At 64.8% G+C, this 55486-nt stretch carries 52 protein-coding genes (2 of these 52 only partly in view); 22 read left to right on the plus strand and 30 right to left on the minus strand.

Annotation, left to right across the window (positions count from 1 at the left end; all coding sequences use genetic code 11):
* Nucleotides 1-842: the beginning of a putative bifunctional diguanylate cyclase/phosphodiesterase gene (locus F3W81_RS00270; protein WP_193081555.1), read on the minus strand. The gene continues 1231 nt to the left of window position 1, outside the view; 842 of the gene's 2073 nt are visible here — the first part of the coding sequence; its start codon is at nt 840-842; the stop codon falls past the left edge of the window.
* A gap of 497 nt (nt 843-1339) precedes the next feature.
* On the opposite strand from F3W81_RS00270, the gene F3W81_RS00275 reads away from it, so the two are divergent.
* Nucleotides 1340-2485, plus strand: a complete 1146-nt coding sequence (locus F3W81_RS00275) for a GGDEF domain-containing protein (protein ID WP_193081556.1) — start codon at nt 1340-1342, stop codon at nt 2483-2485.
* Nucleotides 2486-2566: 81 nt separating this feature from the next.
* On the opposite strand, the gene F3W81_RS00280 is transcribed toward F3W81_RS00275, so the two are convergent.
* Entirely contained in the window at nt 2567-2869 is a 303-nt protein-coding gene (locus F3W81_RS00280) for an ArsR/SmtB family transcription factor (protein WP_193081558.1), read from the minus strand.
* Between the two features lie 173 nt (nt 2870-3042).
* Between F3W81_RS00280 and F3W81_RS00285 the strand changes: the two genes are divergently transcribed.
* The 3 genes from F3W81_RS00285 (at nt 3043) to F3W81_RS00295 (ending at nt 7027) form a co-directional block, all read left to right on the plus strand.
* Nucleotides 3043-3957, plus strand: coding sequence for an MBL fold metallo-hydrolase (locus tag F3W81_RS00285; protein WP_193083515.1), 915 nt, complete (start codon nt 3043-3045; stop codon nt 3955-3957).
* A gap of 56 nt (nt 3958-4013) precedes the next feature.
* Complete coding sequence (locus F3W81_RS00290; RefSeq protein WP_193081559.1) at nt 4014-5744, plus strand: SulP family inorganic anion transporter; 1731 nt, start codon at nt 4014-4016, stop codon at nt 5742-5744.
* 161 nt (nt 5745-5905) lie between these two features.
* On the plus strand, nt 5906-7027 hold the full coding sequence (locus F3W81_RS00295; protein ID WP_193081560.1) for an aromatic ring-hydroxylating oxygenase subunit alpha: 1122 nt from the start codon (nt 5906-5908) through the stop codon (nt 7025-7027).
* 38 nt (nt 7028-7065) lie between these two features.
* Here the strand turns inward: F3W81_RS00295 and F3W81_RS00300 are convergent, their stop codons facing one another.
* From F3W81_RS00300 to F3W81_RS00380, 17 genes are all read right to left on the minus strand, one after another.
* The gene (locus F3W81_RS00300) at nt 7066-8514 is read right to left on the minus strand and encodes an aldehyde dehydrogenase family protein (RefSeq protein WP_193081561.1); all 1449 of its coding nucleotides are present in this window, start codon (nt 8512-8514) and stop codon (nt 7066-7068) included.
* Nucleotides 8515-8517: 3 nt separating this feature from the next.
* Nucleotides 8518-9285, minus strand: a complete 768-nt coding sequence (locus F3W81_RS00305) for a sugar isomerase domain-containing protein (RefSeq protein ID WP_193081562.1) — start codon at nt 9283-9285, stop codon at nt 8518-8520.
* A 13-nt stretch (nt 9286-9298) separates the two neighbouring features.
* A complete protein-coding gene (locus F3W81_RS00310; RefSeq protein ID WP_193081563.1) occupies nt 9299-10069 on the minus strand; it encodes a nucleoside phosphorylase in 771 nt (256 codons plus the stop codon).
* Nucleotides 10062-10925, minus strand: coding sequence for a carbohydrate kinase family protein (locus F3W81_RS00315; RefSeq protein ID WP_193081564.1), 864 nt, complete (start codon nt 10923-10925; stop codon nt 10062-10064). Before F3W81_RS00315 ends, F3W81_RS00310 begins: the two co-directional genes overlap by 8 nt.
* The gene (locus F3W81_RS00320) at nt 10922-11485 is read right to left on the minus strand and encodes a cysteine hydrolase family protein (protein ID WP_193081565.1); all 564 of its coding nucleotides are present in this window, start codon (nt 11483-11485) and stop codon (nt 10922-10924) included. The genes F3W81_RS00315 and F3W81_RS00320 overlap by 4 nt, the downstream gene beginning before the upstream one ends.
* The gene (locus tag F3W81_RS00325; protein WP_193083516.1) at nt 11482-12378 is read right to left on the minus strand and encodes an ABC transporter permease; all 897 of its coding nucleotides are present in this window, start codon (nt 12376-12378) and stop codon (nt 11482-11484) included. The genes F3W81_RS00320 and F3W81_RS00325 overlap by 4 nt, the downstream gene beginning before the upstream one ends.
* Nucleotides 12378-13433, minus strand: a complete 1056-nt coding sequence (locus tag F3W81_RS00330) for an ABC transporter permease (protein ID WP_193081567.1) — start codon at nt 13431-13433, stop codon at nt 12378-12380. The genes F3W81_RS00325 and F3W81_RS00330 overlap by 1 nt, the downstream gene beginning before the upstream one ends.
* Complete coding sequence (locus tag F3W81_RS00335; protein ID WP_193081569.1) at nt 13433-14974, minus strand: ABC transporter ATP-binding protein; 1542 nt, start codon at nt 14972-14974, stop codon at nt 13433-13435. Before F3W81_RS00335 ends, F3W81_RS00330 begins: the two co-directional genes overlap by 1 nt.
* An 8-nt stretch (nt 14975-14982) precedes the next feature.
* A complete protein-coding gene (locus tag F3W81_RS00340; protein ID WP_226941777.1) occupies nt 14983-16020 on the minus strand; it encodes a BMP family lipoprotein in 1038 nt (345 codons plus the stop codon).
* Complete coding sequence (locus F3W81_RS00345; protein WP_193081572.1) at nt 15938-16783, minus strand: GntR family transcriptional regulator; 846 nt, start codon at nt 16781-16783, stop codon at nt 15938-15940. Before F3W81_RS00345 ends, F3W81_RS00340 begins: the two co-directional genes overlap by 83 nt.
* Before the next feature lie 219 nt (nt 16784-17002).
* Entirely contained in the window at nt 17003-19306 is a 2304-nt protein-coding gene (locus F3W81_RS00350; protein WP_193081573.1) for an FdhF/YdeP family oxidoreductase, read from the minus strand.
* Between the two features lie 285 nt (nt 19307-19591).
* Nucleotides 19592-20896, minus strand: a complete 1305-nt coding sequence (locus tag F3W81_RS00355; RefSeq protein ID WP_193081575.1) for a TRAP transporter large permease — start codon at nt 20894-20896, stop codon at nt 19592-19594.
* Entirely contained in the window at nt 20893-21408 is a 516-nt protein-coding gene (locus F3W81_RS00360) for a TRAP transporter small permease (RefSeq protein WP_193081576.1), read from the minus strand. The genes F3W81_RS00355 and F3W81_RS00360 overlap by 4 nt, the downstream gene beginning before the upstream one ends.
* A gap of 58 nt (nt 21409-21466) precedes the next feature.
* On the minus strand, nt 21467-22558 hold the full coding sequence (locus tag F3W81_RS00365) for a C4-dicarboxylate TRAP transporter substrate-binding protein (protein ID WP_193081578.1): 1092 nt from the start codon (nt 22556-22558) through the stop codon (nt 21467-21469).
* 26 nt (nt 22559-22584) lie between these two features.
* On the minus strand, nt 22585-23460 hold the full coding sequence (locus tag F3W81_RS00370) for an amidohydrolase family protein (RefSeq protein ID WP_193081579.1): 876 nt from the start codon (nt 23458-23460) through the stop codon (nt 22585-22587).
* The gene (locus F3W81_RS00375) at nt 23457-23951 is read right to left on the minus strand and encodes a MarR family winged helix-turn-helix transcriptional regulator (RefSeq protein ID WP_193081580.1); all 495 of its coding nucleotides are present in this window, start codon (nt 23949-23951) and stop codon (nt 23457-23459) included. The genes F3W81_RS00370 and F3W81_RS00375 overlap by 4 nt, the downstream gene beginning before the upstream one ends.
* Nucleotides 23951-24745, minus strand: coding sequence for a crotonase/enoyl-CoA hydratase family protein (locus tag F3W81_RS00380; protein WP_193081582.1), 795 nt, complete (start codon nt 24743-24745; stop codon nt 23951-23953). Before F3W81_RS00380 ends, F3W81_RS00375 begins: the two co-directional genes overlap by 1 nt.
* A 101-nt stretch (nt 24746-24846) precedes the next feature.
* On the opposite strand from F3W81_RS00380, the gene F3W81_RS00385 reads away from it, so the two are divergent.
* Together F3W81_RS00385 and F3W81_RS00390 are read left to right on the plus strand one after the other, a co-directional pair.
* Entirely contained in the window at nt 24847-26718 is a 1872-nt protein-coding gene (locus F3W81_RS00385) for a feruloyl-CoA synthase (protein WP_193081583.1), read from the plus strand.
* On the plus strand, nt 26715-28316 hold the full coding sequence (locus F3W81_RS00390) for an acyl-CoA dehydrogenase family protein (protein WP_193081585.1): 1602 nt from the start codon (nt 26715-26717) through the stop codon (nt 28314-28316). Before F3W81_RS00385 ends, F3W81_RS00390 begins: the two co-directional genes overlap by 4 nt.
* A gap of 43 nt (nt 28317-28359) precedes the next feature.
* Here the strand turns inward: F3W81_RS00390 and F3W81_RS00395 are convergent, their stop codons facing one another.
* The 4 genes from F3W81_RS00395 to F3W81_RS00410 are packed head-to-tail and all read right to left on the minus strand — an operon-like array spanning nt 28360 to nt 30580.
* Nucleotides 28360-28683: a YciI family protein gene (locus tag F3W81_RS00395; protein ID WP_193081586.1), complete on the minus strand. Its 324-nt coding sequence runs from the start codon at nt 28681-28683 to the stop codon at nt 28360-28362.
* On the minus strand, nt 28683-29522 hold the full coding sequence (locus F3W81_RS00400; protein ID WP_193081588.1) for a class III extradiol dioxygenase family protein: 840 nt from the start codon (nt 29520-29522) through the stop codon (nt 28683-28685). Before F3W81_RS00400 ends, F3W81_RS00395 begins: the two co-directional genes overlap by 1 nt.
* Entirely contained in the window at nt 29522-29854 is a 333-nt protein-coding gene (locus F3W81_RS00405; protein WP_193081589.1) for an extradiol ring-cleavage dioxygenase, read from the minus strand. Before F3W81_RS00405 ends, F3W81_RS00400 begins: the two co-directional genes overlap by 1 nt.
* A 3-nt stretch (nt 29855-29857) precedes the next feature.
* Nucleotides 29858-30580: an alpha/beta fold hydrolase gene (locus tag F3W81_RS00410; RefSeq protein ID WP_193081591.1), complete on the minus strand. Its 723-nt coding sequence runs from the start codon at nt 30578-30580 to the stop codon at nt 29858-29860.
* A gap of 227 nt (nt 30581-30807) precedes the next feature.
* Here F3W81_RS00410 and F3W81_RS00415 point away from each other — a divergent pair, with 227 nt between their 5' ends.
* The 7 genes from F3W81_RS00415 (at nt 30808) to F3W81_RS00445 (ending at nt 38533) form a co-directional block, all read left to right on the plus strand.
* Nucleotides 30808-31563 carry a GntR family transcriptional regulator gene (locus F3W81_RS00415; protein ID WP_193081592.1) on the plus strand — a complete coding sequence of 252 codons (756 nt, stop codon included), beginning with the start codon at nt 30808-30810 and terminating at the stop codon, nt 31561-31563.
* A 177-nt stretch (nt 31564-31740) separates the two neighbouring features.
* Nucleotides 31741-33147: a vanillate/3-O-methylgallate O-demethylase gene (gene ligM, locus F3W81_RS00420; RefSeq protein WP_193081594.1), complete on the plus strand. Its 1407-nt coding sequence runs from the start codon at nt 31741-31743 to the stop codon at nt 33145-33147.
* Nucleotides 33148-33396: 249 nt separating this feature from the next.
* The gene (locus F3W81_RS00425; RefSeq protein ID WP_193081596.1) at nt 33397-34386 is read left to right on the plus strand and encodes a TRAP transporter substrate-binding protein; all 990 of its coding nucleotides are present in this window, start codon (nt 33397-33399) and stop codon (nt 34384-34386) included.
* A gap of 9 nt (nt 34387-34395) precedes the next feature.
* Nucleotides 34396-34908 carry a TRAP transporter small permease gene (locus tag F3W81_RS00430; protein ID WP_193081597.1) on the plus strand — a complete coding sequence of 171 codons (513 nt, stop codon included), beginning with the start codon at nt 34396-34398 and terminating at the stop codon, nt 34906-34908.
* Nucleotides 34905-36209 carry a TRAP transporter large permease gene (locus F3W81_RS00435; protein WP_193081598.1) on the plus strand — a complete coding sequence of 435 codons (1305 nt, stop codon included), beginning with the start codon at nt 34905-34907 and terminating at the stop codon, nt 36207-36209. Before F3W81_RS00430 ends, F3W81_RS00435 begins: the two co-directional genes overlap by 4 nt.
* 123 nt (nt 36210-36332) lie before the next feature.
* The gene (locus F3W81_RS00440) at nt 36333-37241 is read left to right on the plus strand and encodes a methylenetetrahydrofolate reductase (RefSeq protein WP_193081599.1); all 909 of its coding nucleotides are present in this window, start codon (nt 36333-36335) and stop codon (nt 37239-37241) included.
* 86 nt (nt 37242-37327) lie between these two features.
* Nucleotides 37328-38533 carry a LysR family transcriptional regulator gene (locus F3W81_RS00445; RefSeq protein ID WP_193081600.1) on the plus strand — a complete coding sequence of 402 codons (1206 nt, stop codon included), beginning with the start codon at nt 37328-37330 and terminating at the stop codon, nt 38531-38533.
* A gap of 76 nt (nt 38534-38609) precedes the next feature.
* On the opposite strand, the gene F3W81_RS00450 is transcribed toward F3W81_RS00445, so the two are convergent.
* Nucleotides 38610-38822 carry a hypothetical protein gene (locus tag F3W81_RS00450; RefSeq protein WP_193081601.1) on the minus strand — a complete coding sequence of 71 codons (213 nt, stop codon included), beginning with the start codon at nt 38820-38822 and terminating at the stop codon, nt 38610-38612.
* Nucleotides 38823-39161: 339 nt separating this feature from the next.
* Nucleotides 39162-40982, minus strand: coding sequence for a gamma-glutamyltransferase (ggt, locus tag F3W81_RS00455; protein WP_193081602.1), 1821 nt, complete (start codon nt 40980-40982; stop codon nt 39162-39164).
* A gap of 307 nt (nt 40983-41289) precedes the next feature.
* On the opposite strand from ggt, the gene F3W81_RS00460 reads away from it, so the two are divergent.
* From F3W81_RS00460 to modC, 9 genes are all read left to right on the plus strand, one after another.
* Nucleotides 41290-42108, plus strand: coding sequence for a purine-nucleoside phosphorylase (locus tag F3W81_RS00460; protein WP_193081603.1), 819 nt, complete (start codon nt 41290-41292; stop codon nt 42106-42108).
* Between the two features lie 211 nt (nt 42109-42319).
* Nucleotides 42320-43555 carry an aromatic ring-hydroxylating oxygenase subunit alpha gene (locus tag F3W81_RS00465; protein WP_193081604.1) on the plus strand — a complete coding sequence of 412 codons (1236 nt, stop codon included), beginning with the start codon at nt 42320-42322 and terminating at the stop codon, nt 43553-43555.
* Nucleotides 43556-43568: 13 nt separating this feature from the next.
* A complete protein-coding gene (locus tag F3W81_RS00470) occupies nt 43569-44639 on the plus strand; it encodes a 2Fe-2S iron-sulfur cluster-binding protein (protein ID WP_226942002.1) in 1071 nt (356 codons plus the stop codon).
* 170 nt (nt 44640-44809) lie between these two features.
* Nucleotides 44810-45511: a VIT1/CCC1 transporter family protein gene (locus F3W81_RS00475; RefSeq protein ID WP_193081607.1), complete on the plus strand. Its 702-nt coding sequence runs from the start codon at nt 44810-44812 to the stop codon at nt 45509-45511.
* A 134-nt stretch (nt 45512-45645) separates the two neighbouring features.
* A complete protein-coding gene (locus F3W81_RS00480) occupies nt 45646-46950 on the plus strand; it encodes an aspartate aminotransferase family protein (RefSeq protein ID WP_193081609.1) in 1305 nt (434 codons plus the stop codon).
* Between the two features lie 4 nt (nt 46951-46954).
* The gene (locus F3W81_RS00485; RefSeq protein WP_193081611.1) at nt 46955-47323 is read left to right on the plus strand and encodes a winged helix-turn-helix domain-containing protein; all 369 of its coding nucleotides are present in this window, start codon (nt 46955-46957) and stop codon (nt 47321-47323) included.
* Between the two features lie 71 nt (nt 47324-47394).
* Entirely contained in the window at nt 47395-48165 is a 771-nt protein-coding gene (gene modA / locus F3W81_RS00490; RefSeq protein ID WP_193081612.1) for a molybdate ABC transporter substrate-binding protein, read from the plus strand.
* A 3-nt stretch (nt 48166-48168) separates the two neighbouring features.
* Nucleotides 48169-48864: a molybdate ABC transporter permease subunit gene (gene modB / locus F3W81_RS00495; RefSeq protein ID WP_193081614.1), complete on the plus strand. Its 696-nt coding sequence runs from the start codon at nt 48169-48171 to the stop codon at nt 48862-48864.
* Entirely contained in the window at nt 48861-49940 is a 1080-nt protein-coding gene (gene modC, locus F3W81_RS00500; RefSeq protein ID WP_193081616.1) for a molybdenum ABC transporter ATP-binding protein, read from the plus strand. The genes modB and modC overlap by 4 nt, the downstream gene beginning before the upstream one ends.
* A gap of 14 nt (nt 49941-49954) precedes the next feature.
* Here modC and F3W81_RS00505 read toward each other — a convergent pair whose 3' ends face one another.
* The 5 genes from F3W81_RS00505 to F3W81_RS00525 all read right to left on the minus strand — a co-directional run.
* A complete protein-coding gene (locus tag F3W81_RS00505) occupies nt 49955-50662 on the minus strand; it encodes a nitroreductase (RefSeq protein WP_193081618.1) in 708 nt (235 codons plus the stop codon).
* A 217-nt stretch (nt 50663-50879) separates the two neighbouring features.
* Nucleotides 50880-52118, minus strand: a complete 1239-nt coding sequence (locus F3W81_RS00510) for a saccharopine dehydrogenase family protein (RefSeq protein ID WP_193081620.1) — start codon at nt 52116-52118, stop codon at nt 50880-50882.
* A gap of 48 nt (nt 52119-52166) precedes the next feature.
* Nucleotides 52167-53264 (minus strand): carboxynorspermidine decarboxylase, encoded by a 1098-nt coding sequence (locus F3W81_RS00515; RefSeq protein ID WP_193081621.1) that lies wholly within the window; start codon nt 53262-53264, stop codon nt 52167-52169.
* Nucleotides 53265-53500: 236 nt separating this feature from the next.
* Nucleotides 53501-54523, minus strand: a complete 1023-nt coding sequence (locus F3W81_RS00520; RefSeq protein ID WP_193081623.1) for a pyridoxal-phosphate dependent enzyme — start codon at nt 54521-54523, stop codon at nt 53501-53503.
* Nucleotides 54524-54822: 299 nt separating this feature from the next.
* Nucleotides 54823-55486, minus strand: partial view of a gamma-glutamyl-gamma-aminobutyrate hydrolase family protein gene (locus F3W81_RS00525; RefSeq protein WP_226941778.1) — the 3' portion only. 116 nt of this gene lie beyond the right edge of the window; only the last 664 of its 780 coding nucleotides appear in the window; its start codon lies off the right edge, out of view; it ends in the stop codon at nt 54823-54825.

Here is a 55486-nt window from a genome sequence, read left to right on the forward strand (position 1 = left end):
GTGATCCGCTGTGCCAGATCTTTGGCAAAGCGGGCGCGGTTGGCGAGGCCGGTCAGGTCGTCGGTTTCGGCAATCCGGCGCAGTTCATCTTCGACCGCCTTGCGCTTGGTCACCTCGTACCGAGTGGAGACGTAGCGGACGATTTCGCCACCGGCGCCATGCACGGGGACGATATTTGTATCGACCCAGTATAGATCGCCCCCTTTGGTGATGTTGCAGATCTCGCCGTGCCAGGTTTGTCCCGCGCGGATGGACTGCCACATATCGCGGAAGAAACTGGGGTTGTGCCTTCCTGAGTTCACAATGCGATGGTTCTGCCCGATCAGCTCCTCCGAGGTATAACCACTGATGGAGCTGAACTTGGAATTTACATAAGTGATCCTGCCCCGCGCATCGGTGGCGGAGATGATCGCCTGTTGATCAAGCGCGCGCTGATAGGTTTTGTAGTCGATGCTTTCCTGCGCCAGCGCCCGTTCGCGCGTGACATCGCGCTGGACGGCGACGAAATGCGTCAACTGGCCGTCGTCATCAAAGATCGGGCCAAGGTGGATCTCGGAGATATAGGCGCTGCCGGCCTTGTCATAGTTCACGATATCAACTCTGCAGCGGGTTTGCGTGGCTATGGCTTCGGCCAGTCTGGCCCTGCTGTGTGGGCTTGTGTCATTGCCCTGCAGCACTTCGCCAGGTCGCTTTCCAATGATCTCATGCAACTCGTATCCGCAGAGCCGTTCGAACGCGGGATTGATCCAAAGGATTTTGCCTTCGGGATCCGTCAGGACAAGGCCGTCACAGACATGCTCTGCCACCAGCTTTGCGAGTATATCGGCATCTGGATCATACATCCCGAAGGTCCTCGCTGTTGAGCACGGCTTTGTCAGAGTGCCCGGCTTCTGACGGTACATATTTTCCAGGGCGGCAGTCGCAGGACTGTGGACCCATGCTCGCGCGCCCAGAGCCCATGGTTCCAATGCCACGGTACAAACTACCTTTAGGGGCGAGTGGCCCCCTCACGCAAAGGCAATCTGCACTTGCCTGGAACGGATGGCCCGAAAACGCAATGGCGATGCCAAGCTGGCCTGAGTTGGAAGGGGCGACACTTGGGCTTCCTCGCTGGCCCCTCGGTTCGGGACAAGACCGAACCTGGAGGCGGTTTAACCTCCAATCAAGCCTTGACTCTGCCGCTTCAAGCCAGCGTTAGGGCGAAATAAGTAACGAAAAACCCCTCAATTTCACCGGAAAATTGCTCTATCTGCATAAGAGGGTTGATCGGCGCTCAAGAAACCATCACCCTGAGAAGACCGGCGTTCCGTTCGGGTCATCCGATCATGAGAACCTATTTATGTCAGTGTACCTGTTATCCACCGCAAACTTTGCCGGTCTTATGGCTCTGGTCGCGATTTCTTTCGGCGTTGCCTCACGAACAATCTCGCGGCCTCTTCTACAGAAGATTGCCCTTGGGGTCATTCTGGGTTTCGGTGCCGCTGCGGCGTCACTGCAGCCGTTCATGTTCGTGAACGGTCTGCAAATCGACCCGCGGAACCTTTTCGTTGGTTGTGCGGGTGCCTTCGTCGGGCCGCTTGCAGGCATCATCAGTTTCGCCATGGCGGCGCTGACGCGATATTATGAGGGCGAGCCCTCGGCAGCTGTCTGCATATTATCGCTATTCGTTGCGACCTGCGCAGGGTTGGCGTGGCGGCATTTCACCCGCAATCGGGAACGAACCGATGAAAGGCTGCTGCTGGTACTTGGGGGGGCGATAAGCCTTTCGTATGTGTGCACCTTTTTGCTTCCCAGCACCTATTGGGCGATGGTTTTTTCCTCGGCGGTACCCTTTCTGGTGCTGACCAATCTGATCGGTTCCAGCCTGCTGGGCGGGTTTCTGGAGCGAGAACGTCGCCGGGCAAAGCGGTGGCGCCGCCTTCAAACACAGGCCTTGCTGGACCCGCTGACAGGGCTGTCCAATCGCCGCGCCTTTGAGGAAGCCTATGCGATTGCGGTAGGGGCCGGGGACTCGTCGGGCACGGCGTTCATTCTCATCGATCTCGACCATTTCAAACTGGTGAACGACACCTATGGCCATGCCATCGGCGATAGTGTTCTGGTCGCTGTGGCACGAAACGTGTCAGATTCCGTGCGCGAACGTGACCTCGTCGCCCGTTTCGGAGGTGAGGAGTTCGCGGTCTGCCTGCCAAATTCCACCAGGGAACAGGCGGCCGTGATTGCACAGCGCATCCGCAGGTCGATCTCCGACGTTCAGAAAACGAAAGCCGTTAGTGGTTTGTCGATCGCGGCAAGCGTCGGTGTCTGCTGGAGCGAGGCAGCACTTGAGTTGGAGGCAGCCTTTGATCGGGCCGACAGGGCGCTCTATCAGGCGAAGATCAATGGGCGGGATCAGGTGGTCTTTTCCGAGCATATTGAGCCCTCATCAACATCCTCTGGGCCCTCACGCGCGCCTCGCATCACTGGGCAAACCGCAAACTCATGAGCTGAATGGCGTGGTTCCCGCAAATGGACAGGGCGATGATCTGACATTTTCCCTTGCAGATCTGGACGCTTGAAGTCCGTGTCACGGGGCGCAGTAAAGTGCGTGAAGGGTTTCCAGAATAGCCACAACCTCCGGGCCTTTGACTGAATAATAGATGGTCTGTCCCTCTCGTCTCCCATCGACAAGATCGGCATCTTTCAGCTTTTTCAGTTGCTGTGACATGCTCGGCTGGGACAATGCGCAGGCACGCGCAAGTTCACCCACGGACCGCTCTCCTTCAATCAGACGGCACAGGATCTGAAGGCGCGCTTCTGAAGCGAGCATCGCCATCAGGACCGCAGCTCTGCCAATGTCACCAGTCTGAAAATCTCCGAGATCTTTCATATTCGTCCCATTGAATATTATGTCTGGATAATATATCTCCATCACTGATCAGTGCAAGGGCAGGGTCCCTAAAATGCACTGTAGGAGAAATGCGGTATGACCCGGAACGTCCCAACCTTAAGGCGGCGCTGGAGCGGACTGCGTTGATCCAAAGCACGGTGGAGATAAACTCGATGACTTATACACTTCGCTCTCCCCTTGTGCGCCATTCTGCGTCCCAGGGCGCTGGCAGTCCTGATGTGTGGGGCGTTTATGAACCCGACACCGGTTCAATCCAGTACATCTGTGCCGATCCGGTGACCCGACAGGCCGCCTTGATTGATGTGGTGTGGAATTTTGACCCAAAAAACTATCGGTTCTCGACCAAGAGCATGGATCAGGTGCTGGATCTGGTGCGCGCGGAAGGCTTGACGGTGCAATGGGTGCTGGACACGCACCCCCATGCCGATCACGTCATGGCTTCGGCGCAGCTGAGCGCTCGTACAGATGCGCCCAATGCCATCGGTGCTCTGGTGCCTGACATCGCAGGGATCTGGGCGGACCTTTATAATCTGCCAGGGGCATTCAACCCGAGGCGCGACTTTGACCGTCTTTTCGCTGAGGGTGAAACCTTTCGGATTGGGGCGTTAGAGGTGCAAGTGATGCTGTCATCCGGGCATACGCTCGGCTCTGTCAGCTATGTCTGCGGCGATGCGGCCTTCGTACATGACACTCTGATGCAACCCGATGCAGGCACGTCACGCTCAGATTTCCCCGGTGGCGACACCGCCAGCCTTTGGGATTCGATCCAACAGATCCTTTCGCTACCGCCGCAAACGCGCCTCTGTGTGGGGCACGACTATGGCACCAAGACCCGCAAGGAGCCGCAGTGGCAAGCGAGCGTGGCTGAGCACAAGGCGCATAATATCCATGTCCGCGATGGGACGCCGCGTGAGGACTGGATCGCCCTGCGGAAGGCGCGGGATGCAACGCTGGCCCTCCCGGATCGCATTCTGGCGGCGCTTCAGATCAATCTGCGCGGCGGGAGGCTGCCCGATCCCGAAGCGGACGGCCACCATTATCTGAAACTCCCGGTCAACCGCTTCTGACAGGGATTTAGTCCTCAGCCCTTTTTCATTGGCCCGTATCTGATTGGATAGCCCAAATGACCCTGCGTTCCTTTGCCCGGTACCTGCCAATTCTCGACTGGGGACGGCAGTACGACCGAACGGCCTTTACGGGCGATATCGTGGCGGCGTTGATCGTGACGATCATGCTGATCCCGCAATCGCTGGCCTATGCACTGCTGGCGGGCCTGCCACCCGAGGCGGGGATCTATGCCTCCATCGCGCCGATCCTGCTGTATGCGGTGTTCGGCACCAGCCGGGCGTTGGCGGTGGGGCCGGTGGCGGTGGTGTCGCTGATGACCGCCGCCGCTGTGGGCAATATCGCGGCCACAGGCACTGCGGGTTATGCGGCAGCGGCTCTGACGCTGGCGCTGCTCTCGGGGCTGATCCTGCTGACACTGGGGCTGTTCCGTCTGGGGTTCATTGCCAACTTCCTGTCGCATCCGGTGATTGCGGGCTTTATCACCGCCAGTGGCCTGCTGATCGCGGCGAGCCAGCTGCGTCATCTTCTGGGCATTCAGGGCGAGGGCAATACGCTGATCGAGATCGCCACAGGTCTCTGGCCGCATCTGAGCGAGGTCAATCCGGTCACGCTTGCCCTCGGGGTGTCCGCGACGGCGTTTCTGTTCTGGGTGCGCAAGGGGCTTAAACCGCTGTTGCGGCGGGCGGGCCTTGGGCCGCGCATGGCTGATCTGGTCGCCAAGACCGGGCCGGTGCTGGCGATCGTGGTGACCACCCTGCTGACCTGGGGGCTGGACCTGGGCGCACAGGGCGTCGCCATCGTCGGCGAGGTGCCTCAGAGCCTGCCGCCGCTGACCCTGCCATCGTTGCGCCCCGAGCTGATCCGGCAATTGTTCGTGCCAGCGCTGCTGATTTCGGTCATCGGCTTTGTCGAGAGCATTTCCGTGGCGCAGACACTGGCCGCCAAGAAACGCCAGCGCATCAACCCGGATCAGGAACTGATCGGGCTGGGCGCGGCCAATATCGGCGCGGCCTTCACTGGGGGCTTTCCGGTGACGGGGGGCTTTTCACGCTCGGTCGTGAATTATGATGCAGGCGCCGAGACGCCCGCCGCCGGGGCCTATACCGCCGCGGGGCTGGCGCTGGCGGCGCTGTTCCTGACGCCTCTGATCCACTATCTGCCGAAAGCGACGCTGGCGGCAACGATCATCGTCGCGGTGCTGAGCCTGGTCGATGTGTCGATCCTGCGGCGGGCCTGGGGCTTCAGCCGTGCCGATTTCGCCGCCGTTGCGGTGACCATCCTGCTGACGCTGACGCTTGGCGTCGAGGTGGGCGTCACGGCGGGGGTCGCGACGTCGGTTCTGGTGCACCTCTACAAGACCTCGCGTCCGCATATCGCCGTGGTCGGCCGGGTGCCCGGCACCGAGCATTTCCGCAACGTGCGCCGTCACGACGTCGAGACCCAGTCGCATGTGTTGTCGCTGCGGGTCGACGAAAGCCTGTATTTCCCCAACGCGCGCTTTCTTGAGGATGAGCTGATGCGCTATGCCGCCGACAAGCCCGAGCTGAGCGACGTGGTGCTGATGTTCCCGGCGGTCAACGACATCGACCTCTCGGCGCTGGAGTCGCTGGAGGCGATCAACACGCGCCTGCGCGACGCCGGGGTCCGGTTGCACCTGAGCGAGGTGAAGGGACCGGTGATGGATCGTCTCAAGCGCTGCCATTTCCTGCAGGAGCTGACCGGAGAGGTATTCCTGAGCCAGCACGCCGCGATCTGTGCGCTGGAGAGGCGCGCCCCGGCCGCCTAAATCGCGCACATTTGCCAGCACCTGATGCGGGCGTCGCCACGCGGAGCTTGCTTTTGTCGTGGAAGGGCAGAACCTGATGCCGTGGCCGCCTGAGGCAGGCGCGGCCTCTGCGTGCGAAGCCGGGAGTATCTCCCAAAGCGGCCGCCGATCAGGAGAAACTGATGAACATCCATGACCCCGCCGCCGAACTGCGTGCCAGTGTTGGTATCGCGTTCGAGCAGGCCCATGCCATGCCGGTTTCGGTCTATACTTCGCCCGAGTTTCTGGCGCTGGAGGCCGAGCATGTCTTTGCCCGATCCTGGCTTTGCGCCGGTCGCGCCGATGCGCTGAGGGAACCGGGCGATTACCTGACGATGCAGATCGCGGGCGAGCCGGTGCTGATCCTGCGAGACCGCGAAGGGCAGTTGCGCGCCATGTCCAATGTCTGCCGCCACCGCATGTCGGTGCTGCTGGAGGGGCGCGGCAACACGCGCGTCATCACCTGTCCCTATCACGCCTGGACCTATTCGCTGGATGGCAGCCTGCGCGGCGCGCCTGCGATGGACATGAACAAGGGGTTCTGCAAGGAAGACAACGGCCTGCCCGCGATCCGCTGCGTCAACTGGAACGGCTGGATCATGGTGACGCTGGATGCCGATCTGCCTGACCCACATGAGCAACTGAGCGAGGTTGACGATCTGGTCGGCTACCTCGACATGTCCAGTTACGTCGAGACCTTCCGCGAGGAACATCACTGGAATACCAACTGGAAGATCCTGGCCGAGAACTTCATGGAGAGCTACCACCTGCCGATGTGTCACGGCGCGACGATCGGGGGCGCGGTCGATCTGCGCAAGATGACCTGCCCCGAGGGGCGCGCGCATTTCAACTATCACCACATCATGAAGGACGACTCCATCGCGCTGTCTATTGCCCACAAGGACAACACGACGCTGCAGGGCGATGACCGCTACCGGACCTGGCTGATGGCGATCTACCCCTCGCTGCTGATCACGCTGACACCGGGGTATTTCTGGTACCTCTGCCTGACGCCAAGCGCGCCGGGCGAGGTCGATATCGTCTATGGCGGCGGGCTGCACCCCGACTTCGCTGTCGATCCGCAGGCCGATGTGCATTTTGCCATGCTGAAAGGGTTGCTGGATCACGTCAATGACGAGGATCGCGGCTGCACCGAACGGGTGTGGCGGGGCATGCAAGGGCGGCTGGCGCGCCCCGGCCCGCTCAGTCATCTTGAGCGGCCGAACTTCGAATTCGCCCGCTGGATCGCCAGCCGGATGCCGTGAAGGGGGCTGGCCCCGCGTGGTTCGGGGCCAGCCAGTACTCAGATCTGCGCGCGCATCTTCAGCTTGATGTGCTTTTTCTCAAGGAAGGCATGCAGGCCTTCGGGACCAAGTTCGCGCCCGACACCGCTCATCTTCCAACCGCCGAAGGGGGCCTGAAGTTCGCTGGTGTCGTTGACGTTGACGCCGATGGCCCCCGCCTCGATCTGTTCCGCCATCGCCCAGCCACGCTCAAGATCGCCAGAGAAGACATAGGCGGCGAGGCCGAAGGGCAGGGCGTTGGCGACGCGCAGCGCCTCCGCGTCATCCTCAACCCCGCGAATGGCGGCGAGGGGGCCGAAGGTTTCTTCGGTCAGGGCGAGGGCATCATCATCCGCGGCATCCACCACGGCGGGGGTGAAGAAATACCCCCTATCCCAGGGCTCGCCCTTGGGCACCGTGCCGCCGGTCAGCAGCTTGCCGCCCTTGGCCAGCGCGTCGTCGAGATGGCGCTGCACGCGGGTCCGCACGCCCTCGTTCAGCACCGGGCCGTAGAGCACGCCGGGGATGACGCCATGGCCCAGCTCGATCTTGCGGGTCACCTCGACCAGCGCCTCGGTGAAGGCGGCGTGGATGCCGCGCGAGACGATGATGCGGTTCACCGCGATGCAGATCTGACCCATGTTGGAAAAGGCGCGTCGTGCGGCAGCGGCGGCGGCCTCCATCGGGTCTGCATCATCCAGCACGATGAAGGGGCACTGCCCGCCAAGCTCAAGCGAGACACGTTTGAGGTTGCCCGCCGCCGCCCGCATGATCGACTGTCCGGCGGGGACCGAGGCGGTGGCGGTGATCATGTCGATGCCGGGATGGGCTGACAGGGCCGCGCCGACCTGCTGCCCGGTGCCGGGGATGTCGTTCAGCACGCCCGGCGGCAGGCCTGCATCCTCGAAACACTGCACCACCATCGCGATGGCGAGCGGCGTTTCATGCGGCGGTTTGGCGACCAGCACACAGCCCGCCGCCAGCACCGGCGCGACCTTCCAGGCGTAGAGGTCGACGGGATAGTTCCACGGCACGATGCCCGCGACGACGCCGACGGGATGTTCGGTGACGATATTGCGGATCGCCGCGTTCGAAGCCGGACGGAGAGTGCCGAAGACCCGGCGCCCCTGTTCGGCGTAATAGCGGATCACCTCGGCACCGAAGGCGATCTCTTTCTTGGAATCTGGCACCGGCTTGCCCTGTTCGCGTGTCAGCAGGTCGGCAATCGCGTCGATCCGTTGGTCAATCAGATCGGCGGCACGGTGCAAGATGTGAGCGCGGGCGTCGGGGTGCATTGCGGCCCAGGCCGGAAAGGCGCGGCGCGCGGCGGTGACGGCCAGTTCGACATCGCCAAGGCCAGCAATGGCGCTGGTGCCGACAGGCTCACCGGTTGCGGGATCGGGGATGAGGGCGGTGGTGCCGGCGACAGCATCGACCCAACGGCCGTCAATATAGAGTTTGCGATCCATGAGTTAGCGGTCCTTCAACCGTTGCCACAGCGCCTGATAGTTGCTGTCGTTCTGGGCGTCGGCCTCGGCCTTTTCGGTGGTGTTGGGGCTGACCATAACACCGGGCTCGATGCCCTGCGCCACCAGCCGCTCGGCCGTGGTCGAGACGATGGCGTGGGCAATGGCGATGGTCACGCTGGTCGAGCTGGCACCGACGGGGTATTTCAGCCCGTCGATCTGCAGGCTGGCGTCGCCCTTGGGGATTCCCGTGTCGATCACCACATCCGCAACTTCGTACAGCCGCTTGCCACAGGAATGGCGCGAGGGCACGGAGCTGGAGTGCGGCAGCGAGGTGACGGCAATGACGCCGATGCCACGCTCCTTGCACTCCATCGCGATGTCCAGGATCACGGCGTTGATGCCCGAGTGCGAGAACAGGATCATCGAGTCGCCCGGATCGGTCTGATGCGAGGCCATGATGGCGCGGCCATAGCCTTCCTGGGCGTGGATGTAGCGGTACTGCCGCGCGCCCATGTCACCCCAGACGTGGTGGAACGAGATCATCGTGCTTTCGACGATGGGGCGGAAGCCGACGATGGTGCCGGTGCGCGGAAAGCTCTCCAGTGCGGGAATGGCGCCGTGGCCGGTGCCGAAGGTGAAGGCCAGCTTGCCGTTGCCGATGCTGCGGGCGCACATCTCTGCGGCCTTTTCGATGGCCTCGCATTGGGTGTCGCGCACCTTTTCCATGCGCTCGATCAATGTGTTGAAGTATCTGGTGGAGAGGGGAGCCATATCCACGTCCTTTCTAGTGCGTGTCAAAACCGGCCATGGTGCTCATCGCGTCAAGCGCGATCTCGAACATCTCGCGTTCCAGCGTGGCCATCAGGTCGTCTTCGATCTTCTCCTGGGTTTCGGCATCGACGGTAGCCACGCAGAGCGTGCTGGCGCGCACGCGCAGGATGCGCGCCGCCGTCAGCAGGGCCGAGGTCTCCATGTCCGTGCCGATCAGCCCGTATTTGCGGATGTCGTCCTTGAGCTTGCCGATCAGCTCTCGCCGCTCGCCCGACAGGCCGAACATCTGGGTGTAAAACCCGTCGTAGGTGCCGAAGATGCCGGCGTGCCAGTCGGTCGGGCTGGTCTGCAGGCGGTCCCGCAATACGCGGTTGAGGTCGAAATCGGCGACGGCGGGAAAGCCGAGGGGGGCGTAGGTGTCGGAGGTCCCTTCAGCGCGCAGGGCCGCGTCGGCGAGGACGAAATCGCCGAGCTTCGCCGGAGCGACGGCCATAGCGGTGCCGATGCGCAGGAAATTGCGGATGCCGAGGGCGTGGAGTTCATGCAGCACGATGGTCGCGATCGGCGCGCCCATGCCAAAGGCCGAGACGGTGATGCGCTGCCCGTCGCGGGTGCCGGTGATCGTCTTCAGGCCGCGCTTTTCGGGCAGCATCTGCACGTCCTGCATATGTTCGGCGATGCGCTCCACACGCGCGGGATCCCCCACGAGGATTGCGGCGTCGCCAACCTCGTCCCGGTGCGCGCCGATGTACCAGGCGCGGGGTGTCTGTTCTTGTTCAGCCATGTGGTCTTCCTGTGGGGTCTTCGGATTGGCGGTGCGCCAGCAGGCGGCGGGCGGCGCGATGGCCAGCCTCGCCCAGCACGTGCAGGTCTGTTTCACCTTGGACTAGGGCAGAGAGGACTCCGCCCGCGAATGTGTCGCCCGCCCCGGTGGGGTCGGTGACGGCGATGGGGGTTGTCGGCACGAGGAGACCCTCGTCGCCACACTGGAAATGCGCACCGGTGGCGCCACGTGTCTCGATCACGATCTGGCGCGGCGTGGCGGCGGGCAGAAGGCCGCGTTCGCTGCCGTTGCAGAAGATCACGTCGGCCCGGGCGGCAAGGCGGGCGCGCAGGGCATCGGTCATCACGCGCGGGTCGTTCTTGACGATCCAGGCCAGGCGCTGGTCGTCGCGCAGCAGGTCCAGCAGCGCGGTCGTGGCGGGCAAGGGGCCTATGGTGACGCAGAGCCAGTCGGCCCGCTGGATCAGCGCGCGCTGGTTGTCACTGAGGCGGATGTCGCCGGGAATGCCCGGATGATAGAGCACCGCGCAATCGCCCGAGGCGTCGTAGGCCATCACAGAGGCGGGTGTGCGCCCCCCGGCCACCGCGCTGAGCCCCGAGGCATCGACCCCCGCCTGTTGCAATCGGGCGGCATAAGATGCGCCCTCGGGGTCGTCCCCGACCCAGCTGATCGGGCTGGCGGTGATCTGCGTGCCCACCACCAATGCCTGCGCCACATAGGCGGGACCACCACCGAGACGCGGCCATGCCTCGCGTGGGCGGCTGAGGATGGTGGTGGTGCGCCCGGGCGTGACCGCGCCGTCCAGCACGATCACATGGTCGAGGCTGGCGAACCCTGAGATGGCAACGCGGCTCATCCCAGCATCTCCAGCCCTTCGTCGAGCGAGACGACGCGGCCCATGTAGCGCTCGATATCCTCAAGCGAGGCTTCGGCAAGGTGGGGACGGTTGGAGTTTGTCGCCTCTCGCACGATCACCGGCTCAAACCCGTTGGCGAAGGCATCCTGAGCGGTGGCGCGGATGCAGACGTTGGTCTTCACCCCGGCGATGATCACGCGACGGACGCGCTGTTCGGTCAGAAACAGCGCGAGATCGGTGGCGAAGAAGGCACTGAATCGGCGCTTGAAGACGGCGGTCTCGTTTGCGCCCTCGGGGAAGAAATCCTCGAAGTAGCGCGCGTCCTCGGCGCCTTCGAGGTGGTGAACCGGCAGCCGACGCCACTCAAAATCGTCAAAGCCGGGGCGGTGGCGTTCGACGGCATGAACGGTGATTGCGCCGCTCTCTCGGGCACGGGCGCGCAGGGCGCGCATCGCGGGCAGCACCTGTTCCACCTCGGGGTAATAGTTGGCCTGTCCCGGGGCGAAGAAGCTGTCGATCACGTCAACCAGCAGCAGGGCGGTGTTTTCAGGGAGGGTCATGTGCGGGCTCCGTTCCGTTTCTTGGCCGACCAGGCGAGCATGGCGAGGATCACGATGACCATCACATAGGGCAGCGTCTGGACCAGTTCGGGGGGAAAGCCGCGCCCCTGCAGGCGGATTTGCAGGGCGTCGAAAAACCCGAACAGCAGCGCTCCGAGTGCGGTCATCACCGGGTGATTACGCCCGAAATAGAAGGCGGCCAGCGCGATGAAGCCGCGCCCGGCGGTGATGCCTTCGTTGAAGATGCCGACCAGACCGATGGAGAGATACGCCCCCGCCAGCCCGGCCATGAAGCCGGCAAACAGGGTCGAGGCATCGCGGATCGCGAGGGGGCGCAGCCCGAGCGAGCGAGCGGCCTTTTCACCCGCGCCCGTCGCGCGCAGGCGCAGCCCGGCGCGGGTGCGCACCAGAAACCACGCCGCCGCGGGCACCATCCCCCAGGCGAACCAGGTCAGCACGTTGTGCCCCGACAGCATCGCGCCCAGCACCGGGACATCGGCAACCCCGGGGATGTCGATCACCGGCAGGCGCGTCACGTCCGGCAGGCGCAGCGTGCCCGACACGCCATAGGTCGATTTCAGGATGAAGCGCGCAAGCCCGGTTGCGACGATGGAAAAGCCCAGGCCGACGATGATTTCGTTCGCCTTCAGCCGTGTGATGACCAGCGACATCAGCCCGCCGATGAAGGCACCGGTGCCCCCGGCGACAGCCAGCGCCAGAAGCCAACTGCCGTTGTCCGCAGCGACGATCAACGCCGTCATCGCGCCGAACAACATCATGGAATCCAGGCCGATATTGACGATGCCACCGGTCCGGTTGATCAGCCCGCCAAGGGCCGCCAGCAGGATCGGCGTCGTCATGATCAGTGCCGCGTGGATCAGGTTATCAAGCATCACGCGGCTTTCCTTCCAAGGGCGCCAAAGCGGGCGACAGCAAAGATCATCACCATGCCCTGCAGGATGTCGACGATCTCGATCGGGACATCGCTGAACAGCTGGATAGTCGCGCCAGAGGTCGAGAGCGCGCCGAACAGGATCGCCGCCATCAGGATGCCCCAGGCATTGCCGCGCCCCAGCAGGGCGACCGCGATGCCGACAAAACCATATCCGGGCGAAAATCCATCGACGTAGCGATAGACGTTGCCAAGCGCATGGGTACCCCCCGCGATGCCCCCAAGCGCGCCGGACAGTAGCATCATCTTCAGCACCAGTCGGGGCACGTTCATGCCGGTGGCGGTGGCAAAACGCGGGCTCATCCCCGCCAGCCGGGTCTCGAACCCCAGAGCAGTGCGCTTGCCCCAGAGCCAGTAGAGCAGCACGCAGATCAGCGCGATCAGGAAGCCCGCGTTCAGGGTCGAGCCGCGCATCAGGCGGGGCAGGCGGGCAGCCTCGGCCACCATGGGCGTGGCCGAGTTAGCCGAGCCGACGGCAAGCAACGGCCCGTTGACCAGCCAGGTGGCAATGGCGACGGCGATGAAGTTCATCATCAGGGTGGTGACGACCTCGTCCGCATCCAGCCGCGCTTTCAGCAGGCCGGGGATGATCATCCAGGCCAGCCCGGCCAGCGCAGCGGCAAGCATCGCAAAGGGCAGCAGCAGGGCGGCGGGCAGGGTGACGAAGGTAAAGCCGACATAGGCTGCCGCCAGCCCGCCGATGCTGACGCAGCCCTCGACGCCAACGTTGAAAGCCCCGGCACGAAAGGCGACGGCGGTGCCGAGGCCGGTAAAGATCAGCGGCGTCGCGGCGGCCATCGTGGCGGCGATGCGCTTGCTCGAGCCGAAGGATTCCAAGGCCAGCAGGCGGTAGACATCAAACGGGTTGTGTCCCGCCATAGCCAGCACCACACCGGCAACGACCAGCGCCAGAGCAAAGGGCAACAGCGCAGTTCCAATAAGTTTGAGGGCGGAAAAGCCTGTGTAAGTGGCGGGATTGGTGCTTGGCATGGCCATCAGGCGTCCTCTCCCAGCATCAGGCGACCGATGCTTTCGACATCGGCCTCGCCCCGGCGCAGTGTGCCGCGTACGGCGCCGTTGAACAGGACGGTGATGCGGTCGGCCAGGGTCATGATCTCTTCCAACTCTTCGGAGACAAGCAGCACGGCCCCACCAGCATCGCGATACTCCAGCAGGCACTGATGAATGGCGGCGATGCCGTGAATATCGACGCCGCGCGTCGGCTGGCAGGCGATCAGCAGCGCGGGGGAGCCGTCCAGTTCGCGGGCGATGGCAACGCGTTGCTGATTGCCGCCCGACAGGCTCGACACCGGCAGGGCCGCGGAATCGCGGCGCACGCCAAAACGGTCGAGCTGGGCTTCGGCGTGGGCGCGGATGGCCTTCAGGCGCAATAGGCCGGATGCCAGGAACTCCGCGCGCCGGTGATGCCCGGCGATGACGTTGTCAGTGATCGAGGCCTCAAGACACAGGCCCTCATGCGCGCGGTCCGGGCTGAGATAGGCCAGGCCGAGAGCGCGCCTCTGGTGCAGGCTCATCCCGGTCACGTCGTGGTATCTGAGGGCAACATTGCCCTCGCTGATGCTGCTCAGCCCGGTGATCGCCTCGACGAGTTCGTCCTGACCATTGCCCGAGATGCCCGCCAGGGCGACGATCTCGCCCGCCGCGACGCTGAGGTCGATGCCGGACAGACGCCTTATGCCACGCCCGTCGGTCAGGCCGAGGCCGGTGATGGAAAGCACTGTATCACCTTCTCGCGCGCGGCGCGGGGTGACTGCGCGGACCATCTCGCCGGTCATCTGTACGGCAAGCTGCGCCTTCGAGGTCTCGTCCGCCGGACCGCTGGTGATCACGCGGCCAGTACGGATGACGGTGATGTCGTCGCTGATCGCCATCACTTCGCCAAGCTTGTGGCTGATGAAGAGGATGGTGCGCCCGTCGTCGCGCAGGCGCTGCAACAGGACCAGCAGGTCGCGGATCTGCTGCGGGGCCAGAACGGCTGTCGGCTCGTCCAGAATCAGCACATCCGCACCGCGATAGAGCAGGCGCAGGATCTCAAGGATCTGGCGGGCGTGGACGGGGGCGTCCTGCACCCTTTGGTGCCAGTTCAGCGTGACACCGGCGCGTTCGGCCAGATCCTGCCCCGCCTTCAGCGCGGCGGCCCGGTCAATCACCCCGAGGGAGGAGACAGGTTCGCGCGCCAGGATCAGATTTTCGAGCATCGTCAGCTGGTTCACCAGCATGAATTCCTGATGCACCATACCGATGCCAAGGCGGAACGCCTCTGCCGGACCCGAGAGGGTGACGGCGCTGTCGTTCACGATGATCGACCCTTCGTCTGGTTGATCCATCCCTTGCAGGATGCGCATCAAGGTCGATTTGCCTGCCCCATTGCCGCCCACGATCGCGTGGATCGTGCCGGGCCGGGCCGAGAAATCTATCTGGTCATTGGCCGTCAGGGCGCCGAAGCGCCGTGTGATGCCGCGCGCGCCAAGACGCACGCGGGCTTCACCGGCCTTGAGGGCAAGGCTTTGGGTCATTGGGGCGCTTACTGCATCCAATCCGGATAGCCCTGATCAACCACGTTCCAGACCTTGATGTCGCCGGCGATGATGCCTGCCTTTGCGGCGTCGACCTGCGCGAGGAACTCTGCCGGGATCAGATCCTTGGTGTAGGTCATCGGCGACAGGCCAACGCCATCCTCGGCCAGCCCGAAGCCCAGAACCGAGCCGCCTTTCAGCGTGCCGTCGGCATAGGCCTTGACGATATTCTCGACCGCGACATCGGTGCGCTTGATCATCGAGGTCAGGACGTGACCCTTGGCCAGACCATCCTGATCACCGTCGACGCCGATGGCGAAATGGCCCGATTGCTCAGCCGCCTGAATGACGCCGATCCCGGTGCCACCGGCCACCTGATAGACGATGTCGGCACCGCTCTCGAACATGGCGTTGGCCATCTGCTGACCCAGAGACGGATCGGCGAAGTTGTTGGAATAGGCGACTTTGACCTGCACTTCCGGGTTGGCGTCATGGGCACCTTGGATGTAGCCGGCGATGAACTTGTCGATGCCGACGGACTTCGAGCCGCCAATGACGCCGATGATCGGGTCGGCGTTGATGCCCTCGATGCTGTCCTGCGTGGTGACCAGCGCGGCCAGCATCCCGGCGAGGTAGGAGCCCTGCTGTTCCTCGAACAGGGCCGAGACGATGTTGTCGCCCTCGGCCACGGTGTTGACGATGGCGAAGGTGGTGTCAGGGTAATCCTTGGCGACCTCGGCAATCGGCTGCGCGTGGGAATATTCCAGATCAAGGATCAGACCGAACCCGGCATCCGAGGCGCGGCGCAGAATATCACTGGCCTGTGCGACGACGTCCTTGGATTCCACCGCGCGCCCGGTCAGGCCTGCCGCTTCGACACCGCGCTCAAACCCTGCGTTGGCCAGATCGTTGTAGGACTGGTCGCCCAGACCGCCCTGCGCGATGATGAGGGCGACGGGGGCGTCAGCGGCCTGTGCCGCCGTCGTCGTGCCAAGGGCCGAGGCGAGGGCCGTTGTGGCCATCAGAACCGTTGCTCTGAGTGTCATGGTCATTCTCCTGATCTGTTGGATTTTGTTTTGTTTTTTCTGGCTGTCTGGTCAGCCTTGCTTCGTACGAGTAGCGCTTTGCATCATAGGTGGCGTCGACCGCGTCCAGCAGTCGCCCCTCGTCTGAATAGGTGCGGCGAATGACCGAGATCACGACGGGATCGTCGCTGAGCTTCAGCATCGCATGTTCTTCGGGTGTCGCGATCCGCGCGATCAGGCGTTCCTCGCCGGTGGTGACGGACAGCCCATGGTCGGCGAAATGCCGATAGAGCGAGAAGTCGGCCGCTTCGGCAGCGTCCCGCGTCAGGCCGATCTCCTCCAGCAATGCGGCGGAGAGGATCGAGCGGTGCCGCGCCACTGGCATGTCATCCACAAAGCGCAGACGGTCGAGCAGGATCAGATCTTCGCCCGCCTCATAGGGCAGATCCGCCTGCCAGGGGATCGCCTCGTAGCGCAGCAATTTATGGCTGGCGGTGCGGCCTGCGGCGCTGACGGCCTCGGTGAAGGACAGCAGGTAACCGGGCTGACGGCGCAGCGGAGCCTCGGCGACGAAGGTGCCGCTGCCCTGTTTGCGCACGATCAGATTGTCGCGGGTCAATTGCTCGACCGCCTTGGCGACGGTGAAGCGGCTGACGCTGAATTGCTTGGCCAGCTTCGGCTCACTCGGCAGGCGGCCGCCGGCGGGCATTGTCTCGATCAGGTCGCGGAGTTTGTCGGCGATCTGGAGATAGTAGGGCTGTCCGGCGTTGCGCGAGAGCGTCATGGCGTTCCTCATCTTGTCCAGTCAACTGAACAGATTCGGTTCACTCTGGGAAGTCCCGTTTTGAAGGTTGCCGTGCAAAATCGGTATGTGTTCGGGGGTGTGGGGTGTCTGGATGGGAAAATTATCTACCGAAAACAGATGTATGATCGGTGTGATGAAAGAACGGGCGCCGGTTTTGCCGACGCCCGTTTGTTAACGATCTGCTGGGTGGAGAGGCGCCTAGAGAGCGGGTTCTATGCGCACGGGCACGCCTTTGGAGGCAGGCGTCTTGGACAGCTGGTCGTGCAGGCCGACCGGGATCAGCACGTTGCATTCGGGGTAATACGAGCCGACGGTGCCGCGCGGCAGGTTGAAATGCACCACGCTGAGACCGTCGAGGCGGCGGTGCAGGCCGTCTGCGGCGTCCCCGATAAGCGAGACGACATCGCCATGGCTCAGGCCCGCGTCGGCCATATCCTCGGGGTTCATCAGCAGCACGTCACGGGTGCCCTCGATGCCGCGAAAACGGTCGGAATAGCCGTAGATCGTGGTGTTGAACTGGTCGTTCGAGCGCATGGTCAGCAGCCGGAACCGGCCCGGTGCATCGTCGAAATCCAGCGCGTTCAGCTTGCCGGGGACAGTGAATTCAGCCTTGCCGCTCTCGGTTTTCCAGATCCTTTCATGCGCCGGATTGCCGCGCCAGAAGCCGCCGGGCTGGTTCATGCGTGCGTTCATGCCCTTGAAATCGTTCGGATAGGTCGCCTCGATGAGATCGCGCACGCGGGAGTAGTCGGCCTGCCATGCGTCCCAGTGCAGACGCGGCGAGGGCGCGGTGATCGCCTTGGCCAGAGCGCAGGTGATGGCGAGTTCGGATTTCAAATGAGGCGACGCCGGTTTGCGGTGCCCGCGAGAGCCGTGGATCATCGAGAAGCTGTCCTCGATCGTGATCCACTGGTTGCCGCTGTCCTGTTGGTCGACCTCGGCGCGGGTGATGCAGGGCAGGATATAGGTGGCCTGCGCGGGGAAGAGATGCGAGCGGTTCAGCTTGGTCGAGACCATCACGTTGAGGCGCTGGCGCGGCCAGACCTTTTCCAGACGCTCGGTGTCGGGCAGGGCGCGCAGAAGATTGCCGCCCATGCAGACCATCGCCTTGACCGTGCCGTCGATAAGCCCCTGAGCTGCATCGACAATATGCAGGCCGTCCTTTTGAGGCGGCTCAAACCCGAAGAGCTCTCTCAGCTTGTCCATGGGGATCAGCTTGGTCTTTTCGGCGATCCCGACGGTGCGCTGGCCCTGCACGTTGGAATGGCCGCGAACGGGGCAGATTCCCGCTCCGGGGCGGCCAATATTTCCGCGCAACATCAACAGGTTGGTGAGCATCCCGATGTTCCAGGAGCCGTGCGTCTGCTGGGTCAGGCCCATGCCGTAGACACCGATGACGCGTTTGGCCTCCATGTAGACCTGAGCGGCGTCGCGCAGGTCGGATTCGGGCAGGCCGCATTCGGTACAGATCGCGTCCCACGGGGTTGTACGGGCGAAGTCGATAAAATCTCCGAAACCATGCGTGTGTTCGTTAATAAACGCCCAGTCGATGACGTCGCCTTGAGTGTCGTCCGCCTCGATCACGGCCTTGCAGATGCCGAGGATCGCGGCGATGTCGGAGCCGCCGCGCAGCTGGTGGTACTGGTCGGAAATGATCGTCGGATCGCCGGTGGTCATGGCGTGCAGATCCTGCGGGTCGACGAAGGAAATCAGCCCCTGTTCGCGCACGGGGTTGAAGGTGACGATCTTAGCGCCGCGGTCCTTGGCCTCCTTCAGGGGATGCAGGAAACGGGGGCTGTTGGTGCCGGGGTTCTGGCCGAAAAAGAAGTAGCAATCGGTCTGTTCCAGATCCTCCCAGATCACCGTGCCGACGGGGGAGCCGATGACTTTGGTCAGCCCGACGCTGGTTGTCTCGTGACACATGTTGGAGGATTGTGGCAGGTTGTTGTTGCCATAGACCCGCGCCATCAGCGCCCAGAGATACGACGCCTCAAGCCCGGCGTGTCCCGAAGAGTAGAACACCGCTTCCTCGGGTTCCAAATCCTTGAGAATGGGGCCAATTTCGGCAAAAGCCTCGTCCCAGCTGACCTCGACATAGCGGTCGGTTTCGGCGTCATAGCGCATCGGGGCGGTCAGGCGGCCGGTGCTTTCGAGGTCGTGATCGGACCAGTCGCGCAGCTCAGCCACGGTGTGATCTTTCCAGAAATCGGGGGTGCAGCGGGCCGAGGTGCTCTCCCAGATGGTGGCCTTTGCGCCGTTCTCGCAGAACTCGAAGGCGTGGTAGTTCGCGGGCTTGGGCCAGGCGCAGGAGGCGCACATGGTGCCGCCCGGTTTGTTGAGGCGGCGCAGGGTGTCGGTGACGCTGAGGCTTGGCCATTGGTCGCCAAAAATCCGCGCGATCCCGGTCATCGACCCCCAGCCACCGGACGGGCCACTTTCATGCGGCAGGTCGGAAACGTCGTCGGTCTGGGCGGGGTGGGGATGATCGTCATGGGGGCTCATTGGGGTCTCCTCAGCCGGAATGGAGTGGATCCGCGATGGCTTGTTCAGTCAACGTTGGGGACCCGATAAAAGATTAATGACCGGAGCCCCGCCGCTGTTCCACGACAAGTGTCGCACTTCTCTGTGAGGAGGGTTTCAGGGGGTCATTTTGGGGCCGCAAAACGGGCTGAAACCGCCGGATTCAGATGTCGGTATCCCGTCGGTATCTGAACGGTATCTGAACGGTGCCTTTTTCGGCACCGCCGGATTGCGGCCCCGACAGCGCTGCCGGGGCCGGGAGGGTACTCATTTCATCAGGTTGGGCAGGAACATCACGAGTCCGGGCAGGGCGATCACCAGGAAGATGATGACCAGATCCATCAGGATGAAGGGGATCACCCCGGCGAAGACCTGCGTGATGGTGACGTATTTTCCCGCGACGTTCTTGATGACGAAGACGTTCATGCCGACGGGCGGGGTGATCATGCCGATCTCAAGCAGCTTGACCACCAGCACGCCGAACCAGACGAGGCTGATGCCTTCGGCGCGCAGGATCGGCAGAAAGATCGGTAGCGTGATGAGCATGGCGCCGAAGGGCTCCATGAAGGTGCCGAGGATCAGGTAGATCAGCACGATCACCAGCAGCAGCCCGGCATAGGAGAGGTCCGCATTGGCGACGAAGGAGGAGATGAAGCCCGACAGCCCCGAGATGCCGAGGAAGCGGGTGAACATCGCTGCGCCAACGCCGATGATGAACAGCGACCCGGTCGAGGTGACGGTCTCGATCAGGGAGCGCGACAGGGCGTGCCAGCTCATCCGGCCGGTGAGCGTGGCGAGGATGATGGTGCCGAGCGCGCCGACGGCCCCGGCCTCGGTCGCGGTGATGATGCCGCCGAACAAGCCGCCAAAGACCAGCACGACCAGCACCGTGATCGGCAGCACCTGAAAGACGGCGGACCAGTCGGGGGGCGCGTCCTCGTCCGAGATCCGCGCCGGGATCAGATCGGGGCGCAGCCAGCAGATCACGAGGATGGTGAGGCAATAGCCGAGCGCGGTCAGCACGCCGATGCCGATGCCGCCGACGAAGACCTGCGTGACGGAGGTTTCGGCGAAGACACCGTAGATGATCATCAGGATGGAGGGCGGGATCAGTGCGCCGATGGTGCCCCCGGCGGCGATGCAGCCCGCCGCGATCGAGGGGCGGTAGCCGGCCTTGACCATTTCGGGGATGGCGATGCGGCCCATGGCCGCCGCGCAGGCCAGCGAGGAGCCGGAGACGGCGGCGAACCCCGAGCAGGCGAAGATTGAGGAGATGGCGAGGCCACCGGGCAGGCGGCGCAGCACGACCTTTGCGGCCTCGAACAGCCCGCCCGTGAGGCCGGTGTGAAAGGCGATGAAGCCCATCAGCAGGAACATGGGCACCGCGCTCATCGTCCAGGAAGCGACGAAGGAATAGGGGGTGTTGGAGAGCACGCCGAGGGCGGGGCCGGCGCCGATCATCGCGGTGATCCCGGCGAAGGACACGGCGATCAGCGCCATGGCGACGGGCACGCGCAGAATCAGAAGGATGGTGAGGGCAAGGATGCCGTAAAAGCCAGCTTCGACGCTCATCTGGTGAATTCCTGTGTGGACGCAGTGCCGTTGCGGGCAAAATCGAACGCCATGATCAGACAGGCGAGAGCGGCGAGGGTGAAGCCGATGGGCGGCAGGAAAAAGCTGTGCCAGACCGGCAGCTTGAAGCTGACCAGCTCGACAAATGTGCCACTGCGGTAGTTCGAGAAGGCCGCGCCCCAAGTGGTATAGGCGAGGACGGAGTAGACGCCCGCCGAGATCAGGCAGACCAGCACATCCGAGATGCGCAACAGGAGCGGGGGCAGCGCGAAGTCGATCAGTTCGACCGAGACCATATCGCGGCGCAGCTCAAGCCAGGCCAGCGGCAGGAAGGCGGTCAGCACCATGTAGTAGCGCGAGACAAGCTCGGCCGTGACGCTGATCGAGACGCGGAAGAGGTTGCGCGCGATCACGTCGGCGCAGATGTGCAGCATCATCACCAGAACGCCGGTGGCGCCGATCAGGGCAAGGCCACGGCTGATCGTCATGGCGATCCGGACAAGTCGGGACATGTCGGAGCTCTCTTTCAGAGGGGAGTGCCCCCGCCCGTGAGTGGGCGGGGGGATCGGATCACATGCCGTAGGTGGTCAGGTCGATCTTGTCCCAGACCTCGGTCTCGATGCGGGCGGCCAGGGCATCGGGGTCGTCGCCGACTTCCTCTGCGATGGCGGTCCACTTTTCGACCAGCTTGGTGAAGACCTCGGCCTGCTCGCCGGACATGGCGACGCGGGAGGCTGCATCTTCGGCCGCGAAGGCCTCGGTTGCGGCGAGGAAGTCTGCATCAGGCTCGATCACCTCGATCTTGGTCTCCTTGATCGCGGCGGCGGCGGCAGCGGGCAGCTGGAAGGCCCAGCGGTCGGTCAGGTCGAAGTTGGCGCGCGCGGCAGACTTGGCGATCTGGATGCGCTCTTCCTGGCTGAGCGAGGTCCAGACGTTCAAACCGACGGTGAAGTTGGAGGTGACGTGATAGGTGCCGATCGGCACCAGCGTCACATACTTCGCGATGTCTATCAGGCGGAACGACAGCAGGTCGACCGTGGAGGCCATGGTGCCGTCGATGGTGCCCTGCGACATCGCCTCGAAGGTGTCGCCGACGCCCATGGTGACGGGGGTCGCGCCGAAATGTTCGGCCCAGCGGGAGTAGGGGGCGCCGCCGGTGCGCAGACGCAGGCCCTTCATGTCATCGCCGGTGCGCACCGGTTTGGTGGTCAGCAGGTTGTAGACGTTGGACGAGCCCGCGCCGAGGAAGACCATGCCGAGGCCCTTGAATTCAGCCTGACACGGCGCACAGGTCATGCCGAATTCGGTCATGGCCATGGCCATGGCATGGGGGTTGCGGCCCAGCAGCGCCAGATCGCCCGCGATGCCGGTGATGGGCATGTCGGCGGGGAAATAGAGCGGCAGGGCGTTGCCGATTTCGGCCAGCCCGGTCTGCAGGGCGTCCTTCATCTGCGGCAGGGCCACGACTTCCGGCCCAAGAATGGTGCCGGTCAGCGCACCGCCGGAATTTTCGGACAGGTAGTCCTTGAAGTGTTCGTACATGTAGTTGGCCGGATGCGCCGGTGGTGCGGCGGGGGCCAGACGCAGATCGCGCGCCTGAACGGCCCCGGACCCGGCCATCAGGCCAGCAATTGCAAGAGCGATAATTTTCCTTGTCAGCATCGTGAGCTCCTCCCTAGAGTCTCTGGTTAAGCGGACAGCAGCTTCCTCGCGTTTTCCTTCAGAAGCAGTGGTCTGACGTCCTCTTTGATTTCGATCTTCTCGAAATCCGCCAGCCAACGGTCCGGCGTGATTGCCGGCCAGTCAGATCCGAATAGCAATTTGTCTTTCAGCAGCGAATTCGCATACTTCACCAGGATCGGCGGGAAGTATTTGGGCGACCATCCGCTGAGGTCTATGTATACATTTGGCTTGTGCTGGGCGACGGCCAGCGCCTCTTCCTGCCACGGGAAGGAGGGGTGGGCGGCGATGATCTTCATCGTCGGGAAATCAACCGCAACATCATCGAGATACATCGGGTTGGAGTATTTCAGCCGCATCCCCATGCCGCCGGGCATGCCCGAGCCGACGCCGGTCTGGCCGGTGTGAAACAGGGCGATGCCACCTTCCTCCGCGATCGCCTCGTACAGCGGATAGGCCATGCGGTCGTTGGGAAAGAAGCCCTGATAGGTGGGGTGGAACTTGAACCCCTTGACGCCAAAGTCGCGCATCAGGCGACGCGCCTCGCGCACGCCCATCTTGCCCTTGGCGGGGTCGATGGAGGCGAAGGGCACCATGATATCGCTGTTTTGCGCGGCGATTTCAGCGACTTCTTCGTTGGCGTAGCGGCGAAAGCCGGTTTCGCGCTCGGCATCGACCGGAAAGATCACGAAGCCGATCTTGCGTTCGCGGAAGTAGTCGGCGGTCTGCTGAACGGTGGGCAGCATCCCCTCGACCCCGGCCGGGTTGCGGAAGTATTTCGCCATGCCCGCCTGAAATTCATTGTAGCCATCGTCGCGCGCGGCGCAGCAGGGCTCCTCGGCGTGGACGTGGAAATCGAAGGCGACGAGGTCGTCAAAGTTCATCGGCTGGTCCTTTCCGGTTCACTCTCTGACAGTCCGCAGAACCGACGCAACAGATGCGCCAGGGTCGCGGCCTCCTCCTCGGTCAGGGAGTGGGTGTTGTAGGCGTCGGCACCAAAGAAGTTGTGGCGGTTCGCCTCGACAAAATCGGTGCCGAGCAGGGTCAGGCTGAGCTGGACGGAACGGCGGTCATCCTCGGGAATGACGCGGCGCAGCAGGCCTTGCGCGACGCAGCGGCGCACGGTCTTGGTCATATGCGCGGGCTTGATGGCGAGGGTTTGCGCCAGCAGGCCCTGCTTGATGCCGGGGTTCTGCGAGATCACCCAGAGCAGGGAAAATTCGCCCGGCCGCAGGTCGGCGTCGCCAAAACGGTCGTAAAACTGGTCGTAGACGCGCACCTGACAGACCCGCAGCAGAAAGCCGAGCGACTGGCCAAGCGCGCCGAGGCGCACGGCGGGGGCAGGGTCGGCGGCGAGTTTCGCAATGGCGCCCATCAGCGTGCCCCCGGATCAACGACCTTGGGCGCGCGCTTTTCAAGGAAAGCGGTCAGGCGGGCCTCGGCCTCGGGGCTGGTGGCGGTGAAGGAGGAAATGAAGCTCTCGACAAACAGCCCGTCACTGCGGCTCATCTCGGAAATCCGCGGCAGGGCGTTGATGACGCTGTAGTTCGACAGCTCAGCGTTGGTGGCGGCACGGGCGGCGAGTTCGAGCGCCTTTTCAACGGCTTGACCGGCGGGGACGACGTATTGCACGAGGTTCCAGACCTCGGCCTGACGGGCATCGACGGAGCGGCCTGTCAGCATCATGTCGGTCATCCGCGCGACGCCCATCAGCCGGGCCGAACGCACCGAGCCGCCGCCGCCGACGAAGATGCCGCGCTGGCCTTCGGGCAGGGCGAAAAACGCTGTCTCATCCGCGACGCGGACCTGAACGGAGGAGGCGAGTTCCAGCCCGCCGCCGACGACCGCGCCGTGCAGGGCGGAAAACCACGGGATCGGACCGAACTCGATACGCCCGAAGATCTCGTGCCAGCGGCGCGAGCCGTGCACGCCCTCGATCGGGGTCTTGCGGACATGTTCAGCGAGGTCGAGGCCGGCGCAGAAATGCTTGCCGTGACCGAAGAGGACGGCGGCCTTGGCCTCAGCGCGCGCGCGCTCGACCGCGCGGCCGATTTCTTCGACGAAACGGTCGCTGATGGCGTTGCGCTTTTCGGGGCGGTTCAGCCCGATCAGGGCGACATCGCCACGCATCTCATAGGTCACGAAGGTCGTGGTGGTGGTGTCGGTCATTGTGTGAATCCCCGCGTCGCTGTCCCGGTTTTCATGTATACATTTTTTAATTTCCTTGTAAACTATCTTCGAGGAAACATTCGATTTCGGGAGGGGGGAGAATGACCACCAAGGGAGAGATGCGCCCGGCGCGTGTCTGGCAGCCACGTCTGCGTGAGGAGCTGCGTGCGGATGGATCGCGCGTGATCTGGCAGGAGGAGCCGCTTGGCCACTATCCGGAGCGTCTGTCGGACCGGATCGTGCATTGGGCTGAGGCCGCACCGGAGCGGATCTGGATGGCCGAGCGGGACGAGAGTGGCGATTGGGCCGGGGTCAGCTACGCTGAGCTGAACGCGCTGATGCGCCGGGTTGGCAGCTGGATGATGGCGCAGGATCTGTCGGTCGAGCGGCCGTTGATGATCCTGTCGGAAAACAGCGTCGCTCATGCCGTCGTGGCGCTGGCGGCGCAATATGTCGGCGTGCCTTCCGCCGCCGTTGCCCCGGCCTATTCGCTGCTGGGCGAGGGGCATGGCAAGCTGCGTGATATCGTCGGGCAGGTGACGCCGGGGGCGGTTTTTGCCGCCGACGGGGCGCGCTTTGCCGCGGCCATCGCGGATGTCTTTGCGCCGGATGTGCCGGTGATCACGGTGACGGGTGATGTGCCGGGCCATGCCTGCACGCGGTGGTCTGAGGTCATGGCGACCGAGGTTGCCCCGGAAATCGAGGGCGCGCGGCTGGCCGTCGGGCGCGATACCATTGCCAAGTTCCTGTTCACCTCGGGCACCACGGGCTCGCCCAAGGCGGTGATCCAGACGCAAGGCATGATGTGCGCCAATATGGAGATGGTGCTGGATTGCTACCGCTTTCTGGGGGATGCGCCGCCGGTTCTGGTGGATTGGGCGCCGTGGAACCATGTCGCCAGCGGCAGCAAGGTGTTCAACATCGCGATCTACAACGGCGGCACCTTCTATATAGATGCGGGCAAGCCGACGCCGAAGGGCATGGCCGAGACGATCCGCAATCTGGCCGAGGTCTCGCCCACCTGGTATTTCAACGTGCCTTCGGGGTTCGAGATGCTCTGCGAGGCGATGCAGGAAAACGACGCACTGCGCAGCCGCTTTTTCGCCAGGTTGCAGCTGATCATGTATGCGGGCGCGGGGATGGCCAGCCACACCTGGCAACACCTGCAGGAGCTGTCGGAGGCGACGGTGGGCGCACGCACGCTGATGGGCTCGGGCCTTGGGGCGACCGAGACGGCGCCGTTTGCGATGTTCTGCACCGATCCGCAGGAAACGCCGGGCAATGTCGGCATTCCGGCGCGCGGCGTGGTGCTGAAGCTGGTGCCGGTCGAGGGCAAGCTGGAGGTGCGCTTCAAGGGGCCGAACGTGACGCCGGGGTATTGGCGCAGTCCGGAGCTGACGCAGAAGGCCTTCGACGAGGAGGGCTTTTACAACATGGGCGACGCGCTGCGCTATGCGGTGCCCGGTGATGCGGCGGCGGGCTTTCTGTTCGACGGGCGCACGGCGGAGAATTTCAAGCTGCAGACCGGCACCTGGGTGGCCGTGGGCGCGATGCGGGCCAAGCTGGTCGACGCCATGGCGGGCCTTGTGCGCGACGCGGTGATCACGGGCGAGAACGAGGCCGAGCTGGGGGCGCTGCTGGTGCCTTTCCGCCCCGGGATCGAGAAGCTGGTGAAGGGGGGCAGTGCGATGAGCGATGCCGATCTGTTCGCGCGCCCCGAGGTGCGCGCGCGGCTTGAGGCGCTGCTGGGGGACTTTGCGGCGCAGGCCACTGGGTCGTCCGGGCGAATTGCGCGGGCGCTGGTGCTGGACGCGCCGCTGGAGATGAGCCGGGGCGAGGTGACCGACAAGGGCTCGGTCAACCAGCGGGCGGTGCTGGCGAATCGCGCGGATCTGGTGGCGGCGCTTTACGCGGGCGGGCCGGGGGTGCTGTTCCCGACCGCCGCGCGCGCGACAGTGGGAGAGCGGGCATGAAGGACATTGGCACACGGCGCAGCGACGATCAGCAGCGGCGGACATTGGCGGCGCTGCGCGCGACGCCGGGCTGGGCGCAGGTTTGTGCAGCGCGCGACGATGTGGACGACGAGGTTGCAGAGGCGATCCTGCAGGCTGCCGGGGCGCTGACCGATGCGGTCCTTGCGCCGCTGAACCCGGTGGCCGACCGCGAAGGCTGCCGGATCAAGGCGGGGCGCGTGCGGGTGCCCGAGGCCTATCACGCGGCGTTTCGCGCGGTGGCAGAGGGCGGCTGGATGGGCCTTGACCTGCCAGAGGCGCTTGGTGGCAGTGGCCTGCCGATCACGCTGCACGCGGCGGCGGGGCAGATCTTTGACACCGGCTGCCCGGCGCTGAACATGGCGACGGGGGCGAGCCGGGCGGCGGCGGTGCTGCTGGCCGAGCGCGCGCCCGAGGCCTTGGCCGCGCTCTGGGTGCCGGATCTGATCGCGGGCAAGCGCAGTGCGACGATCTGCATCTCGGAACCCGGGGCGGGGTCGGATGTGGGGCGGATCACCACGAAGGCGGTGCAGGGCGGCGATGGTCTCTGGCGGGTCAGTGGGCAGAAGATCTGGATCTCGTTCGGGGATCACGATCTGACGCCGGTGATCGGGCATTGTCTGCTGGCGCGCACCGGCGAGGGGGCGGGCACGCGCGGGCTGAGCCTGTTTCTGGTGCCCTCGGTGCGTGAGGATGGCGCGGACAATGGCGTCACCGCGCTGCGGCTGGAGGAGAAAATGGGCCTGCACGGCTCGCCCACCTGCGCGATGGAGTTTGCCGGGTCCGAGGCGGTTCTGCTGGGCGAGGCGGGGCGCGGGCTGGTGCAGCTGTTCACCATGATCGAGCTGATGCGCCTGCAGACCGGTTGTCAGGGTCTGGGCGCGGCCAGCCGGGCCTGCGATATCGCCGAAAGCTATGCGGAGGAGCGTTTGCAGGGCGGCGCGCCGGATGCGCCGCCGGTGCCGATCGCGGTGCATGCGGATGTGCGCCGTCAGTTGGGCGCGATGCGCGGGGCGACGGAGGTGCTGCGCGTCGCGGTGCTGGAGATCGCCTGTGCGATGGACAAGGCGCGTATCGGCGGTGGCGATGAGGCGGCTCTGGTGGGGTATCTTCTGCCGCTGATCAAGGCTTTCGGGGCCGAGATCGGGTTCAACGTGGTGAACGCGGGCATTCAGGTGCTGGGCGGGGCGGGCTACACCGCCGACTGGCCGCTGGAGCAATCGCTGCGCGACACCCGGGTGCTGGCGATTTACGAAGGCACGACCGGCATGCAGGGCATCGACTTTCTGGAGCGGCAGCTGATCCGCAATCGCGCCGGATTCGATGCCTTTCTGGCGCGCGCCGAGGGGCCGGTGATCGCGCGGTTCGCGGCGCTGGCTGAGACGCTGTTGGGGTGCACGGACAGTGAAAAGCGCCTTGCTGCGGCCGATGACTGGCTGCGGGCGGGGTGGCTGGCGCTGACCTGCTGGCTGGCGCCACGGGTGGCAGGCTATGATCGCACCGCCCATGATCACGCGATGGCGCAACTGGCCGAGCGGTTCGCGGTGCATGAAGCGGCGGTGCGCGCGGCGCTGGCCTGAGGCGTTCGGGGGGGGCGCGGCGAAACGCGCCCCCAGAAGGTGGCTACAGGCGCGGGCTCATCGGGTCGGTGATGCGCTGGGCCTGAAAGCTGTCGGGCAGGGGGCTGAGCGTGATGCTGGCGACAATGCCCGCCTGCGCGAAGGGATCGCCTTCGGCAAAGCGGCGGGCGTTGGCCTCGCTCTCGGCCTCAAGGATACCGAAGTTGCCGATGGAGCTGCCGGTGGCGTCGGTCAGGGCAGAGCCGATCAGCACCGAGACAAGCCCTTCGCCACCGGAACTGACCCAGACGCGATGCGCGGGGCGCAGGGCATCGCGCGCGGCGTCCTGATCGGGGTGGTGCAGGCACTGCATCAGAAAGAAGGCCATCAGGCGTTTTCCAGCACGACCATGCCCGCACCGGTCATCGAGGCGGGGGCGTGGTAGTGGCGGTGCTTGAGCGTGACCTTGTCGTTCATCGCAGCGCGCATCACCAGCCACATGATCAGCTCGGCACCTTCGGAGCCGAACTCCTCGACATACTCCTCGCGGGTCATGTTGCGGTAGTGGTCGTAGTTGTCGGCGATGCCGTTCAGCCAGGCCTCGTCTGCGGTGCGGTTGATGAAACCGGCGCGGCTGCCCTGCAGCTGGTGAGACAGACCGCCGGTGCCCATGATGACGACACGCTCGTCGCCGGGAAAGCTCTCGATCGCGTCACGCAGCACCTTGCCCATGTCCCAGCAGCGCTGCGGGGTCGGGATCGGGAACTGGATGGTGTTGACCCAGATCGGCAGCACCTTGACGGGCCAGGCCTCGGGGTGGCCGAAGAACAGCTCCATGGGGACCTGAAGGCCGTGGTCGACGTCAATCTCGCGGCAAACCAGCGGGTCGAAGTGACGCTCGACCAGCTGGTCGACGAAATGCCACGACAGATCCTGCGCGCCCTTGAAGTCGGGCACGTTGCGCGGGCCCCAGCCCTCGTCCACCGGGTGATAGGTTTCGGCGACACCGACGGCAAAGGTCGGCACCCGGTCGAGAAAGAAGGAATTGCCATGGTCGTTGAAGATGACGACGGCAATGTCGGGCTTCATGTCGGCCATCCACTGCTTGCCGGGGATGTAGCCGTCAAAGAAGGGCTTCCAGTCCGGGGTGTCGGCGAGGCCCTTGTCGAGGGCGGCACCGATCGAGGGCACGTGGCTGGTGCCGACTCCGCCAATGATTTTTGCCATCAGAGTTTTCCCAAGCGTTGTTGGAGGAACAGATCATGGTCCATGCCCGCCTGCGCCGCGCCGATGCGCGTCATCGGGGTCGGGTCGATGGCCGAGATCTTGAGGATGAAGAACAGGTTGCCGCCAAGGGCGACCATCTCGTGCCAGTCGCGGGTCATGACGGCGGTCTTTTCGGCCTCGCTCAGCCCGTGGCTGTCGAGGAAGGCGGCCTCATCGGCCTTGAAGGCCTCTCGGTTGGCGGGAATGCCGAGGGACATCGCCATTTTGTTCATGCGGTAGCCGCGGATCGAACCGGCGCGGTCATAGAGCGGGGTCTCGGGGATTGTCGACATGTCTCAGGCCTCCTGTGGCGTGGGGGTCGCGAGGCCCTGACGGCTGAGCCAGCCGAGGACGAGGGCGGCGGTTTCATCGGGGCGCTCAACCGGCATGAAGTGACCGGCGTGTTCGATCACATGCAGGTCGGAGTGCGGGGTCAGGTCGGCGATCTCCTGGTGCTGAGCGACGGGCGACCAGAGGTCCTGCGCGCCGGTCATCAGCAGCACGGGGCAGGTGATCTGGCCGAGGTAGGTCGCGGCATCGGGGCGGCCCAGTAGGGCGCGGATCTGGCGTTCATGCACATCCGGCCCGGCGGCGAGGACCATGTCCGTCAGATCGGCCATCAGGGCGCTGTCGCCGATGCGGGCGGGGTCGAGCATGCCGGGCAGCCAGTCCGCTGCGAGGGCCGCCATGTCGCGGTGCGCGAGGTCGATCTTGGCCTGCCGCTTGGGCTCTTCGCCCACGGCGCGGGCATTGTGGCCGGTGTTGGCCAGCACCAGCGCCTGCACGCGGGTCGGGGCCTGACGGGCGACCTCCATGGCGACGCGCCCGCCGAGAGAGTGGCCGACGGCGATCAGCGGCCCCTCTACCTCGGCCAGCAGGCGCGCGGCCATGGCGGGAATCGAGACGTCGCGGGTGATGTCGGCGTCGTGGATCGCGAGGCCCGCCGGGGCGGCTCTGCGCAAACAGGCCCAGACGCGGGCGTCGGACACCAGTCCCGGTATCAGCGTCAATGTGGTCATAAGGCCCTCCCCAGCCGTGCTATGAATACATTTTTATCAGGGGTAGGGGGAAAAAGGCCCGCTTTCAAGAAAATAATCGACAAATTGCATACATATGGCGGCTTTGTGCTAGGCGCAGAGGTGAAACTGCTGTCATATTGGAGTTGCGCCTGCGTTGCGTGTATACACGGGCAAAATGACATGTGAGCCGCGCAGCAAGGCATCTGCGCCGCGGAACGGAGCGGTGAATGGTTGAGGCGACTGGGGCAAATACCCATACCAAGCGGGCGCTGGAAGAATTGCGCCAGAGGATCCTCAGCGGGGCGTTCCCCGGCGGTACGCGCTTGTTCGAGGTCGCGCTGGCCGAAGATCTGCAGGTGTCGCGGACCCCGGTGCGCGAAGCCATGTCACGTCTGACCGAGGAGGGGCTGCTGGAACGCGCCCGCAACGGTGGCTTTCTGGTGCGTAGTTTCGACTTTGCCGATGTGCTGGACGCGATCGAGTTGCGCGGCGTGCTGGAAGGGACGGCGGCGCGGCTTGCGGCCGAGCGGGGTGTGACTGAAGCGCGGATGAAGGACTTCCGCGAGATCGTGCGTCGGCTCGACACCTGTTTCGGCGCCGGCCCGGAGGATGTGGATTTCGACGGCTACGCCGAGCTGAATGGCCAGTATCACCTCGCTCTGGCGGCCTTGCCGGGCAGTGCGACGCTGGAGCGCGAGATTGCGCGGGCGACGCGTTTGCCGTTTGCCTCGCCCTCGGCATTTCTGCCGGATCGGCGGCAATTGTCGGCCTTCCGCCGCTCGCTCGGGCTGGCGCAGGATCAGCACCACCAGATCCTGCAGGCCATCGTGCGGCGTGAGGGGGCGCGGGCCGAGGCGCTGGCGCGCGAACATGCCTGTGCGGCGCGGCGCAACGTCGAATACATCTTTGCCAACGACATCGATGTGGCGCAGGCCGTGCCCGCGCTGGCGCTGGTCGGGCAGGGCAGTCGCCCCGAAGACTGAGCGGTTCCCGTTTCGCTTGCGATACACACCCCGGCGCCACCGGGGCTGCGGAGCTGTGGGCGTGGCGGGCCTTGCGAAAGCCGCCAATTTTCACGCAGCGAGATTTTTCGCTTGCCTTTTGCCCGCCGATTCATGACTTCATGTATACATTGAGATTCAAAACGGGAGGAGCCAGTCATGGCGGGAGAGAGTTTTACGGAGCTTCTGAAGGGGTATGCCAACCCTGTGGAGCTGCTGCGCAATTCCAAGAGCGGTATCTATGTATACCCGGTCGTTGCGCCCGAGTTTTCCAACTGGCGCAGTGAGCAGGAGGCCTGGCGCCACACTGCCGTGCTGTTCGACCAGACGCACCACATGGACGAGCTGATCGTCGAAGGCCCTGATGCGGCGGCCTTTCTGGCCTATGTCGGGATCAACGATTTCGGCAATTTCGACCTGAACCGTGCCAAGCACTTCGTCCCCGTGACGCCTGCGGGCGATGTCATCGGCGACATGATCATTTTCCGCGAGCGTGAGGACAAGTTCGTTCTGGTGGGGCGTCAGCCGACCGCCAACTGGACCAAGTTCCAGGCCGCCATCGGCAAGTGGAAAGTGCGCCTGACGCATGATCCGCGCTCTGACAGCCGCCCCGATGGCGAACGTATCCTGCGCCAGCACTACCGCTTTCAGATCCAGGGTCCCGACGCCAACAAGATCTTCGAAAAGATCAACGGCGGCCCGGTGCCGGATGTGCCGTTCTTCCATGTCGACTGGATCAATGTCGGGTCGAAAAAAGTGCAGGCGCTGCGTCACGGCATGGCCGGCGCACCGGGTCTGGAAATCTGGGGCCCCTTTTCCGACAAGGCCTATATCCTGTCGGTCATTCTTGAGGCCGCCAAGGACACCGGCGTTGACCTGCGCCGCGTCGGGGCACGCGCCTATTCGACCAACACGCTGGAATCGGGCTGGATCCCGTCGCCTCTGCCGGGGATCTACACCGGCGACGGCATGATGGAAGAATACCGCGACTGGCTGGGCGCCGATGCCTACGAGGCCGTCGGCTCCATCGGCGGCAGCTTTGTCACCGACGATATCTCGCAGTACTACGTCAATCCCTTCGAGCTGGGCTATGGCTTCTACATCGGCTGGAAGAAGGACAACTTCATCGGCAAGGAGGCCCTGACCAAGCTGAAGGGCGCCGCCACCAACCGCAAGAAGGTCACCTTCGAGTGGAACCGTGAAGATGTGCTGAAGGTCATCGCCTCGGGCTTTGAAGAGGGCGTTCCCTACAAGTGGATCGACTTCCCGCAGCCGAACTATGCCTCCTCCAGCGCCGACATGATCCTGCAGGACGGCAAGATGGTCGGGATGTCGATGTTCAACGGCTATTCCTACAACGAGCGCAGCATGCTGTCGCTGGGTGTGGTCAATGCCGACGTCAACATCGGCGACGTGCTGACGCTGAAATGGGGCGAGCCGGACGAGACGCAGAAAACCTCGACCGAGAAGCACCGTCAGGCCGACATCCGTGTCCGCATCGCGCCGACCCCCTACGCCAAGGAAGCGCGCGAAAACTACGCCGACAGCTGGCGCAGCAAGAGCTGATCACGCGCTGAGCGACGACAAGACTGAAGCAGGAGCGGCCATGTGCCGCTCCTGATGTCGTTGTGAAAATCTGATGATATAGTTCTCATATTGATGGCTTTTCCGGGGCTTTTCGGAATTGGCGTTGCGATAAAGTTATAGACATTGCGGCAATTGAATTTGAGTGCGCGCGGGCCTCGGCGCTAGGCTTCCTGTCAATGCGATACCCTGCCTTCGGGTGGGCGGGTCGTATGTTTCAGGGAGGAAACCATGATTAGCAAAACACTCAGCAGCTTTGCTGTGTCCACGGCCGTCGTGCTGGGCGGGCTGACCGCTGCCACGGCTGAAGAACTGTCTTTCGCGCATTTCGTACCGCCCGCGCATACGCTGACCGCCTCGGTCGTCGAGCCGCTGGCGGACTCGCTGGCCGCCGATACCAATGGCGAGCTGACGGTGCGCGTCTATCCCGGCGGCGAGCTGGGCAAGGGCCCGCTGGAGCAATACGTGCGGGTCGTGCAGGGCGTTGCCGATATCGTCTGGGGGCTGCCGGGCTATACCTCGTCGCAGTTCGAGAAGACCATGATCGCCGAGATGCCGGGCGCCATTCCCGACGGCGTGTCGGGCTATACTGCGATCTGGCGCGCCTATCCGATGCTGGAGAAGGAATTCCCCGCCACCAAGCCGCTGGCGCTGTGGACGTCGGAGCCGAACGTTTTCATCATGAAAGACCATGATATCCGCACCCCCGCCGATGTGGCCGGGCTGAAGATCCGCGTCGCCGGTTCGACCTCGGCCGCCGTGGTCGAAGCGCTGGGGGGCACGCCGGTGCAGATGCCTGCGGGCGATATCTACAACGCGCTGCAAACCGGGCTGATCGACGGTGTGATCACCGGCTCCAGCGCGATTGGCGATTTCAAGCTGGACGAGGTGGCCAATTCCTACACCCTTGGCGCGCCGCTTGGCACGCTGACCTTCTACGTGGTGATGAACCAGGCCCGCTATGACGGTCTGACCGATCCGGAGAAGGCGGCGATCGACAAGGTTGCGGGCGAAGTGCTGTCCAAGAGCGCCGAGGATGCCTGGAACGCCAAGGCGGATCAGGTGATCGAGGGGCTGCGCGCCGACAGCAAGGTGACGGTGATCGACCTCGACGACGCGCAGGCGGCGGCCTTTGGCGACGTCACCCTGCCGGTGACCGAAGCGCTGCTGGAAAACATCGACGGTGGCGCGGATGTGCTGGCGGCGATGCGCGGCGAATGAGGGGCAAGAATGTACGCCTCGATTAAGCGACTGGCGGACGGGTTGATCAACCTGTCCTCCCTTCTCGGTACGCTGGGGCTGATCTTCGTGACATCGACCGTTCTGGTCGATGTCATTGGTCGGTTCTTTGGCGCGCCTTTGCACGGTGCGCAGGATTTTACACAGATGGGCATGGTGATCATCGTCTTCGGAGGCATGGCGCTGTGTGATCGTCTGGGCGGCCATGTCGCCGTTGATATCTTTGAGAGCAAGTTCAGTGTCGTCATGAACCATGCCTTTGATATCTTTGCGGCATTGCTTGGCGCGGCGATCTTTCTTGGCATTGCCTACACCGTCTATGACAGCAGCAAGCTGTCGCAGATGCTGAACCTCGCCACCAATATCGTGCGCCTGCCGAAGTGGTACTTTCAATGGGCGCTGTCGGTGCTGGCGGTGATCACCGCGCTCGGCATGGTGCTGCGCGCGGTTGAGCTGATGCTGGCCGGGCCGCGCGCCCGTGCCGAGCGGGAGATCCGGGAATGAGCGGTGGACTTATCGGCCTCAGCGGCCTGATCATCCTGTTCGTGCTGCTGATCATCCGCATCCCGGTGGCCTTCGCGATGTTCGCGGTCGGCTTTGCCGGCATCTGGGTGCTGCGCGATCTGAACTCGGCCATGAGCCTGCTGGCCTCGGAGAGTTTCACCATCGCCTCCTCGGCCGAGCTGGTGGTGGTGCCGCTGTTCATCCTGATGGGCAACGTCGCCTCGGTCACGGGGATGAGCGCGCGTCTCTACGATGCGGCCTATGCCATCGTCGGGCAGATCCGGGGCGGGCTGGCGCTGGCGACAGTGCTGGGCTGCGCGGGATTCGCGGCGCTGTCGGGGTCGTCTGTCGCCTCGGCTCTGACCATGGGCAAGGTCTCGATGGACCAGATGAACCGCTTTGACTACGACAACCGGCTGTCGACCGGGGTTGTGGCGGCGGGGGGCACGCTGGGCATTTTGATCCCGCCCTCGACCGGCTTCGTGATCTACGCGATCCTGACGCAGCAGAGCATCGGGCGGCTGTTCCTTGCGGGCATCCTGCCGGGTCTTTTGCTGCTGTCGATGTTCATGCTGACCGTGGTGCTGCTGTGCTGGCTGATGCCGGGCTTTGGGCCGCGCGGGCCGAAATCCACGATGCGCGAGAAGGGCCGCAAGATGGCCGGCGCGCTGCCGGTGCTGCTGGTGGTGATTCTGACGATTGGCGGGATCTATGGCGGGCTGTTTTCGCCGGTCGAGGCCTCGGCTGTCGGGGCCGGTCTGGTGATCCTGATCGGCGTGCTGGAGGGGCGGCTTGGCTTTGCCCGCTTCTGGGAGGCGGCGAAAAGCTCCATCGTGACCTCGGCCACGGTGATGCTGATCCTGATTTCCGCGCATCTGATCAACCCCTTCCTGGCGCTGACCCATATCCCGACGCTGATCGGAGAGTACCTCTCGGCGCTCGACGTGGCGCCGATGGTTGTGCTGGGGCTGATCCTGCTGACCTATCTGGTGCTGGGGTGCTTTCTGGAAGGCTTCGCCATGCTGGTGCTGACGATGCCGATCTTCTTTCCGGTGATCACGCAGCTCGGCATGGACCCGATCTGGTTCGGTGTGCTGGTGGTGCTGACGCTGGAGATGGGGCTGATCTCGCCGCCGGTGGGGGTGAACGTCTTCGTCGTCAAATCGGTGGCGACCGACGTGCCGCTGGGTCGGATCTTTGCCGGGGTGATGCCGTTCTGGATCGCGATGCTGGTGACGCTGGCGATCCTCGTGGCCTTTCCACAGATCGCGCTGATCCTGCCGAATACGATGATCGAATAGGGTTGGGGCCCTCCCTCTCTGGTTGGTGAATACATGGGTCGATGAATTACGCTCAATTCAGCCAAATTAGTTGATTGAAAGCGATTCAATGTATACATTAAACGGAGAGGGAGGATTTCATCCATGGTCAGTCTGTTCGGCAAACGACGCGAAGCGGCGCAACCGGCCCCGACAGGGGTGCGGGAGGTCGTACGCGGTTTCTCCATCGAGGTGATGCCGCGCACGGCCGCCAAGGTCGAAGATTTCAAAGGCCTGCTGCCGCAGGGCACGCGGGTCTATATCGCGCATATCGAGGGCACGCCCATCGAGGATATGGTCGCCACCGCGAAGCGGCTGGGCGAGGCTGGCTTTGAGGTGATGCCGCATTTCCCGGCGCGCATCATCCCCGACCGGGCGGTGCTGGAGGAGTGGGTCAAGCGCTATCACGATGAGGCGGGCGTCACCTCGGCGCTGCTGCTGGGCGGGTCTCCGAAGACGCCTGCGGGGGCCTATGACTCCTCGATGCAGCTGCTGGAGAGCGGGCTGTTCGATGCGCATGGCTTCACGCGGCTGCACTTTGCGGGCCACCCGGAGGGCAACCGCGATATCGATACCGATGGCTCTACCAGGCTGGTGGATGCGGCGCTGCACTGGAAACAGGACTATGCCGGGCGCAGCGACGCCGAGATGGCGATCGTGACGCAGTTCGTGTTTGACGCGGCCCCCGTGCTCAGTTGGACACGGCGCCTGCGCGAGGCGGGGGTGAGCCTGCCGGTGCATGTCGGCGTCTCGGGGCCGGCCAAGTTGCAGACGCTGATCCGCTTTGCGATTGCCTGCGGTGTCGGGCCGTCGATGAAGGTGCTGGAGAAGCGCGCGATGGACCTCAGCAAGCTGCTGGTGCCCTATGAGCCGACAGATGTGCTGAGCGCCCTTGCCCCGGCGCAGCAGATGGGCGAGATTGCGCAGGTCCATTTCTTCCCCCTCGGCGGCATTGTGCCCTGTGCTGAGTGGGCGAAGCGCAATGGCGGAGCGCCGCTGCAAGCGGTCGTCTGATCCACGCACGGGAGGGTGCGGCGGGCAGGCGCACCCGGGCAGCGGCATGACATCTGACAGCTTGGCCAGGGGAGGGGCGAGCGGTGATGATTGCCGAATATTATCCTAATCTCAGGCACATGGCCGGGATCGTGGCGATTGCCGATACCGGCAGTATGTCCGAAGCGGCGGTGCAGCTGAACCTGTCGCAGCCCGCGCTGGCGCAGGGGCTGGCGAAGGTCGAGCGGCAGATGAAGGGCGCGCTGTTTCGCCGGGATGCCCGTGGCATGCGGCTGAGCGAGGCGGGCGAGATGTTTGTCGCGCGTCTGCGGCGTGGCTTTGACATCCTGCGGCAGGCCTCGCCCGTCACCAAACGCAGCAATCTGCACCAGCTGGTCACCATGAACCAGATGCTGAGCCTGATTGCCGCCGTGGATCATGGCGGCTTTCGCCCGGCGGCCGCACGGCTGGGGCGAGCGCCGTCTTCGCTGAGCCGGGCGTGCCGCGACCTTGCGGATCAGGCGGGCACGCCGCTGTTCGAAGTGGGGCCCATCGGCTTTCGCCCGACCCGTCAGGCCGAGGAGCTGGCGCGGGTTTTTCGTTTGACCCTCAATGAGATACATCAGGCGGCGGCGGATGTGCGCGGCTTGCAGGGGGACTATGCCGGGCGGCTGGCGATTGGCTGTCTGCCGCTGGCGCAGGCGGTGATCCTGCCCGAAACGCTGAACCGATTCGCGCCGGAATTCCCCGGAATCTCGCCTCAGGTGGTTGGTGGGCGCTATGCGGATCTGGTGCAGGGGTTGCTGAACGGCGATCTCGACGTGCTGGTCGGGGCGCTGCGGCGCGAGGCGGTGCCGGGCGCGCTGACCTGCGGTCTGACGCATGTGCCGCTGTTCTCTGACGGGCTGGTCGTGGCGGCGCGCGCGGGGCATCCTCTGGCCGGCAAGGCCGCGATCTTGCTTGAAGATCTCAAGCAATTTCCGTGGGTTGTGCCCGGAGTTGGGGCGCCGGCGCGCGGCTGCTACGACCAGCTGTTTGCCACTGGCAGCGCCGCGCCGGCGTCAGTGCCGAAGCCAGTGGAAACCGAGGTTTATGGCGTGGTCGGCGGGCTGTTGCGCTCCTCCGACCGGCTGGCCATTCTGGCACGCAGCCAGTTTCCCCGCGATAACGGATTGAAACAACTGGATTTTGAACTGCCCGACAGCCAGCGCGAAATCGGCCTGACCTATATCGAGGGCTGGTTGCCCTCAGTCCCGCAGGCGCGGTTCCTCAGCCTGCTGGGCGATGTCTTCAGCGAAACCACGCAGTTCTGACGCGGCCTCAGGGCATAAAAAAACCGGCTCAAACCAGAGCCGGTTTTTCTAAACTCGGTACCCACACTGGCTGAAATCAGTCAGCGAAGTACTTGTTTACAAGGTGTTTTCCGATGTCCTGACGGGCAAGGCCGCGGGCGCGCAGCTGCTTGTCGGAGGCATACATCAGCGAAGACGCCTCACGGGAGGCAGCGATCGCGCTGAAGACCGAGGCGAAGACGTCTGCGACAACGCGGCCCGCGTGACGGACGCCGGAGAAGGGGGTGTGCGGTGCGGTGATGAAAGCCATGTTACTCGTCCTTGATGTCGGATCTGATATCTGTTGTTGCCCTGACATCTAGGCCTTTCTGCGTCGCAGCACAAATGTAGGTTCGGTAGCCCCGTCATGCGTTTGGCGCAGGGCTTTGACCGCAAGGAATGACGTGGGCGCAGGGCTGGTCTGCGTAGGGCAACGGGGCTGCCCCGAAGGGGGCCGCTCAGAACCTCTGAAATGGCTGAAATTGCGATGTCGGTATCGCGTCGGTATCTGAACGGTATCCGAACGGTGCGATTTGCGCACCTTGGCTGGCGCGCGGCCAAGGCGGGAAGAGGAGGCAGGCCGTCTGGCCCGCCTCGGAAAGTGTGTCGCCTACTCGCCCAGGGCGATGCCTTCACGGCGCGGATCTGCGCCCCCGCGCAACCCCTCCCCGATGGAGATGGCATGCAGACCGGAGTTCATCTCCTTGGGCTGGACGGTATAGCCGAGCCCTTCGAGCGATTCCTGCAGGGCGGTGGCGGTGGTGTCGGATTCCACCTCATAGGGGCCGAAGCGGTTCACCAGATGCGGCATCGACACGGCTTGCTGCACGTCCATGCCCCAGTCGAGATGAGCGATGATCGCCTGCGCGACATAGCCGATGATGGTGCTGCCGCCGGGGCTGCCGATGACCAGCGTCGGCGCGCCGTCCTGCATCACGATCGTCGGCGACATGGAGGAACGCGGCCGCTTGCCCGGCTCGACCCGGTTGGCAATCGGCACGCCTTCCTTCTGGGTGTCGAAGGAGAAATCCGTCAGCTCGTTGTTGAGCAGGAAACCCCGCACGAACAGGCGCGAGCCAAAGCTGTTCTCGATGGTGGTGGTCATCGACAGGGCATTGCCGGCGGCATCGACGATCGAGATATGCGAGGTCGAGGGCAGCTCGATCGCGGTGTCATCTGCCAGCAGCCCGGCATGGTCCCAGTCGGGCAGGCCGGGGGCGACGTCGGGCAGGGCGATATCGCTGTCCAGCAGCTCGGCGCGACGGGCGAGGTAGGCGGGCTCGATCAGGCCCTTCAGCGGCATCGGCACGAAATCGGTATCGGCCATGTAGCGGCCCCGGTCGGCAAAGGCGAGGCGCGAGGCGTCGCCGATCAGGCGCCAGGTTTCCGGAGCATCCGGGCCCATGGTGGCGATGTCATAGCCCTGCAACATGCCCAGGATTTCGCCAATCGTCAGGGCGCCCGACGACGGCGGGCCCATGCCACAGACCTGCGCGGCGCGGTAGGGCGCACAGACGGCAGGGCGCTCCTTGACCTCGTAGATCGCGAGGTCGAGGGCCGAGAGCACACCGGGATTGCCCGGCGCCTGCTGCACGGTCGCGGCGATGTCGTCGGCAATGTCGCCGATGTAGAAGGCCTTGGCGCCGCCGTCCGCAATCTGGCGCAGGGTGTCGGCATAGGCCGGGTTGCGCAGGGTCTCGCCGGCATGCAGCGCGGTGCCACCGGGATAGAAATAGGCCTCGGTCTCGGGGAAGCGGCGCAACCGGTCGTCATCGGCGGCGATCAGGTCGGCCAGCCGGGGCGAAACGGTAAAGCCATCCTCCGCCAGTGCAATCGCATCGGCGAACAGGCCCGACCACTCGGCCTTGCCCCAGAGCTCATGCGCGGCCTCCAGCAGACGCGGCGTGCCCGGCGTGCCGACCGAGCGGCCCCCGACCACGGCGTCGAAAAAGCGCAGCGCCTCGCCCGTCTCGGTCTGAAACAGCTGCGGCGTGGCGTCCAGCGGCGCAGTTTCGCGCCCGTCCAGCGTGGTCAGCTTGCCGGTGGCGGCATCGAACCACACCAGAAACGCGCCCCCGCCGAGGCCCGAGGACTGCGGTTCTACCAGCCCCAGCACCGCCTGCACGGCGATCATGGCATCGGCAGCACTGCCCCCGGCCTTCAGCACCTTGGCCCCGGCCTGCACGGCCAGCGGATTGGCTGCCGAAATCATCCAGGTCTGCGCTTCGACCGGCTTGCCCTCAGCCTTGGTCTTCAGCGCCGCCGTCGCCGCCTCCGACAGGCCCGGAAAGGCGGCAAGCGCACCCGTCGCGGCTTCGGGCGTCCCGGTTTCGGGGGCGACAGCATCGCTGGACTGCTGGGCCCAGGCGGGCGCCAGCGGCAGAGCGAGGATTGCCAGCGCAAGGCGGACAGAATTGGACCAATTGGACATGCGACGTCTCCTGATGTGGCGTGGTCAGTGTTGCGGGCGCAGGGCTTCCCGTCCAGCCTGTGTTGAACACCAAAGGTAGCGTCCCCGCCCATCGTTTCGAGGGCCCGCAACGCGGTTGCCGACAAAAGACGCAAACCTGCCCGGCAACAGGCGCCCCGACAGCCCGCCCGCTCCACCCCGCCCCTGTCATCTTGCCCGAAATACTTCGGGGGAGGCGCAAAGCGCCGGGGGCAGCGCCCCCTCGTTACCAGCGATTGCCTTTTCCCGCGCAAGGCAGTGAAGTGGCGCAAACATCAACGAGGACCCCATGAGCAAACACCTGATCGCCGCCGACCACCTCAAACGCGCGCTCGACGGACGTCAGCCGAAGATCGGCATCATTCTTGGCTCCGGCCTCGGCGATCTGGCGGATCAGATCGAGGACCCGGTCTATTTACCGTATGACCAGATCGAGAACTTCCCGATGTCGACCGTCGCCGGGCACTCGGGCCGCTTCGTCATCGGCAGCCTTGGCGGGCAGCAGGTGATCTGCATGCAGGGGCGTCTGCACAGCTATGAGGGGTTCGATTACTCCGACCTCGCCCTGCCGATCCGGGCGATGCGCGCGGTCGGGGTCGAGATGCTGTTCATCTCCAACGCTGCCGGCAGCATGACCACCGAAATGCCGCAGGGCAGCCTGATGGTGATCTCTGATCACGTCAACTGGTCCGGCTTCAACCCGCTGATCGGGGCCAATGACGACAACGTCGGCCCGCGTTTTGTCGATATGGGCAACGCCTATGACCGCGATCTGCGCGCGCAATTGCACGAGGTCGCGGGCGGTATGGGCGTGGTGCTGCATGAGGGGGTGTATTTCTGGTACACGGGGCCGAACTTCGAGACCCCCGCCGAAATCCGCGCTTTCCGGATGCTGGGGGCAGATGCCGTCGGCATGTCGACCGTGCCTGAGTGCATCGCCGCCGTGCATTGCGGCATGAAGGTGGTGGCGGTCTCGGCGATCACCAACCTCGCCGCCGGCATGGACGTGACCCAGACGCTGAGCCATGAACACACGCTGGCGCAGAGCGCGACGATTTCGGACCGCTTCTGCCGCCTCGTCACGGCTTTCGTTGCCGCGCAGGGCTGAACCGGCCGCAAGCTCTGCCTGATTTCAGGGCAGAGCTTGCCGCTTTGACGGGCTGTTTTCACGCTCTGAGCGGCAAAAAACCGCACGGGCCTGCGCGATGTCTCAACCACGCTGCGAAGAGGCGGATTTTGACCATGTGGGCGCCGCATTCCTGCCTATGGTCGCGGGAAAGGTCGCTCCGACTCCTCCTCTTGCTATGGGTCCCTCCTGAATGCTCTCGCACTCCGACGTTCTCTCGCTTCTGATGTCCCGCAAGCCGGGGTATTCGCTGCCGCAGCCCTTCTATACCGACCCCGACGTCTATCAGGCCGATCTGAGCGGCATCTGGTACCGCGAATGGATCTATGCCGTCGCCGTGGCCGAACTGCCGAAGACCGGCAATTACGTCACCGTGCAGGTCGGTGCCTATTCGGTGATCGTGGTGCGGGGCGCCGACAAGGTGATCCGGGCGTTCCACAACTCCTGCCGTCACCGCGGCAGCCGGATCTGTTCGGCGACCAAGGGCAGCGCGCCGAAACTGGTCTGCCCCTATCACCAGTGGACCTATGAGCTGGACGGCAAACTGCTCTGGGCGCGCGAAATGGGGCCGGAGTTCAACCCCGCCGACCATGGCCTCGGCACCGTGCATTGCCATGAAATTCAGGGGATGGTGTTCATCTGCCTCGGCGATGTCGCGCCCTCGACCGCTGAGCTTGAGGCACAGGCGAACCGCTACCTCGCGCCGCATGACCTCGCCAACCTCAAGGTCGCCTATCAGAGCCAGATCGTTGAGCAGGGCAACTGGAAGCTGGTGTTGGAGAACAACCGCGAGTGCTATCACTGCGGGGGCAACCACCCGGCGCTGTGCCGCACCTTCCCCGAAGATCCCAATATGGTGGGGGGCGACGATTCCTCCAGCTCGCCCGTGGGTCTGGCGCATGTCGAGCGCTGCGAGGCGGCGGGCCTGCCGTCGAAATACCTTGTCGCCGCGAATGAGCAGTGGCGGTTTGTGCGCATCCCCTTCATCGGCGATGGCGTCAGCTACACGATGGATGGCAAAGCGGCTGTGGCGAAACGCGTCGGCAGCGTGCCGTTTGATAACGCGGGCAGCTGCCTCTATTTCCATTACCCCAACACCTGGAACCACTTCCTGTCGGATTCGGTGCTGACCTTCCGCGTGCTGCCGATCAGCGCCACCCAGACCGAGGTGACGACGACCTGGCTGGTGCACAAGGACGCGGTCGAGGGCGAGGATTACGACCTCAAGCGCCTGACCGAGGTGTGGCTGGCGACCAACGACGAAGACCGTCAGATCGTCGAGGAAAACCAGATCGGGATCAATTCGCCCGCATATCGTCCGGGGCCGTATTCCCCGGTCGAGGAAACCGGCGTGCTGCAGTTCGTCGACTGGTATTGCCGCACCCTGCAGGGCACGTTGCTGCCACGCAGCCTCTACGCCGCGGAGTAAGCGCATGATCCCGATGCCGAAAGCCGACACTCCGGTCTGGAGTGATTCCGAGGAGCTGGAATGCGTGATGCTGATCCCCGAGGCGCCGGGGGTTGTGACATTCACCTTCCGCCCGCCGTCGGGGGCGCGCTTTCTGTATAAGGCCGGGCAGTTCATCACGCTGGATCTGCCGGTGCCGGGGCAGGGTGGCAGCATCCAGCGAACCTATACGATCTCGTCCTCGCCGGTCAGCAGCGCCTATATCACCGTCACCGTGAAGGCGCAGGAGGGCAGCATCGGCACACGCTGGATGCTGGATCATCTGCGCCCCGGAATGCGGCTGCGCGCCTATGGCCCGGCGGGGCTGTTCCATCTGCCGCCGCAGCCCGATGGCAAGTACCTGTTCATCTCGGCAGGGTCGGGTGTGACGCCGATGATGTCGATGGCCTCGACCCTGTTCGAGCGCGGCGAAGATCCCGACATCTGCTTTATCCAATGCGCCCGCCGCCCGCTGGACCTGATCTTTCGCCGCCGTCTGGAGTATATGGCGGGGCGGGTGACGGGGCTGCAGCTGCACTTCATCGTCAAGCAGGCTGATCCCTATGACGCCTGGACCGGCTATCGCGGCCAGTTCAACCAGCTGATGCTGGGCCTGATGTGCAACGACTATCTGGAGCGCGACGTCTATTGCTGTGGGCCGGAGGGGTTCATGACCTCGGTGCGGGAAATCCTGCACTCGATCGGCTATGACATGGAGCGCTATCATCAGGAGAGCTTTGAGGCGCCTGCGGAAACCGTCGCGGAGATCACCGAGTTCGACGATGCGGTGCCCGATGAGGCCGTCGCGGCGGAGATCGTCTTCTCGCGCTCCGGTGTATCCGTCGGCTGCAACGAGAATGACACGGTGTTGCAGGTGGCACGGGCGGCGGGGCTGCGCATCCCCTCGGGCTGTACCTTCGGGATCTGCGGCACCTGCCGCGTGAAGAAATCCGAGGGCGAGGTCTATATGGTGCACAACGGTGGCATCAGCGACGAGGACATCGAGGACGGCTATATCCTGGCCTGCTGCTCCAAACCCATCGGCAAGGTCGCGATCGAGGCCTGAGCCGTGAGGCTGCAGGGCGTGCGGCGGTGCGAGTTGGTGCCTGCGGCGGCTGGGACATTTTGCCTGTGCCGCTGCGGGTCATGACGGCTTGACCTTGTGCGCGTTCGCGGCACAGGGTCTGGGCAATCCGTGCCGCCGTTTGGGGGGCCGCCGGGTGCCAGGAGATCCCTATGAGCCAACCATCCGCCCACGAAGAAGTCCATTTCATCAACCGCTCCGGCTGGCTGCGCGCCGCCGTTCTGGGGGCCAATGACGGCATCGTCTCGGTCGCCTCGCTGATCGTGGGCGTTGCCTCGGCCGAGCCATCCGGGCGGGCGATCCTGATTGCCGGGGTCGCAGGGCTGGCGGCAGGCGCGATGTCGATGGCGGCGGGAGAGTATGTCTCGGTCAGCTCGCAATCGGATATCGAACGCGCCGACATCGGGCGCGAACGCGAGGCGCTGAAAGCGATGCCCGAAGAGGAGCTGGCCGAGCTGGCCGCGATCCTGGAGGGACGTGGCATGAGCCCGGCCACGGCCGCGACCGCCGCGCGCGAGATGAGCGAAAAGGATGCGCTGCGGGCGCATGTTCGCGAAGAGCTGGGGCTGTCGGAGGAGAATGGCGCGCGGCCTCTGCAGGCGGCTATGGCCTCGGGGGCGACGTTTTCGGTGGCGGCGGCGGTGCCGGTTCTCGCCTCGGTTCTGGCGCCGGCGGGGGTGGTGATCCCGGTGGTGGTGGGGGTGACGCTGGTCGCTTTGGCGGGCCTGGGGGCGCTGGGCGCACAGGCGGGCGGCGCGCCGAAACTGCGCGCGAGCCTGCGCGTGGTGGTCTGGGGCGCCGCGGCGATGGCCGTGACCTCGGCTGTGGGGCTGGTGTTCGGCGTGGCCGTCTGAGGCTTTGTGCAGCAGCAGGGCTTGCCCTGCAGGGCAGCCGCTGCGCGGTCGGGCGTGGCACACCTGTTTCGGTTTGCGTGCCTCCCCGGGCCGTGTCTAGGCTGGCGCGAGAGTTGCAACCGGGGGACCCGCCGATGACCAAGAACGAAGAGCGCGCCTTCTGGGACGCCGCAGACGCCCATGTGCTGCGCTATGGCGGCACCTTTGATCGCAAGATCATCGAGCGGGCCGAGGGGGCGTATGTCTATGACGCCGATGGCGCGGCGATCCTTGATTTCACCTCTGGCCAGATGAGCGCCGTGCTGGGGCATGCGCACCCGAAGATCGTCGAGACCGTGCGCGCCCAGATCGGCAGGCTGGACCATCTGTTTTCGGGCATGCTGTCGCGGCCTGTGGTGGATCTGTGCGCCAAGCTGGCGGCGCTGGCGCCGGGCCTCGACAAGGTGATCCTGCTGTCGACGGGGGCCGAGTCCAACGAGGCCGCGATCCGCATGGCCAAGCTTGTGACCGGCAAGCACGAGATCGTCGGCTTTTCCAAGAGCTGGCATGGGATGACGGGCGGCGCGGCCTCGGTCACCTATAGCGCGGCGCGGGCGGGGTATGGACCTGCCGCCGTTGGCTCGCTCGCGATCCCGGCGCCGAATGCGTACCGGCCCCGGTTCACCCACGCCGACGGGACGCTCGACTGGCAGACAGAGCTGGATGACGCGTTTGATCTGGTGGACAGCCAGTCGACGGGCAGCCTCGCCGCCTTCATTGCCGAGCCGCTCCTGTCGTCGGGCGGGATCATCGAGCTGCCCGAGGGCTACCTCGCGGCGCTGAAGGCCAAGTGCGCGGAACGCGGCATGCTGCTGATCCTCGACGAGGCGCAGACCGGGATCGGGCGCACGGGCGACATGTTTGCCTATCAGCGCGATGGCGTGACGCCGGATATCCTGACGCTGTCCAAGACGCTGGGGGCCGGGCTGCCGCTGGCGGCGATGCTGACCACAGCGGAGATCGAGGAAGAGGCGCATAAGCGCGGCTATATGTTCTACACCACCCATGTCTCGGATCCCTTGCCGGCAGCTGTCGGGCTGGCGGTGATTGACGTGGTCGAGCAGGGGGGGCTGGTTGAGCGCGCGCGTGTCGCGGGGGCCAGGCTGAAGGACGGCCTGCTGGCGTTGCAGCAGCGGTACGAGTGCATCGGCGATGTGCGGGGCCGGGGCCTGATGGTGGGGATGGAGATCGTGACTGACCGCCAGAGCAAGGCTCCGGATATCGCCACGGGCGAGCGGATCGGGGAGGAAGCGCTGAAGCGGGGCCTGTCGATGAACATCGTCAAGATCCGCAGTTTGGGCGGTGTCTTCCGCATCGCGCCGCCGCTGACCATCTCTGACGCCGAGCTGGAGCAGGGGCTGGAGATCATCGGCCAGTCCATCGACGCGGCTCTGGGCTGAGGCGATGACGGAACCGGACGAGACGCAGATGCGCCTGCGGGTGATCTTTGGCCCCGCAGGCATGATGGGGCCGGGCAAGGCCGAGCTGCTGGAGCGGATCACGCGCACCGGCTCGATCGCTGCCGCTGGGCGCGAGATGGGGATGAGCTACAAGCGCGCGTGGCAGCTGGTGGAGACGATGAACGCCATGTTCCGCGCGCCGCTGGTCGAGAGCACGCGAGGCGGTGCGAAAGGCGGCGGGGCCAGCGTGACCGACACGGGCCGGGTGGTGCTGGAGCATTATCGCGGGCTTGAGGCGGCGGCGCGGGCCGCGGGGGGCACGCATCTGTCGGCGCTTGAGGCGCTGCTGGTCGATATGTCCGAGGGAAAATAACGCTTGCGGTTTGGCGGGCGGCGGGGCGATATATCCAGTGGAACATATCGCTTGCCGGGAAAGGGATCTTCATGACCAGAGGCCGTGTTTTGGGGTGCGTTGCGGCGCTCGTGATTGCCAGCGGGGGGGCGCAGGCCGGGGAGGGGCGGCTGACCGTCTTTGCCGCCGCGAGCATGAAGAACGCGATGGACGAGATTGCGGCGGGCTACGAGGCCGAGACCGGCAATGTGGTCGATGTCTCGCTGGCCGGATCATCGGCTCTGGCCCGTCAGATCCAGCAGGGGGCGCCGGCGGATATCTTCATCTCGGCCAATACCGACTGGATGGACCGGCTGGAGGCGGAGGGGCTGATCAACGCCGACAGCCGCTTTGACTTGCTGGGCAACGCCATCGTGCTGGTGGCGGCCAAGGGCGCCGCGCCGGTCGATATCGGGCCGGACATGGACCTTGCCGCGCGCCTCAACGGAGGGCGGCTGGCGATGGCGCTGGTCGAGGCGGTGCCGGCGGGGATCTACGGCAAGGCGTCGCTGGAGGCCCTCGGCCAGTGGGACAGCGTCGCGCCGATGGTCGCGCAGGCGGATAACGTGCGCGCGGCGCTGGCGCTGGTGGCCGTAGGGGCTGCGCCGATGGGCATCGTCTATGCCAGTGATGCTGTGGCCGAGCCGCGTGTCGATGTTGTCGGCACTTTCCCCGCTGACAGCCATCCACCTATTGTCTATCCGGCGGCGAAGCTGAGCAGCAGTGACAACCCGCTCGACGCCGGGTTCCTTGCCTACCTTCGCGGAGCCGAGGCGCGGGCGGCGTTCGAACGGCAAGGCTTCGCCGTTCTGGCGCAGGAGTAACGCATGACTGGCTGGCTGCCCCCCGAGGCCTGGAGCGCGGTGGCGCTGTCGCTGAAGGTGTCGCTCTGGGCGACGCTCTGCAGCCTGCCACTGGGGGTGTTCACCGCCTATGCGCTGGCGCGCTGGCGGTTTCCGGGGCGCGGGCTGGTCAATGGGCTGGTGCACCTGCCGCTGATCCTGCCGCCCGTGGTGACGGGCTATATCCTGTTGCTGAGCATGGGGCCGCAGGGTCCGCTGGGCGGGCCACTGGCGCAGATCGGCGTGGTCTTCGCCTTTCGCTGGACCGGGGCGGCGCTGGCGGCGGGGATCATGGCGTTTCCGCTGATGGTGCGCGCGATCCGCCTGTCGATCGAGGCGGTGGACCCCAAGCTGGAGCAGGCGGCGGCGACGCTGGGCGCGCCGCGCCTCTGGGTCTTTGCCAGCGTCACCCTGCCGATGATCCTGCCGGGCGTGATCGCGGGGGCGATCCTCGCCTTTGCCAAGGCGATGGGGGAGTTCGGCGCGACGATCACCTTCGTCTCCAACATTCCGGGGCAGACGCAGACGCTGCCCTCGGCCATCTACGCCTTTCTGCAGGTGCCGGGGGGCGAGGCGGCGGCGGTGAAACTGGTGCTGGTGTCGGTCGCGGTGGCCATGGGCGCGTTGTTGCTGTCCGAGGTCATCGGGCGGCGCGTCGCGCGGCGGGTGGCGGGCATATGACGGTTTCGGTGCGGTTGCAGCATAGTTTCGGCGGGTTCGGTCTGGATGTGGCGTTCGAGGCGCCTGCGGGGATCACGGTGCTGTTCGGGCGCTCAGGCTCCGGCAAGACGACGATCATCAACGCGGTGGCAGGGCTGCTGACGCCCGACGCGGGGCGGATCGCGATTGACGGTTGGGTGATGCTGGATACGGAGGCACGTGTGGCGCTGCCGGTGCATCGGCGGCGGCTGGGCTATATCTTTCAGGATGCGCGGTTGTTTCCGCATCTGAGCGTGCGCCAGAACCTGCTGTTCGGGCAGTTCTTTGCCCCCAAAAGCGCGCCGCGCGCCGACATGGGCCGGGTGGTCGAGATGCTGGGGATCGGTCCGCTGCTGGCACGACGGCCTGCGATGCTGTCGGGGGGCGAGCGGCAGCGGGTGGCCATCGGGCGCGCCCTGCTGGCCGCGCCGCGCCTGATCCTTGCGGATGAACCGCTGGCGGCGCTCGACGAGGCCCGCAAGGCCGAGATCCTGCCGTACTTTGAGCGCCTGCGGGACGAGGTTTCGGTACCGATCCTCTACGTCAGCCATGCCCCTGCGGAGGTCGCGCGCCTCGCCACCACCGTCGTCGCGTTGGAGGGCGGGCGGGTCACGGGGCAGGGGCCAGCGATGCAGATCCTCGGCGACCCCAACCTCATGCCGACGGGCGTGCGTGATGCGGGCGCGCTGTTGCAGGCGGTGGTGGTGCGCCATCACGACGACGGGCTGAGCGAGCTGAGCGCGGGCGGTGTGCCGCTGTTCGTGCCGCGTGTACCGCATCCGACGGGCGCGTCGCTGCGCCTGCGCATCGCGGCGTCGGAGGTGATCCTGTCGCGGGCGCGCCCCGAAGGGCTGTCGGCGCTGAACATCCTGCCCGGCGTGGTCGAGGCGATCCGCGAGGGCGAGGGGCCGGGTGCGATGGTGTCTCTCGACACACCTGCGGGGCGGGTGCTGGCGCGGCTGACGCGGCGCTCGGTCACGGCGATGGACTTGCGCGTCGGCGTGGCATGTCACGCCATCGTCAAGACCGTCGCCATTGCGCCCGAGAACGTCAGCTGAGCGATATCAGGGGGTTACTCGCCTGCCTTGAGGCTCTCTGCCGTGTCGTCAAAGCCGATGAAGCGGGCGGTGTTTTCGACGGGACGGCGGCGGGATTTCACCGCATTGGCCGAAAAGCCCTCGTCCGGCCAGCCGAGGGCAACGCAGGTCAGGATCACCTGATCGTCGGGGATCTGCGCGACCTCGCGCACCACGGGGCTTTGCATGATGCCCTGACCGTTGATCACCGCGCCGAGGCCACGGCTCCACGCTGCCAGCACAAGACCATAGGTCGCGGCGCCAAGGTCGAAATGGGCGATGGTGGAGCGGTCCTCCAGCGATTTGTCGAAGCAGACCACGACCGAGACGGGCGCGTCGAACTGGCGAAAGCCGCGCATCACCCAGTCCTGACGTTTCGCCTTGTCGTGGCGCTCAATCCCCATAGCTTCGAACAGTTGCACGGCGATCTCGATCTGGCGGGTGCGGTGAACGCCCTCATACTCTCCGTGATCCATGATTTCGCGCTGTACCGGGACACCGGCGAGCATGCGTTCGGAGTTGCCCTGTCGGACGCGCTCCAGCGGTTCGCCGGTGAGGACGTGAAAGTGCCACGGCTGGGTGTTCATCGAGGACGGCGCGCGGTTGGCGAGGGCGATCACCTCCTCCAACACGGCGCGGGGCACCGGATCACCGGTAAAGCCGCGAATGCTGCGCCTGTCCTGCATCGCCTGATCCAGATCCATGAAAGCCCCTCCCCTGACATCTCATTACAGGGTCAGCGTTGCGGATCGGCGCAGGGGGCGTCAAGCGCCGCTGAGGGGTGTGACCTAACGTCGTGTGAGGGCTTTGCCGCTCTGCGGAAGATCGGCGGCATTTCATTCCGCAGAGCGGCAGGGGACATGAAAACGCCCTGCCAGCGCGGGGCGGGCAGGGCGTGATTTTCGACGGCTGCCGGGTGCTTTAGGCGTTCCAGGCGGTGTCTTTGCCGTTGAACTCAACCCGCGTCGGCAGGCCGATGTCATCAAGGATGGTGAAGAAAGGCTTGGGGTCCAGTTCCTCGATGTTTTTCATGGTCTTGGCGTCCCACTCACCACTGGCGACCAGCATCGCGGCGGCGACGGCGGGCACGCCCGCGGTGTAGGAAATGCCCTGAGAGCCGACCTCGGCATAGGCCTCGGCGTGGTCCGCGACGTTGTAGACGAAGACCTCAACCGGGGCACCGTCCTTGGTGCCTTTGACCAGATCCCCGATGCAGGTATTGCCGGTGTAGTCGGGCGCGAGCGAGGAGGGGTCGGGCAGGCAGGCTTTGACGAGCTTCAGCGGCACGACCTCAAGCCCCTCAGCCGTGGTGACGGGCTTTTCGGACAGCAGGCCGAGGTTTTGCAGCACGGTGAAGACGTTGATGTAGTGATCGCCGAAGCCCATCCAGAAGCGCACGTCGGCCTGCGGATAGTTCGCGGCGAGGCTGTGCACCTCATCATGGCCGGACTGGTAGGCCTTCTGCTTGCCGACGACCGGCAGATCCCACTCACGTCCGGAGGCGAACATGCTGGTTTCCTTCCATTTCTGGTCTTCCCAGTAATAGACGGTGCCGGTGAATTCGCGGAAGTTGATCTCAGGATCGAAGTTGGTCGCGAAGTATTTGCCGTGGCTGCCTGCATTGATGTCGACGATGTCGATCGAGGTGACCTCGTCCATGTAGGTGTCGATGGCATAGCGCGCGAAGGCGTTGACGACGCCCGGATCAAAGCCCGCGCCGAGGATCGCGGTGACGCCCTTTTCAGCGCAGAGGGCACGCTTTTTCCATTCGTAATTGCCATACCAAGGCGGGGTTTCGCAAATCTTTTCAGGGTCTTCGTGGATCGCGGTGTCGATGTAGGCGGCACCCGTTTCGATGCAGGCGTCCAGCACGGTCATATTGACGAAGGCGGTGCCGACGTTGATGACGATCTGGGCGCCGACCTCACGGATCAGCGCGGCGACGGCGGCGCTGTCCATGGCATCGACGGCATGGGAGGTGAACACGCCGTCCTGCTTCATCGCGCCCTTGTCGGCCACGGTCTGAAGGATCGCATCGCATTTCGATTTCGTCCGGCTGGCGATATGCAGATCGCCCAGAATGTCGTTATTCTGCGCGCACTTGTGCGCGACCACCTGGGCGACGCCGCCAGCGCCGATAATCAGGACATTACGTTTCATAAACCCGTGTTGCCTCCTTTGGAAATTGGCTTTGGTTGGTTGGGTTGCTTACGACAGCGCCGCAGCGAAGTCGGTGTAATCAAAGTCACGCACGAGGCGTGTCGAGCCGTCGAGTTCGCGGATCGCGATGGCGGGCATCTTGACTCCGTTGAACCAGTTTTTCTTGACCATCGTGTACCCGGCCGCGTCCTGAACCGAGAGGCGGTCGCCGGGTTTGAGGGCCTGGGGAAAGCGATACTCGCCAAAGATGTCACCGGCGAGACAGGATTTGCCGCAGACCATCCATTCCTCGGGGCCCGCGTTGGGGGCCATCTTGGCGGATTCGCGGTAGATCAGCAGATCCAGCATGTGCGCCTCGATCGAGCTGTCGACGATGGCGAGGTTCTTGCCGTTGAAAAGCGTATCCAGAACAGTGACTTCCAGCGTCGTCGATTTGGTGATCGCGGCCTCGCCCGGCTCCAGATAGACCTGCACCTCGTTCTCGCCGGCAAAGCGTTTCAGACGCTCGGCAAGGCGGTGAATGGGGTAATCTTCGCCGGTGAAGTGGATGCCGCCGCCGAGGCTGATCCAGTCCATACGGCGGATCAGATGGCCAAACCGCTGCTCGATACTGCCCAACATAGTGTCAAAGCGGTCAAAATCGGCGTTTTCGCAGTTGTTGTGGAACATGAAGCCGGAGATCAGATCGGCGACGGGTTCGATATCCGCGGCGTCATGTTCGCCCAGACGCGAGAAGGGGCGCGCCGGATCGGCAAGGTCGAAACCGGAGGTCGAGACGCCGGGATTGACCCGGATGCCACGGGTGTGACCCCGGCTAACCTCTTCGAATCGTTGGAGTTGTCCGGCGGTGTTGAAGATCACCTTGTCGGAGTTGGCCAGTACCTCGTCGATCTCGTGATCGGCCCAGGCCACGGAATAGGCGTGGGTTTCACCGGGGAACGTCTCACGCCCCAGCTTGACCTCGTAGAGCGAGGAGGAGGTGGTGCCGTCCATGTATTCGGACATGAAGTCGAACACCGACCAGGAGGCGAAACATTTCAATGCCAGCAAGGCTTTAGCCCCGGAATTCTCGCGCAGCCAGGCGATCTTTTCCATGTTGGGCAGCAGGGCGGATTTGTCGATCAGGTAGTAGGGTGTCTGGAGCATGGACGCCTCTTTGTGGGCCAAACCCCGTCCGGGGCGGAAAGGGGGTTTTATACGGGCTCCGTCGGGGCGGAACAAGGGTGGGGCGCAGGCCTGCACGCGCATTTGCACATGAGAGGGCCGCTTTGCGGGGCAGGTCAGTGGGCCCCGCCAAGAGAGGTAGGGCAAGGCGTTGAATTCGCCAGAATTTAACGTCGGTATCTTGTCGGTATCGTGACGGTAACCGAACAGTGCGGATTTTAGCCGCTGGCGCCCTCGGTCGCGATGACCAGAGACCGGGCCTGCACCGGCAGACCCGCGGCGATCATCCCGGCCAGAGAGGCGGCACCGCTGGGGGTGGTCGCCACACCTGCCTGCGCGAACAGGGCGACGGCGGCCTCGGCCTGCGCATCGGTGATGCTGACGAAGTGGTCGGCGTCAAGGCGCAGGGCGTCGAAGGCCAGCAGCGAGACGTCCTTGCAATCGAGCCGCCCCATGTTGGACTGCGCGCCGGTCGCGGTGACGGGATGTCCCGCAGCGGCGCTGAGTTTCAGGCAAGGGGCGCGGTCGGGCTCCACCACCGTGATCACCGGCTGGACGTCCCAGAAGGCGCGGATATGGCCCGCGACGGCGGCGGCGAGGCCCCCGACACCGGCCTGCAGAAAGACATGGGTGGGCCAGTCGCCGGTGGTGGCGAACTGCTGGCGGCATTCCTCGGCCAGAACGGTATAGCCTTCCATGATCAGGGCGGGGCGAGCCTCGTATCCCGGCCAGGAGCCGTCGGCGAGCAGGAGCCAGTCGTTGTCGTTTGCGGTGCGGATGGCATGGGCGACGGCGTCGGCGTAGCCGCCGGGGACGCGGATCACCTCGGCCCCCATGGCGGTGATCCGCGCGGCGAAACTGGCCGGAACGGTGCTGTCGAGGACGATCCGGGCCTGCGCGCCGAAGATCCGTGCGCCGGCGCCGACAGACAGGCCGTGGTTGCCGGCACTGGCGGTGATGAAGGTCATCCCGGCCGCCGTGGCGCGGGCGGCATCCGACAGCAGGTCGGTGGCGCCGCTGGCGTCCTGGATCATCTGGACGATGGCATAGGTGCCGCCGAGCGCCTTGAAACTGCCCAGACGCATCCGCGCAGTTTCGTCCTTGAGCAGCACATGGCCGTGGCCGAGGGCGCTGAGGGCGGCATTTTCACCAAGGGGCGTCGCGGCGTAGGCGGGGCAGCTGGCGAGCAGGGCGAGCGGGCGGTCGGGGGAGACGCGAAAGCGGCGGTGCGTGTCGGACATGGGGGACCTCGTGGCGGGAAAGGGGGGACGCCGGAGAGACCGCCGCTGTGTTGGCGCGAGTGAACAGGCAAAACGGCCCCACGTCAAAAGGTGAGGCGGGAAATCGTGGATTTGCAGGGGCTGAAAATGTTAAGTGCCGGAGAAGGGGGATACTTCTCCGGCACAAATTGGGGCGTCACGAGGTATTGCACGACCCGGTGTCCGATGCTGGGGATGTCCGGGACAGACGCATCGGTTATGGTAGCAACTCCGCCCGTCAGAAAAAGTTTCATGCGCGGATGATTTTTTTTCAAAAAATTTTACAGATCCCGGAACGCGGCTGAAACCGGCTGATGCGCGGGCATGTCGCTGGCCACACCATCGCGCTGATCGCGCCCGTCGGCGTGGGCGGTGGCGGCGCGGGTCAGGGCGCGGAACAGGCGGCGCTGGCGGCGGGCATAGAACAGGTGTTCGGGGTGCCATTGCACACCGATGGCAAAGGGCTCGGACGTGCGCTCGACCGCCTGGACCATCCCCGCCTCGTCCGTGGCGGCGATGCGCAGATCGCGCCCCAGCCGGTTCACCGCCTGAGAATGCAGGGCATTGACGCGCATCGGCGCTGTCCCGGCGATATGGGCGAGGTGGGTGTCGCGGCGGACAGAGACGGTGCGGCGGGGCAGGATGGTGCTGTATTTGCGCGAAGAATAGACCCCGAAGGCGTTCTGGTGCAGCGTGCCGCCCAGCACGACGTTGAGCATCTGCGCGCCGCGACAGATGCCAAGGATCGGCAGGTTGCGCTGCAGGGCCTCGGCGAGCAGCGATTGCTCCATCCGGTCGCGGGCGGGGTCGAGGGTGACGCGGGCAACGATCTCGGTGCCATAGAGGCTGGGGGCGATGTCGTCGCCGCCGCCGATGACAATGCCATCGACGCGCTCAAGGTCGATATCGGCGGCATCGTCCCAGCGCAGGGCGCGCGCCCCGGCG

It is taken from the genome of Pseudooceanicola spongiae (assembly GCF_014899185.1).
Classification (GTDB): Bacteria; Pseudomonadota; Alphaproteobacteria; order Rhodobacterales; family Rhodobacteraceae; genus Pseudooceanicola; species Pseudooceanicola spongiae.

What these genes read in the sequence shown, in the direction of transcription:
- F3W81_RS00275 (WP_193081556.1), top strand. Translation starts at nt 1,340, where the DNA reads ATGTCAGTGTACCTGTTATCCACCGCAAACTTTGCCGGTCTTATGGCT.
- F3W81_RS00280 (WP_193081558.1), bottom strand. Translation starts at nt 2,869, where the DNA reads ATGAAAGATCTCGGAGATTTTCAGACTGGTGACATTGGCAGAGCTGCG.
- F3W81_RS00285 (WP_193083515.1), top strand. Translation starts at nt 3,043, where the DNA reads ATGACTTATACACTTCGCTCTCCCCTTGTGCGCCATTCTGCGTCCCAG.
- F3W81_RS00290 (WP_193081559.1), top strand. Translation starts at nt 4,014, where the DNA reads ATGACCCTGCGTTCCTTTGCCCGGTACCTGCCAATTCTCGACTGGGGA.
- F3W81_RS00295 (WP_193081560.1), top strand. Translation starts at nt 5,906, where the DNA reads ATGAACATCCATGACCCCGCCGCCGAACTGCGTGCCAGTGTTGGTATC.
- F3W81_RS00300 (WP_193081561.1), bottom strand. Translation starts at nt 8,514, where the DNA reads ATGGATCGCAAACTCTATATTGACGGCCGTTGGGTCGATGCTGTCGCC.
- F3W81_RS00305 (WP_193081562.1), bottom strand. Translation starts at nt 9,285, where the DNA reads ATGGCTCCCCTCTCCACCAGATACTTCAACACATTGATCGAGCGCATG.
- F3W81_RS00310 (WP_193081563.1), bottom strand. Translation starts at nt 10,069, where the DNA reads ATGGCTGAACAAGAACAGACACCCCGCGCCTGGTACATCGGCGCGCAC.
- F3W81_RS00315 (WP_193081564.1), bottom strand. Translation starts at nt 10,925, where the DNA reads ATGAGCCGCGTTGCCATCTCAGGGTTCGCCAGCCTCGACCATGTGATC.
- F3W81_RS00320 (WP_193081565.1), bottom strand. Translation starts at nt 11,485, where the DNA reads ATGACCCTCCCTGAAAACACCGCCCTGCTGCTGGTTGACGTGATCGAC.
- F3W81_RS00325 (WP_193083516.1), bottom strand. Translation starts at nt 12,378, where the DNA reads ATGCTTGATAACCTGATCCACGCGGCACTGATCATGACGACGCCGATC.
- F3W81_RS00330 (WP_193081567.1), bottom strand. Translation starts at nt 13,433, where the DNA reads ATGGCCATGCCAAGCACCAATCCCGCCACTTACACAGGCTTTTCCGCC.
- F3W81_RS00335 (WP_193081569.1), bottom strand. Translation starts at nt 14,974, where the DNA reads ATGACCCAAAGCCTTGCCCTCAAGGCCGGTGAAGCCCGCGTGCGTCTT.
- F3W81_RS00340 (WP_226941777.1), bottom strand. Translation starts at nt 16,020, where the DNA reads ATGACACTCAGAGCAACGGTTCTGATGGCCACAACGGCCCTCGCCTCG.
- F3W81_RS00345 (WP_193081572.1), bottom strand. Translation starts at nt 16,783, where the DNA reads ATGACGCTCTCGCGCAACGCCGGACAGCCCTACTATCTCCAGATCGCC.
- F3W81_RS00350 (WP_193081573.1), bottom strand. Translation starts at nt 19,306, where the DNA reads ATGAGCCCCCATGACGATCATCCCCACCCCGCCCAGACCGACGACGTT.
- F3W81_RS00355 (WP_193081575.1), bottom strand. Translation starts at nt 20,896, where the DNA reads ATGAGCGTCGAAGCTGGCTTTTACGGCATCCTTGCCCTCACCATCCTT.
- F3W81_RS00360 (WP_193081576.1), bottom strand. Translation starts at nt 21,408, where the DNA reads ATGTCCCGACTTGTCCGGATCGCCATGACGATCAGCCGTGGCCTTGCC.
- F3W81_RS00365 (WP_193081578.1), bottom strand. Translation starts at nt 22,558, where the DNA reads ATGCTGACAAGGAAAATTATCGCTCTTGCAATTGCTGGCCTGATGGCC.
- F3W81_RS00370 (WP_193081579.1), bottom strand. Translation starts at nt 23,460, where the DNA reads ATGAACTTTGACGACCTCGTCGCCTTCGATTTCCACGTCCACGCCGAG.
- F3W81_RS00375 (WP_193081580.1), bottom strand. Translation starts at nt 23,951, where the DNA reads ATGGGCGCCATTGCGAAACTCGCCGCCGACCCTGCCCCCGCCGTGCGC.
- F3W81_RS00380 (WP_193081582.1), bottom strand. Translation starts at nt 24,745, where the DNA reads ATGACCGACACCACCACCACGACCTTCGTGACCTATGAGATGCGTGGC.
- F3W81_RS00385 (WP_193081583.1), top strand. Translation starts at nt 24,847, where the DNA reads ATGACCACCAAGGGAGAGATGCGCCCGGCGCGTGTCTGGCAGCCACGT.
- F3W81_RS00390 (WP_193081585.1), top strand. Translation starts at nt 26,715, where the DNA reads ATGAAGGACATTGGCACACGGCGCAGCGACGATCAGCAGCGGCGGACA.
- F3W81_RS00395 (WP_193081586.1), bottom strand. Translation starts at nt 28,683, where the DNA reads ATGGCCTTCTTTCTGATGCAGTGCCTGCACCACCCCGATCAGGACGCC.
- F3W81_RS00400 (WP_193081588.1), bottom strand. Translation starts at nt 29,522, where the DNA reads ATGGCAAAAATCATTGGCGGAGTCGGCACCAGCCACGTGCCCTCGATC.
- F3W81_RS00405 (WP_193081589.1), bottom strand. Translation starts at nt 29,854, where the DNA reads ATGTCGACAATCCCCGAGACCCCGCTCTATGACCGCGCCGGTTCGATC.
- F3W81_RS00410 (WP_193081591.1), bottom strand. Translation starts at nt 30,580, where the DNA reads ATGACCACATTGACGCTGATACCGGGACTGGTGTCCGACGCCCGCGTC.
- F3W81_RS00415 (WP_193081592.1), top strand. Translation starts at nt 30,808, where the DNA reads ATGGTTGAGGCGACTGGGGCAAATACCCATACCAAGCGGGCGCTGGAA.
- ligM (WP_193081594.1), top strand. Translation starts at nt 31,741, where the DNA reads ATGGCGGGAGAGAGTTTTACGGAGCTTCTGAAGGGGTATGCCAACCCT.
- F3W81_RS00425 (WP_193081596.1), top strand. Translation starts at nt 33,397, where the DNA reads ATGATTAGCAAAACACTCAGCAGCTTTGCTGTGTCCACGGCCGTCGTG.
- F3W81_RS00430 (WP_193081597.1), top strand. Translation starts at nt 34,396, where the DNA reads ATGTACGCCTCGATTAAGCGACTGGCGGACGGGTTGATCAACCTGTCC.
- F3W81_RS00435 (WP_193081598.1), top strand. Translation starts at nt 34,905, where the DNA reads ATGAGCGGTGGACTTATCGGCCTCAGCGGCCTGATCATCCTGTTCGTG.
- F3W81_RS00440 (WP_193081599.1), top strand. Translation starts at nt 36,333, where the DNA reads ATGGTCAGTCTGTTCGGCAAACGACGCGAAGCGGCGCAACCGGCCCCG.
- F3W81_RS00445 (WP_193081600.1), top strand. Translation starts at nt 37,328, where the DNA reads ATGATTGCCGAATATTATCCTAATCTCAGGCACATGGCCGGGATCGTG.
- F3W81_RS00450 (WP_193081601.1), bottom strand. Translation starts at nt 38,822, where the DNA reads ATGGCTTTCATCACCGCACCGCACACCCCCTTCTCCGGCGTCCGTCAC.
- ggt (WP_193081602.1), bottom strand. Translation starts at nt 40,982, where the DNA reads ATGTCCAATTGGTCCAATTCTGTCCGCCTTGCGCTGGCAATCCTCGCT.
- F3W81_RS00460 (WP_193081603.1), top strand. Translation starts at nt 41,290, where the DNA reads ATGAGCAAACACCTGATCGCCGCCGACCACCTCAAACGCGCGCTCGAC.
- F3W81_RS00465 (WP_193081604.1), top strand. Translation starts at nt 42,320, where the DNA reads ATGCTCTCGCACTCCGACGTTCTCTCGCTTCTGATGTCCCGCAAGCCG.
- F3W81_RS00470 (WP_226942002.1), top strand. Translation starts at nt 43,569, where the DNA reads ATGCCGAAAGCCGACACTCCGGTCTGGAGTGATTCCGAGGAGCTGGAA.
- F3W81_RS00475 (WP_193081607.1), top strand. Translation starts at nt 44,810, where the DNA reads ATGAGCCAACCATCCGCCCACGAAGAAGTCCATTTCATCAACCGCTCC.
- F3W81_RS00480 (WP_193081609.1), top strand. Translation starts at nt 45,646, where the DNA reads ATGACCAAGAACGAAGAGCGCGCCTTCTGGGACGCCGCAGACGCCCAT.
- F3W81_RS00485 (WP_193081611.1), top strand. Translation starts at nt 46,955, where the DNA reads ATGACGGAACCGGACGAGACGCAGATGCGCCTGCGGGTGATCTTTGGC.
- modA (WP_193081612.1), top strand. Translation starts at nt 47,395, where the DNA reads ATGACCAGAGGCCGTGTTTTGGGGTGCGTTGCGGCGCTCGTGATTGCC.
- modB (WP_193081614.1), top strand. Translation starts at nt 48,169, where the DNA reads ATGACTGGCTGGCTGCCCCCCGAGGCCTGGAGCGCGGTGGCGCTGTCG.
- modC (WP_193081616.1), top strand. Translation starts at nt 48,861, where the DNA reads ATGACGGTTTCGGTGCGGTTGCAGCATAGTTTCGGCGGGTTCGGTCTG.
- F3W81_RS00505 (WP_193081618.1), bottom strand. Translation starts at nt 50,662, where the DNA reads ATGGATCTGGATCAGGCGATGCAGGACAGGCGCAGCATTCGCGGCTTT.
- F3W81_RS00510 (WP_193081620.1), bottom strand. Translation starts at nt 52,118, where the DNA reads ATGAAACGTAATGTCCTGATTATCGGCGCTGGCGGCGTCGCCCAGGTG.
- F3W81_RS00515 (WP_193081621.1), bottom strand. Translation starts at nt 53,264, where the DNA reads ATGCTCCAGACACCCTACTACCTGATCGACAAATCCGCCCTGCTGCCC.
- F3W81_RS00520 (WP_193081623.1), bottom strand. Translation starts at nt 54,523, where the DNA reads ATGTCCGACACGCACCGCCGCTTTCGCGTCTCCCCCGACCGCCCGCTC.